The organism is Bifidobacterium sp. RTP21102st3_E2_RTP21102_210122 (genome assembly GCF_040916945.1).
GTDB classification, from domain to species: Bacteria; Actinomycetota; Actinomycetes; order Actinomycetales; family Bifidobacteriaceae; genus Bifidobacterium; species Bifidobacterium longum.
The window spans coordinates 287555-345225 of record NZ_JBCPAN010000001.1; the positions used below are offsets into that span (position 1 = coordinate 287555).

Annotated in this window: 49 protein-coding genes and 1 pseudogene; 33 read left to right on the forward strand and 17 right to left on the reverse strand. The window is 58.8% G+C overall.

What is annotated here, in order from left to right:
• Window positions 1-24 precede the first annotated feature (24 nt).
• The 3 genes from AB5287_RS01290 to purB form a co-directional block, all read right to left on the reverse strand.
• Window positions 25-306: an HU family DNA-binding protein gene (locus AB5287_RS01290; RefSeq protein ID WP_007053170.1), complete on the reverse strand. Its 282-nt coding sequence runs from the start codon at window positions 304-306 to the stop codon at window positions 25-27.
• 145 nt (window positions 307-451) lie between these two features.
• Window positions 452-3013: a YbhN family protein gene (locus AB5287_RS01295; RefSeq protein ID WP_368220409.1), complete on the reverse strand. Its 2562-nt coding sequence runs from the start codon at window positions 3011-3013 to the stop codon at window positions 452-454.
• A gap of 140 nt (window positions 3014-3153) precedes the next feature.
• On the reverse strand, window positions 3154-4590 hold the full coding sequence (gene purB, locus AB5287_RS01300; protein WP_007053959.1) for an adenylosuccinate lyase: 1437 nt from the start codon (window positions 4588-4590) through the stop codon (window positions 3154-3156).
• A 132-nt stretch (window positions 4591-4722) separates the two neighbouring features.
• Here purB and AB5287_RS01305 point away from each other — a divergent pair, with 132 nt between their 5' ends.
• Window positions 4723-5364: an ECF transporter S component gene (locus tag AB5287_RS01305; protein WP_007053173.1), complete on the forward strand. Its 642-nt coding sequence runs from the start codon at window positions 4723-4725 to the stop codon at window positions 5362-5364.
• A 134-nt stretch (window positions 5365-5498) separates the two neighbouring features.
• Here AB5287_RS01305 and AB5287_RS01310 read toward each other — a convergent pair whose 3' ends face one another.
• The 10 genes from AB5287_RS01310 to AB5287_RS01355 all read right to left on the reverse strand — a co-directional run bounded on the left by AB5287_RS01310 (window position 5499) and on the right by AB5287_RS01355 (window position 14310).
• The gene (locus AB5287_RS01310; RefSeq protein WP_007053174.1) at window positions 5499-5864 is read right to left on the reverse strand and encodes a hypothetical protein; all 366 of its coding nucleotides are present in this window, start codon (window positions 5862-5864) and stop codon (window positions 5499-5501) included.
• A gap of 266 nt (window positions 5865-6130) precedes the next feature.
• Window positions 6131-7735, reverse strand: coding sequence for an alpha/beta fold hydrolase (locus AB5287_RS01315; RefSeq protein ID WP_008782718.1), 1605 nt, complete (start codon window positions 7733-7735; stop codon window positions 6131-6133).
• Window positions 7732-8052 (reverse strand): hypothetical protein, encoded by a 321-nt coding sequence (locus AB5287_RS01320; RefSeq protein ID WP_007057193.1) that lies wholly within the window; start codon window positions 8050-8052, stop codon window positions 7732-7734. Before AB5287_RS01320 ends, AB5287_RS01315 begins: the two co-directional genes overlap by 4 nt.
• Before the next feature lie 269 nt (window positions 8053-8321).
• Window positions 8322-8819: a DUF6466 family protein gene (locus AB5287_RS01325; RefSeq protein WP_007057165.1), complete on the reverse strand. Its 498-nt coding sequence runs from the start codon at window positions 8817-8819 to the stop codon at window positions 8322-8324.
• A gap of 101 nt (window positions 8820-8920) precedes the next feature.
• A complete protein-coding gene (locus AB5287_RS01330) occupies window positions 8921-9952 on the reverse strand; it encodes a VWA domain-containing protein (protein WP_368220413.1) in 1032 nt (343 codons plus the stop codon).
• A complete protein-coding gene (locus AB5287_RS01335) occupies window positions 9949-11007 on the reverse strand; it encodes a VWA domain-containing protein (RefSeq protein WP_007053180.1) in 1059 nt (352 codons plus the stop codon). Before AB5287_RS01335 ends, AB5287_RS01330 begins: the two co-directional genes overlap by 4 nt.
• Window positions 11004-11546: a hypothetical protein gene (locus AB5287_RS01340; RefSeq protein WP_007053181.1), complete on the reverse strand. Its 543-nt coding sequence runs from the start codon at window positions 11544-11546 to the stop codon at window positions 11004-11006. Before AB5287_RS01340 ends, AB5287_RS01335 begins: the two co-directional genes overlap by 4 nt.
• A gap of 8 nt (window positions 11547-11554) precedes the next feature.
• Window positions 11555-12505 (reverse strand): DUF58 domain-containing protein, encoded by a 951-nt coding sequence (locus AB5287_RS01345; RefSeq protein WP_007053182.1) that lies wholly within the window; start codon window positions 12503-12505, stop codon window positions 11555-11557.
• Complete coding sequence (locus tag AB5287_RS01350) at window positions 12502-13581, reverse strand: MoxR family ATPase (RefSeq protein ID WP_007053183.1); 1080 nt, start codon at window positions 13579-13581, stop codon at window positions 12502-12504. Before AB5287_RS01350 ends, AB5287_RS01345 begins: the two co-directional genes overlap by 4 nt.
• A 39-nt stretch (window positions 13582-13620) precedes the next feature.
• Window positions 13621-14310 (reverse strand): uracil-DNA glycosylase, encoded by a 690-nt coding sequence (locus tag AB5287_RS01355; protein WP_007055621.1) that lies wholly within the window; start codon window positions 14308-14310, stop codon window positions 13621-13623.
• Between the two features lie 115 nt (window positions 14311-14425).
• Between AB5287_RS01355 and AB5287_RS01360 the strand changes: the two genes are divergently transcribed.
• The 3 genes from AB5287_RS01360 to groL all read left to right on the forward strand — a co-directional run bounded on the left by AB5287_RS01360 (window position 14426) and on the right by groL (window position 17396).
• Entirely contained in the window at window positions 14426-15109 is a 684-nt protein-coding gene (locus tag AB5287_RS01360; RefSeq protein ID WP_007055622.1) for a LytR C-terminal domain-containing protein, read from the forward strand.
• A gap of 229 nt (window positions 15110-15338) precedes the next feature.
• A complete protein-coding gene (locus tag AB5287_RS01365) occupies window positions 15339-15533 on the forward strand; it encodes a cold-shock protein (protein ID WP_368220417.1) in 195 nt (64 codons plus the stop codon).
• 237 nt (window positions 15534-15770) lie between these two features.
• The gene (groL, locus tag AB5287_RS01370) at window positions 15771-17396 is read left to right on the forward strand and encodes a chaperonin GroEL (protein WP_007053188.1); all 1626 of its coding nucleotides are present in this window, start codon (window positions 15771-15773) and stop codon (window positions 17394-17396) included.
• 98 nt (window positions 17397-17494) lie between these two features.
• Here groL and AB5287_RS01375 read toward each other — a convergent pair whose 3' ends face one another.
• Window positions 17495-17785 carry a WXG100 family type VII secretion target gene (locus tag AB5287_RS01375; RefSeq protein WP_007053189.1) on the reverse strand — a complete coding sequence of 97 codons (291 nt, stop codon included), beginning with the start codon at window positions 17783-17785 and terminating at the stop codon, window positions 17495-17497.
• A 215-nt stretch (window positions 17786-18000) separates the two neighbouring features.
• On the opposite strand from AB5287_RS01375, the gene AB5287_RS01380 reads away from it, so the two are divergent.
• The 10 genes from AB5287_RS01380 (at window position 18001) to AB5287_RS01425 (ending at window position 28364) form a co-directional block, all read left to right on the forward strand.
• Window positions 18001-18666, forward strand: coding sequence for a TPM domain-containing protein (locus AB5287_RS01380; RefSeq protein ID WP_195554320.1), 666 nt, complete (start codon window positions 18001-18003; stop codon window positions 18664-18666).
• Entirely contained in the window at window positions 18659-19390 is a 732-nt protein-coding gene (locus AB5287_RS01385) for a response regulator transcription factor (protein WP_156625269.1), read from the forward strand. Before AB5287_RS01380 ends, AB5287_RS01385 begins: the two co-directional genes overlap by 8 nt.
• 29 nt (window positions 19391-19419) lie before the next feature.
• Window positions 19420-21411, forward strand: coding sequence for a HAMP domain-containing sensor histidine kinase (locus tag AB5287_RS01390; RefSeq protein ID WP_185303203.1), 1992 nt, complete (start codon window positions 19420-19422; stop codon window positions 21409-21411).
• 69 nt (window positions 21412-21480) lie between these two features.
• Window positions 21481-21870: a cold-shock protein gene (locus tag AB5287_RS01395; RefSeq protein ID WP_007053193.1), complete on the forward strand. Its 390-nt coding sequence runs from the start codon at window positions 21481-21483 to the stop codon at window positions 21868-21870.
• 8 nt (window positions 21871-21878) lie between these two features.
• On the forward strand, window positions 21879-23051 hold the full coding sequence (locus AB5287_RS01400; protein WP_368220421.1) for a DUF3027 domain-containing protein: 1173 nt from the start codon (window positions 21879-21881) through the stop codon (window positions 23049-23051).
• Window positions 23052-23292: 241 nt separating this feature from the next.
• The gene (locus AB5287_RS01405) at window positions 23293-24936 is read left to right on the forward strand and encodes a zinc-ribbon domain-containing protein (protein ID WP_226842435.1); all 1644 of its coding nucleotides are present in this window, start codon (window positions 23293-23295) and stop codon (window positions 24934-24936) included.
• A gap of 39 nt (window positions 24937-24975) precedes the next feature.
• A complete protein-coding gene (locus AB5287_RS01410; protein WP_124226433.1) occupies window positions 24976-25791 on the forward strand; it encodes a zinc ribbon domain-containing protein in 816 nt (271 codons plus the stop codon).
• A 105-nt stretch (window positions 25792-25896) separates the two neighbouring features.
• Window positions 25897-26517 (forward strand): zinc ribbon domain-containing protein, encoded by a 621-nt coding sequence (locus AB5287_RS01415; RefSeq protein ID WP_226842428.1) that lies wholly within the window; start codon window positions 25897-25899, stop codon window positions 26515-26517.
• Between the two features lie 14 nt (window positions 26518-26531).
• Window positions 26532-27182 (forward strand): zinc ribbon domain-containing protein, encoded by a 651-nt coding sequence (locus tag AB5287_RS01420; protein ID WP_226842430.1) that lies wholly within the window; start codon window positions 26532-26534, stop codon window positions 27180-27182.
• A gap of 90 nt (window positions 27183-27272) precedes the next feature.
• A complete protein-coding gene (locus AB5287_RS01425) occupies window positions 27273-28364 on the forward strand; it encodes a zinc ribbon domain-containing protein (RefSeq protein ID WP_226842431.1) in 1092 nt (363 codons plus the stop codon).
• Window positions 28365-28824: 460 nt separating this feature from the next.
• Here AB5287_RS01425 and AB5287_RS01430 read toward each other — a convergent pair whose 3' ends face one another.
• Window positions 28825-29790 carry a universal stress protein gene (locus AB5287_RS01430; protein ID WP_013410845.1) on the reverse strand — a complete coding sequence of 322 codons (966 nt, stop codon included), beginning with the start codon at window positions 29788-29790 and terminating at the stop codon, window positions 28825-28827.
• 150 nt (window positions 29791-29940) lie between these two features.
• Here AB5287_RS01430 and AB5287_RS01435 point away from each other — a divergent pair, with 150 nt between their 5' ends.
• The 3 genes and pseudogenes from AB5287_RS01435 to AB5287_RS01445 all read left to right on the forward strand — a co-directional run bounded on the left by AB5287_RS01435 (window position 29941) and on the right by AB5287_RS01445 (window position 34994).
• Window positions 29941-32550 carry an ATP-dependent Clp protease ATP-binding subunit gene (locus AB5287_RS01435; RefSeq protein ID WP_347010244.1) on the forward strand — a complete coding sequence of 870 codons (2610 nt, stop codon included), beginning with the start codon at window positions 29941-29943 and terminating at the stop codon, window positions 32548-32550.
• A 227-nt stretch (window positions 32551-32777) separates the two neighbouring features.
• Window positions 32778-33029 (forward strand): annotated as a pseudogene (locus tag AB5287_RS01440) (creatininase family protein); the annotation flags it as partial.
• A gap of 171 nt (window positions 33030-33200) precedes the next feature.
• The gene (locus AB5287_RS01445) at window positions 33201-34994 is read left to right on the forward strand and encodes a bifunctional UDP-sugar hydrolase/5'-nucleotidase (RefSeq protein WP_011067912.1); all 1794 of its coding nucleotides are present in this window, start codon (window positions 33201-33203) and stop codon (window positions 34992-34994) included.
• Window positions 34995-35199: 205 nt separating this feature from the next.
• Here the strand turns inward: AB5287_RS01445 and AB5287_RS01450 are convergent, their stop codons facing one another.
• Window positions 35200-36660: a DUF349 domain-containing protein gene (locus AB5287_RS01450; RefSeq protein ID WP_007053980.1), complete on the reverse strand. Its 1461-nt coding sequence runs from the start codon at window positions 36658-36660 to the stop codon at window positions 35200-35202.
• A gap of 99 nt (window positions 36661-36759) precedes the next feature.
• On the opposite strand from AB5287_RS01450, the gene hisS reads away from it, so the two are divergent.
• Both hisS and aspS read left to right on the forward strand, forming a co-directional pair.
• Window positions 36760-38160 (forward strand): histidine--tRNA ligase, encoded by a 1401-nt coding sequence (gene hisS / locus AB5287_RS01455; RefSeq protein ID WP_008782706.1) that lies wholly within the window; start codon window positions 36760-36762, stop codon window positions 38158-38160.
• Window positions 38161-38195: 35 nt separating this feature from the next.
• The gene (aspS, locus tag AB5287_RS01460; protein WP_007053205.1) at window positions 38196-39995 is read left to right on the forward strand and encodes an aspartate--tRNA ligase; all 1800 of its coding nucleotides are present in this window, start codon (window positions 38196-38198) and stop codon (window positions 39993-39995) included.
• Window positions 39996-40452: 457 nt separating this feature from the next.
• On the opposite strand, the gene AB5287_RS01465 is transcribed toward aspS, so the two are convergent.
• On the reverse strand, window positions 40453-41406 hold the full coding sequence (locus AB5287_RS01465) for an endonuclease domain-containing protein (protein WP_007053207.1): 954 nt from the start codon (window positions 41404-41406) through the stop codon (window positions 40453-40455).
• Between the two features lie 554 nt (window positions 41407-41960).
• Here AB5287_RS01465 and AB5287_RS01470 point away from each other — a divergent pair.
• The 14 genes from AB5287_RS01470 to AB5287_RS01535 all read left to right on the forward strand — a co-directional run bounded on the left by AB5287_RS01470 (window position 41961) and on the right by AB5287_RS01535 (window position 57460).
• The gene (locus tag AB5287_RS01470) at window positions 41961-42803 is read left to right on the forward strand and encodes an amino acid ABC transporter ATP-binding protein (protein WP_162097806.1); all 843 of its coding nucleotides are present in this window, start codon (window positions 41961-41963) and stop codon (window positions 42801-42803) included.
• A 31-nt stretch (window positions 42804-42834) separates the two neighbouring features.
• Window positions 42835-43674, forward strand: coding sequence for a glutamate ABC transporter substrate-binding protein (locus tag AB5287_RS01475; RefSeq protein ID WP_007053210.1), 840 nt, complete (start codon window positions 42835-42837; stop codon window positions 43672-43674).
• The gene (locus AB5287_RS01480; RefSeq protein ID WP_007053211.1) at window positions 43674-44351 is read left to right on the forward strand and encodes an amino acid ABC transporter permease; all 678 of its coding nucleotides are present in this window, start codon (window positions 43674-43676) and stop codon (window positions 44349-44351) included. Before AB5287_RS01475 ends, AB5287_RS01480 begins: the two co-directional genes overlap by 1 nt.
• Window positions 44352-44356: 5 nt before the next feature.
• Window positions 44357-45457, forward strand: a complete 1101-nt coding sequence (locus AB5287_RS01485; protein ID WP_368220428.1) for an amino acid ABC transporter permease — start codon at window positions 44357-44359, stop codon at window positions 45455-45457.
• 97 nt (window positions 45458-45554) lie between these two features.
• Window positions 45555-47087, forward strand: coding sequence for a phosphatase PAP2 family protein (locus AB5287_RS01490; protein WP_347009648.1), 1533 nt, complete (start codon window positions 45555-45557; stop codon window positions 47085-47087).
• Between the two features lie 36 nt (window positions 47088-47123).
• Entirely contained in the window at window positions 47124-47399 is a 276-nt protein-coding gene (locus AB5287_RS01495; RefSeq protein WP_080825661.1) for a phage tail protein, read from the forward strand.
• Window positions 47400-47437: 38 nt separating this feature from the next.
• Window positions 47438-47725: a hypothetical protein gene (locus tag AB5287_RS01500; protein WP_007053990.1), complete on the forward strand. Its 288-nt coding sequence runs from the start codon at window positions 47438-47440 to the stop codon at window positions 47723-47725.
• Window positions 47715-47957 carry a hypothetical protein gene (locus tag AB5287_RS01505; protein WP_013410959.1) on the forward strand — a complete coding sequence of 81 codons (243 nt, stop codon included), beginning with the start codon at window positions 47715-47717 and terminating at the stop codon, window positions 47955-47957. The genes AB5287_RS01500 and AB5287_RS01505 overlap by 11 nt, the downstream gene beginning before the upstream one ends.
• Before the next feature lie 65 nt (window positions 47958-48022).
• On the forward strand, window positions 48023-49096 hold the full coding sequence (locus AB5287_RS01510; RefSeq protein ID WP_007057221.1) for a PPK2 family polyphosphate kinase: 1074 nt from the start codon (window positions 48023-48025) through the stop codon (window positions 49094-49096).
• 133 nt (window positions 49097-49229) lie between these two features.
• Window positions 49230-51797 carry an RNA helicase gene (locus AB5287_RS01515; RefSeq protein ID WP_347061393.1) on the forward strand — a complete coding sequence of 856 codons (2568 nt, stop codon included), beginning with the start codon at window positions 49230-49232 and terminating at the stop codon, window positions 51795-51797.
• Window positions 51798-51879: 82 nt separating this feature from the next.
• A complete protein-coding gene (locus tag AB5287_RS01520) occupies window positions 51880-53259 on the forward strand; it encodes a replication-associated recombination protein A (protein ID WP_023658496.1) in 1380 nt (459 codons plus the stop codon).
• Window positions 53260-53316: 57 nt separating this feature from the next.
• On the forward strand, window positions 53317-54039 hold the full coding sequence (gene mtrA / locus AB5287_RS01525; protein ID WP_007053219.1) for an MtrAB system response regulator MtrA: 723 nt from the start codon (window positions 53317-53319) through the stop codon (window positions 54037-54039).
• Window positions 54036-55733, forward strand: coding sequence for an MtrAB system histidine kinase MtrB (mtrB, locus tag AB5287_RS01530; RefSeq protein WP_007053220.1), 1698 nt, complete (start codon window positions 54036-54038; stop codon window positions 55731-55733). The genes mtrA and mtrB overlap by 4 nt, the downstream gene beginning before the upstream one ends.
• On the forward strand, window positions 55730-57460 hold the full coding sequence (locus tag AB5287_RS01535; protein WP_131262346.1) for an LpqB family beta-propeller domain-containing protein: 1731 nt from the start codon (window positions 55730-55732) through the stop codon (window positions 57458-57460). The genes mtrB and AB5287_RS01535 overlap by 4 nt, the downstream gene beginning before the upstream one ends.
• Window positions 57461-57671 lie beyond the last annotated feature (211 nt).

Consider the following 57671-nt stretch of genomic DNA (forward strand, 5'->3'; position numbering starts at 1 on the left):
GAAGTAATCGCTACGAGCAGAAGGTCACTCGGTGACGGCCTTCTTCAGCAGGGAGCCAGCGGAGATACGAACGCCGTAGGAAGCCGGAATGTCAATCTGCTCGCCAGTGCGCGGGTTGCGGCCGGTGCGAGCGGCGCGCTTGACGCGCTCAGCGGAGAACAGGCCGGTGAGCTTCAGGCCTTCGCCGGACTTCATAGCCTCGACGAACACATCCTGGAAGGCGTTAACAGCAGCCTCGGCCTGAGCCTTGGTCAGGTTGGACTTCTGGGCGATCTTCGAAACGAGGTCAGACTTGTTGTATGCCATAAAGCATCCTTCTTGGGTCAGGGGACAAGCACTTTTGCTTAGTCCATGTTGTCATCAATGATACTAGCGCATGTTTCTGCGAAAACCCGCGTTTTATAAGGGTTTTCACATCTATTTCCCCGAAGGGGGTATGAAAATAGACGAATCAGACAAGATTATGCTTGTCAAGCCACTTCATGGCCGCCGCGCCCAGCGGAATGCGCAGCCAGTAGAACACCACGCGGTGCAGCAAAGTGGCGGAAAGCGCCACGCCCTGCGGCACTCCGACCGCCACGAACGCGAATGTCAGCGCCGCTTCCACACCGCCCAGACCACCGGGGGTGGGCACTGCGGAACCCAATGCATAGGCCAGCAGGAAGACGAACGTCGTTTCAATCGGATTCGATGAATGGCCGAACGCTTGCAGGGCCGCCCAGAAAGCGAGCCCAGTGGTCGCGTTCTGGAACAGCGCGCCCAGGCAGCTGACTGTGAGCTGTCGGGGCTGGGAAAGCACGTCCAGCAGCTGGTTGATATACGTCTTGGCCAGCGGCATAAGACGACGGGTCACCCAGTGGCGCAACGGCGGAATCATCATCGCAATGGACAGCACCACGACCACAACGCCCAGCACGATAACCAACGTGTTTGTCGGGATTGCGCCGGAGAACATGTTGCGGCCGGTGAACAGGCCGATGATGACCAGCATGGAGAAGTACACGGCGTAATACACCACGAGCGCGGCGCTCATAATTGCGGTCGCCTGGGTGTTGCGATAGCCGGATTTGCGCAGGAACTGCAGGTTGACGAACGAGGGGCCCACGCCGGCTGGCATGGACACCGTGGCAAAGCCTCCGGCAACCTGACTCATGAACACGCCCGTATTATCTCGCCTGTTGCGATCCATGAGAGCGCCGAGCGAAATCGACGAGCCGATCCAGCCGCAGACACCGAACGCGAGCGTCACCACCGCCATCAACGGGTTGGCGTTGGTCAGCGCGGTGATGATCTCCTCGGGCTTCAGTTGGGTGAAGACCACGACCACGGCCACGATGACCAGCAGCATGGTGATCATCGAACGCCAGGAGAATCGGGCCAGCGTCACCGGTTCGGCGGATTCCACCGTCTCCTCGTCAGCCAGCGCGGTGATACGACTCCTCAGGCCCTTGAGCAGCTGCTTGTCCCAGGATTCCAGCGCGCGCGTGGGGGAGGGGACCGCGACCTTCTGAATGAACGGGGCCAAGGCCGTCAGAGTCGTGTCTCCCCACGCCTCGCGGGCGGCCTCCACCGCCGGTTCCACGCCGATCAGCGCGGCGAACAGCACTAGCAGCTGAACTTTGTCGAGCGCGGTGTTGGCCGGACCGGAAGCGTTGTCGCCGTTGAGCCAGCCGGCAATCACGGCGGTGCCGTCTTCAAGCCGGGCGAGCGTGTCCGGCGTGATGCGCCGGTGCGTATAGCCGCGCCGGCTCGCCACGGACAGGTAGCGCATGTAGGCCACGGCATCCGCCTTGGTAAGCGTGTTCAGGTTGGCGGGCAACTCGATGGTGTGCGCATCCAGCACCAGAATCGCGGACTCGTCCGTATCGGCGATGCCGTATGGGGAGGGCGCGGGCAGTTTGATATTGTGCAGGCCGAGCAGCATGGCAAAGTGATGCTGAACGGCGTCGCGCACGGAACGATCGCGTCGAATGGACACGCTGGTAAAACGCACCCAATCCCAGAGTTGCTTCAGATAGCCGACGGTATGGGTTTGCGCGTCGATGACGGAAACGATAAAACGACGGTTATTCGCGGTCTCCACATCGTAGATGCGCGAACCTTCCGTCAAATCGTCATCCAACGTGGCAGACAATGAGCCATGGCTGATTCCGGGCTCCTGATGCCGGATGAGTGAGGTGGTTTCCAATCCGATGCTTGAGAGCACTGCGACGAGATCTTTGCCCCACACGCCTTTATTCTGCGTGCCGACCACGAATCGGATAAGCATGCCCACCGTGCGACCGGCGGCCATCGAAACCAGCATGCCGGTAACCGAATGCCACGAAAGCACCACCATCACCGCGGCGATGGCATACAGGATATTCCAACTCCATTTGACCGTGGAGCGGGTACGGCGTGGCCCGGCGGCGGTCAGGAAGGACGCCATGCCGGCGTAGATGTCGGGCAACAGCCCGGAGCCGTATGAGGTGGCGGCTGAGACCAGTGCCATTGGCAGGGTGAAATCGTTCAGACTGCTGATTGCCGTCGATATGACCCACACAATGCCGTATCCGGCAAACATGGCCAGCGCGGACACCGCAGCTTGCAGCCATTCGCGGGCCAAGAGCAACTGAGCGAGCACGATAACTACGATGACCGTGGTGGCCAGCTGCGTCAGTACGGTGGAGGGGAAAGCAGCCAGCCAGTTGATGGCTTGGGCGGCGGTATGCGCGTCGGATTCGACGCCGCGCGTCATGCCGCCCAGATACACGGCGAACACCATGACCACGGCGGCCATCAATAGCGACAGACCGGCTCGGGTCAGGTCGCCGAAGTCGCGCGTGCGGCGCGGAGCGATGTCGTCGATGTATGGTCCGGAATCGTTGCTGTCGTCGGTTGCCGGGCTGTCCGGTCCGCTGACAGCAAAACTGGCCGACCGGCCGTCACCAGAGGCGATCGGCCGGTCGGTAGTGGAGGAGGTCGCCTTGTCCGGGCGATCTTCCGTAGTGGACTGATCCTGTTCAGTAGTCATGAAATGGTTACCTGACGCCTGTCCTTGTTCGGTTCAGTTTGCGGTTCGGTTTGTGACTCAGCGCAGTAGTGTGGTGGATGCGAGGGATTCGAGGGGCTCGAGGGACTCAAGAGACTCGAGAGACTCGCATCGCGCCTATCTCAGCGGCCGAAAGCGACGAGCTGGCTGGCCACACCGGTGTAGGTGGCGGGGGTCAGAGCCTTCAAGCGAGCGGCGGTTTCCGGGTCGAAGGACTGCTGGTCGATGAACTGCTCGACCTGTTCCTTGTTGATGGTGTGGCCGCGCATAAGCTCCTTGACCTTCTCGTACGGCTTATCCATGCCCGGCAGGCCCTTGAGCTCGCAGGCGCGCATGGCGGTCTGGATCGGCTCGCCAAGCACCTCCCAGTTCTCATCCAGCTCACGCTCGATGACGTGGGTGTTCGGGTGGATGGACTCAAGGCCGCCCATGAGGTTGGTCAGGGCGAGCAAGGAGTAGCCGAGCGCGGAACCGATGTTGCGCTGGGTGGTCGAATCGGTCAGATCGCGCTGCCAACGGGATTCCACCAGCGTGGCGGAGAGGGTGTCGAGCAGCGAGCAGCTGATCTCGAAGTTGGCTTCGGCGTTCTCGAAACGAATCGGGTTGACCTTGTGCGGCATGGTGGAGGAACCAGTGGCACCCTTGACCGGCACCTGGGCGAACACGCCGCGGGAGATGTACATCCACACGTCCACGCACAGGTTGTGCATGATGCGGTTGGCGTGGGAGACGGTGGAGTACAGCTCGGCCTGCCAGTCGTGGCTTTCGATCTGCGTGGTCAGCGGGTTCCAGGTCAGGCCCATGCGGTTCGTGACGAACTCGCGGGAGACAGCGATCCAGTCGACATCCGGGCATGCGGCCAAGTGGGCACCGAACGTGCCGGTCGCGCCGTTGATCTTGCCCAGGTACTCCTGGTTTTCGATGTGCTTGAGCTGACGGTTCAGACGGTAGACGTAGACGGCGAGCTCCTTGCCGAGTGTGGTCGGCGTGGCCGGCTGGCCGTGGGTGAGAGAGAGCAGCGGCATATCCTTGAATTCCTCGGCCTTGCCGGCGAGGTGGTCGATGATGCGCTTGAACTCCGGGGTCCACACGTTTTCCATCGCGTTCTTGACGCAACGGGCGATGGAGAGGTTGTTGATGTCTTCGGACGTGCAGGCGAAGTGCACGAGGGTCTTCAGCTCGTCGTTGATGTTGGTCAGCTCGGCCGGAGCCTTGTCGATCTGATCATCGATGTAGTACTCCACGGCCTTCACATCGTGGTGGGTGATGGCCTCATGAGCGGCGTGCTGCTTGATGCCTTCGGCGCCGAAGTCCTCGGGAATGGCGCGCAGGAAGGCCTGCTCTTCGGCAGTGAACGGCTTGACGCCGTCAACGATCGGCTGGTTGCCGTTGCCCTCAAAGCCGTTGGCCAGAAGAATCATCCATTCGACTTCGACACGCATGCGTTCGCGGTTCAGGGCAGGTTCGCTCATGTATTCGACGAGCGGGGCGGTGGCCTTGTGATAACGGCCGTCGAGCGGGGTCAATGCGATTGCGGGGGAAATATCGGTAAGCTTCATAACCTCCAAGGGTACTTCCAGCCGTGAACCGAGCGGCTATACTGTGGTGCGGCGTTCCCGCCCGAGCCGCACAGGTCAAGGAACGCCCGTGGTTCGATTACTGTGTGCGGCCTTTAAGGCTAGGAGATCACCATGCCTGCAACCACCATTCATACTCTTCCGAAACGTCCGATTGCCGTATCGTCACTGAAATGGCAGCCGTTGGATATCGCGGTCGGTGCCACGCTGGGTGCGGCCTGCGGCGTGATCTTCTGGGGATTCAACTTCGCGTACATGCCGATCTCTTCGGTATTCGGCGCGATTCTGCCCGGTTTCGCCAGCATCGTGCACGCCGTCTGGTACTTCTCCGGTACGCTGGCGGTGCTGATTCTGCGCAAACCCGGAGCGGCGCTGTACGTGAACCTTATCGGCACGCTGGTCGAAACGGTGATTGGTAGCCAGTTCGATTTGGGCTTCGTGATTATCTCGGCGCTGTTGCAAGGTGTTTTCGCTGAGATTCCGTTCGCCTTGACCCGTTACCGCATGTTCAATCTGCCGATTTCCATTGCATCCGGTGCGTTGGTCGCCTTGGAATACGGCACATATCTGATGCTGTTTCGCTACGTGGGTGTGTCATTCGTCAGCCCGCGTGGCATTGTGCACATGATTTCCGAGGTCACCGGCGGCGTGCTTATCAGCGGCGTGATGGCCTGGTATCTGATGCTGGCCATCGCCAAAACCGGTGTGCTCGACCGCCTCGCATCCGGCCGCGCACTCATCGAGCGACGCGCCTGACACTCTTTGCGCGCCACTTTCCCGGGAATGTTGCGCTGATAGAGGGGGTTTCGGGCATGCTAGCGCAACAATCCCGGGAAAGTGGCGCTAGCCGCGTCTCTGCGGTGATTGCATTGTGGGGTAGCCGATTGATGCTAAGCATTGACAAGTTGATGTGCCCGTTGCCGTGAGACCCCGAGTATATCGCCTATTTGCTGTAGGGCGAGACCCATGCCATGTAGTTCTTGTGCTGCGGCGCGAGTTTCCCGCGCTGCGTTCGATCTGCATTCCGCTTCTTCCTTGCGCAGTCGCCGAGCTTCATCAAGATGCTCCTGCACGGATTGCGGCAGCTTTGTCTCTACGGTGAGTGCGAAATCAGCATCTTGTGTCATGACGGTGATAAGGTCGCGTGCCATACTTTCAATCTCTGCTGTTGTTCTTGCCTGCGTGAAACCGATACCGGGAATCTCAAGAATCCAGTATTTTTCGCCAGGACGAACGATGACCTGATATGTTTTCACTGCTGATACCAGCCTTTCCCGAGTTTGGCTTCTGCTTCCTTACAAATGATGTTCGCGAGGTTGTTGTCGATTTCGTTATGACGTGGGATGGGGAATCATAAGTCCATCGAGTTGGAATATCTCATGACTCCCTCCTTGCCTGATACTTTCAAACGTGACATTCTTGCGTTCTGCCGCTTGCTTCATCAGTTTGATGAGCCATCTCCTACTCGTCATTATATTGTTAACTCCTTTCTTGACAACTCTGTCAAGTGTGGTATTTACTTTTAACCGCCGAACGTGCTGAACTCGGTGGTTCGCTCGCTAGGGGCAATGGTCGCGGACTGGGTCATGCGGCCTTGGTAGTAGCGGGTTTCCTTGAGCTCTCCGTTGATAACTTCCTGGAAATGGGCTTCGTGGCGTTGCACGGCGGGGGAGCCGAGGTCGGTGGCGTTCTGATAGGCGGCCTGATGGTATTTGATCCAGTGCGACAACTCCCTGCCGTTGGTCGAACCAGCCACGGGTGCGGCGTCATATGGGGTCAGACCGGTGATGGGCGTTGCGCCGGGAGTGCATGAGCCGTCCGAATGCACTGTGGATGGTGTTGCCGCGGGCGCGGGCGATACATGCCCTTGTACGGTGAGCCAGTTATCGGTGACCGGGTTGGCGGCACCATCCAGTGCGGCGACCAGTTCATCATCGATTTCCACGCTGGTGACCCACGTGCGTTGCGGAATCGGATGATTGGCCACCGGCGATCCGGCTGTCACCACATGCTCGATGGTATATTCCTCCGCCCAATCCGAGGCAAGCGTGGCGGCAACGATACCGCCCTGGGAATGGCCGATCAGCGCCACGGGCTCATCCTTGCCGATGCCTGCCTGACGCATCGCCTCGGCAACCATGCGAGCGCTGTCCGCTTTCCTGCGGCGCTCCTGATCGGCGCTCATCAGTTCCACGTTCTGCGCCCAGCCAAATGGTGAGTCAGGCTGTCCATCGGTACCCGGGATGGTGACCAGCCAGGAGTTGGTTCCATCAGATCGTTCATAGCGTTGAATGGCGATGGTCCCATATTCGAGTCCGCTGTTCAGCTCGATTTTGCCGAGCCGCTCTTCGGCGAGCCTGCGCAGATTCTCCATTGACTCGGCCACCGATCCGCTTGCGCGGACAACGTCGGCATTCGCCTGCACCTCGCGCACGTCCAGATGATTGCCTTGGACGACGTCTTTCGCCGGGCCGGAGAAATTGGCGATTTTCCCCGCAGCCTTGTTGACCTCATCGGTGTGCGCAATGCTCTTGCCGATAGGTACGCCGCCAATGATTCCGCCCGCGCCGCTAAGCACTCCTTCCTGGAACGGATAGGTGAACGTGGACATCCATGCCGAATTCGGTTTGCCGTCAATAGTCCAGCCGGCCAGAAAGCCGCCCGCCGCCACAGCGGCAACACCCACCGCGGCATATCCCGGTTTGGCCTGTGTGCCGGCCTGCAATAATTCGGTAAACATGCGCCGAGCCGTCATCTCCGCCTGAGAATACAGAGAGTGTGCGCGAATCAGCAGATCGGCCGCGCCACGCAGATCATCGCTCAACCGCTGACATGCCGTTGCATGGTCATAACACCGATTGCCCAGCGCGGCATATGGTGCAGTGACATGGCCGGGAACAACGGCGCTCGGATCGCCCGACTGCAAGGTGACGCACATCGGCGCACTATGCCGATGTGACTGCAACTGTAATGCGGCCGATTCCCAAGCCGTGGCTATGGCCGCAAATCCTGCCGCCTCGTCATCGAGAGCCTTGGCTATGACGACATATTCTTCAAGAGTGGCTGGCGCATATCCCACTCCGCCGTAAACGGACGATTCCACTTGCCAGTAATCGTGCTCGCTCATGATGACCCCCAAGCCAATCGGTGGGTGGTCTCCATGTCTTGCGCGAGACTGGCCGAATACTGTGCGGTGCGACTGAGCCGCGATCGGAATAGATCGGCGGCTTTACCGGTCCACACGATGTTGCTGGAGCGGTTCACGGCCACCGCCGTCTGGTCCGATTGCGCCAGTGTGGCCGCACGCTGGACGGACACGAGGTCGCGACTACGCTGTACCGCCGCATGGCAAGGGCAAGTGCCGTAATCGAACGGCGTCACCGTATTGCCGGCAAAGCCGCCGGTGGGATCGATGGGTGCTGGGTTGCTGGTGTAGGTATTCATATATCCAGCTAAAAGGACAAGACTCATGCTTGTCCAGCCGGAACGACCAATGTGGTTCTAGCTTGCCGATTTTGGGTGAAGTTATCCCCAAGTGTTGTGCATAGTCGTAACGATTATCCACAAATAGCCTGTTTGGACATACCTTGGATCAGCCATGGCCTATCGAAAATTGGATAAATGCCAAAGCCGACAGCCGAAACCGGGAAACAGCCGCGATAAAGCCATGACCCGTGAGGGTGTGAGAAAAAAGAACAACTGTGAACGACTGCTTACCACGGCTTGGTAGCCCCGGTACCCTTGTTCTGCGTCGCTTTCTGCTCGGATTGGGTGGTGTTCGACTGGGTATCGGTGGATTGCTGATTGGCCTTCATCAGCTCCTCGACCTGCTTCTTCTGTTCGTCGGTCAACGCGCCGCCCTTTTTGGCATTGGATGAAGAATTCTCGGATTGCTGTGCCGACTGGGCTTGCCCGGAATCGGAACCGCTGTTCTGCGCCTCGGCCTGTTTCAGGGTGATCTTTGTCAGCTCGGAAGAAATCGAAGCATTGGTGTCGATGGCGTCCTTGACTTGCGGCAACAGAAGCGTGCGCATTCGCCCGGCCTCGTCGAATTGCGCGTCGGTCTGCTGCTGTTGCGCCTTGAGCGTGGTGATATCCGTGGACTCGTCCTGAGCCGCTTTGATATTGGCGTTCAATGATGCGGTGGCCTGATTGAACGTAATCGAAGCGGACAGGTTTACTGCCGCCACGCCGGCAACCAGCAACAGCAATACGGCGCCACAAGCCAGGACGATACGTGCCCAAAGCGGACACTTCGCCCGCATCCGAGTATTCGCCGAGCCATCGTTCTCGTGGATTTCGTTACTGTTTCTCACAGCAGTCTCCTTGAGGTTGCGATCCATGCACCGACTTCCATGGCAAGCAATATCGCCAACGCAATGGCCAACGGCCATACCACCGGCGTGGTGCGTGTGCGTTCCCTGACCGTGGTGGTCATGCGCCACTGCTTCGACGACTTGGCCGAAACCGAATCCGCCAAAGTCTGTGAAGCGTTCACGGCCACATACGTGCCACTGATCTCGTCGGCAATGTCTTTAAGGTTCTTCTCATCCATCTTGGAGATGCCGGGTTCGCCGGTATCCGGGTCGACCACCCAGTGGTCCGTGGTGTTGGAATCGCCGGCACTGACGCCATCGGCGATGACGGGAATCTTGCCGCCCTCGGTCGAGCCGACGCCCACGGTAAACCCATCATTGAGATACTGGCGCAGTGACGAGAACGTACGACGCGTCACATTCGAGGTCTGTTCGCCGTCAGTGATGAGGTACAGCACAATCGCATCATCCGGGTGCGCTTCACGAATCGACTTCACGGTCAGCAGCAATTGATCGATCGGAGCATCCAGACTGGAGCCCGCCGACACGGATGTGGCTTCCACCGCCAACGTGTTGGCCCAATTATCGATGGCCGGCGCATCCGGGGTCAGCGGCACATCAAGCGTCCCCGAAGCACCGAACCGTAACGCCGCGAAACTGGCGTCCGGATAAGCGGCGGTCACATCATGCACGGCCTGGCGTGCGGCATCGATGCGGGTAATGGTCTTCTCGGACCCGTATGTGGCGTCGGCCACCGCCATCGACCCGGTGGTATCCACCGCCACAATGACGTCGGTGGCATTGATGGCCTGTGAGGTGGTAGACGATACCACGCTGGGAGTCAGTACCATCACCGCGACGATGAGCAGCATAAGCGTACGTCGTATGCAAGCCCACACGGTCTCGTCACTGGAAGCACGGCGACGAACAAATAATGCGATTTCGAGAATGGCCAGTACGGCGAGCCCGGCCGCCAGCAGTCCGCCGGCGGCCCAGCCCAAGGCGGGGGAGAAGGTGAATCCGTTCATCGCCTCAACCTCCATGCACATACGATCCAGATAATGAGTATCACGGCCAGAGCAAGCGTCCACAGACCGGGAGCGTCCACCATCGAGGATTTCGCCTTGTTCTCCACATCCGTATCTCTACGCGACTGAATATCCCGTACCAGCTCATCTATCGACGCGCCATTCGATTGGGTGAGGAAGATGCCTCCATGCGACTCGATCGCGGACTTCATATCCGTTGTGGTTTGGTCCGATTCACTGGCTTTCGGCCCGGAATACAGGCCGTCCACGGTGATTTTGGTCTGCTGGGTCAAATCCAACGCTTCGGTCAGCGAATAGGTGGGCTTGCCCGACACGACGTTGTCGGTGGCCAGCACGATGGATGCCGCACGCTGACGGTCGGCATTCGCATGATTGGCTTCGCCATAAGCGAAACCGGGGAGCATCGCCGCGCAAGACACCACGCCGTCGCCAATCAAGGAGGTGGCGTCCTTGCGGTTCTGCGTGCCTTCGAGCCAATTGGCGATGTCCTGATATTCGGCATCGGACATCTTATCGATGTCATCCTGCGACTCGACGCCTTTCAGCGCCTTGCTGGCGGAGGTCAACTGTTTGGTGACCAGTTCGTAGTCGTCGGTCAGCGGGAACACCGTGCGTGAGGTCGAGTTGAAGATACTCAAACCGATACGTTCCCCCTCGAAATGCTTGACCAGTTCCAAATAGGTGTCGATGACCTCGCGATCATAGGGGAGCGTGGACCCCGACACATCCAGACACAGGACGATATCTCGGCTGGAAGCGCGTTCGTCACCGGCATCCACTTGGCTGGGGCGAGCCACCAGCACAATGGCCAGCGCCAGCGCAAGCACCAGCACGCTGATGGCGAGACGGCCCAAAGCGCGCCATTGACGGAACAGGCGGGAAGCGTGCTCGGTATTGAGATCGTCGTCCATCGAGAATACAGGGGTGTCGTCGGCGGCGTTACGGCGGGCGAACACGACAATCAGCACGATAATCGCCAGCGTCGCCAAGACGCCGGCCAGAGCGGCCCAAGGCCAATGCCATGCCAGCATCATGAACGCCACCTTTCCACCAGATTCGCCACCCACTCGGCGGCCTGCTGCACGCTGGTCGTCTGGGCGATTCGGTTGCGGGCATCATCGGCAAATTCCGGTGGATACAACGCGCCAATGGTCTGCTTCAATGCGTCCAATCCTTGGCGATTCGCGGGCGTGCGATTCAGGTACGCCAAATCGGTCAGCGTACTGGAACTAAGCTCCTTGCCTGATGCGGCACCGGCGAAATCACGGGCGATGACGGACAATTCGACGAAAGCCTCATGCCGGGGCAGTGCTCCGGATTCATGACGGGCCACCACATCGTCGATGCGGGCACGCCACTCGGCCTTGGAGCTGGCATTGCTATGAGCGCCACGCGCGCGGTCGCTGTTCCGAGGTTTGCGTGCGGGGCGAGACAGCATGATGATCAACGCGATCAGACCTACCGCCAGCAACAGGCATGCGACGATGGCCACCACCAGGGGAGTGGTCAAGGCCAACGACTCCACGGGCCTGAGATCGCCGGGATCAGTGGCGAGCGGGATGATGGGGAACATGCTGTGCATCATAGATCACCAGCCAAAGTCAGTCCGACCAGTTCGGGTGCAGTACCCAGTCTATTGCGTGTGGTGCGGGCCAATGCCCGGGACACCAGGGCGACGAAACGATCGAACATGGATTCGCTGGATGCGGATCGAATGATATGGGAACCGGCACGGGTGAGCTCCTGTTCCAAAGCCGCGGCCATATACGCGCGATGAGTATCGACCTCGGCCGCTGCCTTGGCGTTGCGCAGGAATGCCGGCACACGCCGTGCACTCAAGCCGTCGGTGGGAGCGTGGCGGGATGAGACGGCCTTGAACGGATTCATCGTCGCCACATCGATCAGCACCATCGGATGGGTGCGGGTAATACGACGGATCGTGGTGATATGCCGCTCCTCCATCGCATGCTCATCGGTGGCCAATACGATCAATGCCTCGCGATCCTTGATACGGCGCGCATATTCCAGCAGCGCGTCGATATTACGGTGATGATCCCAATCACGGTCAAGCGCCTTGTCCAGCGTGCGTTCGAACTGCGCGAACCCACCGTTGAACGGCACGCGGGTGATACTGGACTCATCGCCGAACACCAGCGAAATATCGTCCGACCGGCGCAACGACAGTGCGGCGAACATACGCAGCGCATTGGCGGCAACCTGCCATGCGCGTTCTCCGGAAGGGCATACGCCAGTCATCTCCAGGCCCACGTCCATCAGCAACCAGACCCGTGACGTCGACAGGCGCTCGCGCTCGACCACCATGGGGCGGCCTTGGCGGGCGCTGGTCTTCCAATCGATAAGACGGGATTCGTCGCCTGGCTCATAGGCATGCACATCCATCGCATCGCCGCTGCCGCCGCGACGCCCGGATGCGTGTTCGCCCTCCAGCGCGCCCAAAGCCTTCCTTACGGTAGGCAGGCTCAGCTGAGTGCCAAGGGCCTCGATCTTCTTGCGAACGGAATCGGAACTCACGGAACAGGAACCGTTTCGACGATCTTGTCGACGATCTGATCGCTGACCACGCCATCGGCCAGTGCCTCGAACGTCAGCATAATACGGTGGCGCAGCACCTCATGAGCGAACGCCTTGAGGTCCTCGGGCACCACATAGTCGCGCCCGGACAGCAACGCCTTCGCCTGGCCGATACGGGTCAAGGCGATGGTGGCGCGCGGCGAGGCGCCCAAACGCACCAAGGACGACAGTCCCTTGATGGGGCGGGAGCCGGCACCTCGTGACGTGGCGGTGATATCGACCGCATAACGCATGATCGCGTCGGAAACATGCACGCGGCGTGCCGCCTTGCGCAAAAAATCAACGTCGGACACGGAAATGCGTTCGCCGGTGATGGTGTCGGGACCGATCATATCGGAGCCGCGGCGGGTGAGCATGGCCAGCATCCGAGCCTCTTCGTCGGGCGAAGGATAGGTCATGACGGCCTTCATCATGAAACGATCCATCTGGGCTTCGGGCAGGTTGAACGTGCCCTCCTCCTCGATCGGATTCTCGGTGGCGATCACCATGAACGGCTTGGGCAAGGCGATACGCTGCCCGCCGATGGTCGTGGCACCCTCGGCCATGGCCTCAAGCATGGCGGACTGGGTTTTGGCATTCGAACGGTTGATCTCGTCCAGCAGTACGAAATTGGCGTGAATCGGACCGATCTGCGTGGTGAACTTCTGCGACGCAAAATCGAAGACCTGCGTGCCCACCAGATCAGATGGCATGAGATCAGGAGTGCACTGCACGCGCTTGAACGAGCCGGATACGCAGGTGGCGAGCGTCTGGGCGGCCGTGGTCTTGGCCAAGCCCGGCACGGATTCGATAAGAATATGCCCGCCGGCCACCAAGGTCACGATAAGCGATTCGCGTAGATTATCCTGACCCACCAGTGTCTGGGCGAACCTCGCCCGAATGGCGTCGGCCAGGATACGTGCGCGTTTGGCGTCATCGGCACCCAGCGGAGCCGACACGCCGGGCGCGGGAACGGCGACCGGTCGTGCGGCGGTGGTCGGCGAAGGTATGTTCGGTTGCGTGGGGAACAAAGTCATGCCCCCCACTGTAACTACTCACAATGACTGTTGGCCTGCCTAAAGAGTCCAATCCACCGGGTCGGCACCCATGGTGACTAGGGCTTGATTGGCTCTGGAGAATGGTTTGGAGCCGAAGAATCCGCGGGAAGCGGACAGCGGACTCGGATGAGGCGATTTGATAATGAAGGCATTGGTCAGCAATGGCTCGAGGCTTTGCGCATTACGCCCCCAGAGAATCGCCACCAGCGGCTGGGGCTTGCCGTCGGCGTCCGTGCGCGCGTTCAACGCACGAATCGCGGCCTCGGTGACTTCCTCCCAGCCTTTGCCCTGATGCGAATTTGGCCGCCCGACGCCGACAGTCAGACATCTGTTGAGCAACATCACCCCACGTTCCGTCCACGGTGTCAGATCGCCGTTGGTGGGCATGGGCACCCCAAGGTCGTCAACCAATTCCTTATAAATATTGACCAAGCTTTTCGGCAGCGGGTGAACATTTGGCGCCACGCAGAAGCTCAAACCCACCGGGTGACCCGGGGTCGGGTAGGGGTCCTGGCCGACAATCAGCACCTTGATGGAATCGAACGGGATGGTGAACGCGCGCAGAATATTGTGGCTTGCCGGCAGCCACGGGCGCCCGGCGGCGTTTTCCGCACGAAGAAAATCGCCCATATGGTGGATGGTGGGCTCCACGTCGGCCAAGGCATGGGCCCACCCTGGCTCTACCAGTTCGCTCAATGGTTTGATCATGACTCACCACTGTAGTCAAACGTGCATATCCGGTGCATGGGGCGTGGTGTGGTGGACTGATGAGTTGTTTGCCGATTACACTCATGGGTAGTTTTGATAGGAAGAAAGGGCGATTATGGCACGCGACACGATGACCTACGAATCCTATGAACCGGATTCCTTCGACAATCCTCCGAAGGGACCGGTGGGAGTTCACCGTGGCGCTCGTTCGGTAATGGCCCGCCTCTGCCCGTTCATCGTCGTTATTCTGGTGGCCGCGCTGTGCGGTGTCGGGGCCTGGGCATGGATTTCCGGAGAATACAAGAATGTAGTGGGAGGATCGTCCCAGACGGCGACCACGTCCAAGTCCGATTCGTCCAGCAAGGCTGAGACCAAGAACAGCACCAAGGATGATTCCTCGTCCACTTCGACCGATTCGTCCAAGGACTCGACTTCGGATTCGGCAAAGTCCGATACCGACAGTGACACGACATCCTCGAATGAGAATCAAAACTCCGATCAGCAGTCTCAGCAGTCCGAAGCCATCGCGACTGTGAATAAGGCCACGCAGGTGCGTGTGGTCAACGCCACAGGAATCCAAGGATATGCGGGTCAGCAGGCCGATGTGCTGCAGACCGCCGGTTACACCAGTGTCGAGGCGACCAATCCGAGCGGCACATTGCCGGCTTCTTCCGTGGTGTGGTATCAGAATGAGACCGATAAGGCCACCGCTGAGGATGTGGCGACCACGCTTGGCATTTCGGCTGTGGAGCAGGTGCAAGGACTCGCCGTTCCCATTACGGTGGTGTTGCTCAACTAGCGTTGTTGATGCGCCCCTGATATCGGCGAGAAATACATCGAAAACTGTGAGCGTTCTCACGCCTATGGAATAATTCGTACCGAAAATGTGCCACTGCGGTTGAGATTGTTCCCTCGTCACTGTACAATCGTCATCTAGTCGCGAGGTAGGGGGAGCGCGATGCGGTTCTTTCTACGTTCCCTATAGGTTTTGTGTCGCGACGCCCAAGGGAACAAAGGAAAGACCAGATATGGCACAAGGTACCGTGAAGTTCTTCCTTGCCAAGAAGGGGTTCGGGTTTATCCAGCCGGACGACGGCAGCACCAATAAGTTCAAAATGCTGTACGAAGGCGATCGCGTGGAGTATACGCCCGCTTCGTCCGGCAAAGGCACGCAGGCAAAGGATGTTGTCAAGCTGTCTTCGGGTGAAGCCCGCTCCGAGTGAGCAACACGCACGCAAGGATGTGCATTGAAGACCCTGACCGTTTCGACGGTTGGGGCTTTTTCATGCCCAAAGCGCAATCGCCGCCGATGGTGTTGGCACTCGGCGGGCGCGAGTGCTAATGTCTGGGTTAGCACTCGGAGGTCGAGAGTGATAATCGGCAGCTGACGGCTGGTCGTCACGACTCGACGCTTGCGAGTGATAACCGGTATACCTAGCCATTTGGAGGAATACGCAACCATGGCAAAGATCATCTCTTATGATGAGGAAGCCCGTCAGGGCATGCTGGAGGGCCTTGACAAGCTCGCCAACACCGTCAAGGTCACTCTGGGCCCGAAGGGCCGCAACGTCGTGCTCGACAAGACCTACGGCGCTCCGACCATCACCAACGATGGCGTGTCCATCGCCAAGGAAATCGACCTTGAAGACCCGTACGAGCGCATCGGCGCCGAGCTGGTCAAGGAAGTCGCCAAGAAGACCGACGACGTCGCCGGTGACGGCACCACCACTGCAACCGTGCTTGCTCAGTCCCTGGTTCACGAGGGTCTGAAGAACGTGGTCGCCGGCTCCAACCCGATCGCCCTGCGTCGCGGCATCGAGAAGGCCACCGAGGTCATCGTCAAGGAACTCGTCGCTGCCGCCAAGGACGTCGAGACCAAGGACCAGATCGCTGCTACCGCCACCATCTCCGCCGCTGACCCTGAGGTCGGCGAGAAGATCGCTGAGGCTCTGGACAAGGTCGGCCAGGACGGCGTTGTGACCGTTGAAGACAACAACCGCTTCGGCCTGGACCTCGACTTCACCGAGGGCATGCGTTTTGACAAGGGCTACATCGCCCCGTACTTCGTCACCAACGCTGACGACCAGACCGCAGTGCTCGAAGATCCGTACATTCTGCTGACCTCCGGCAAGGTCTCATCCCAGCAGGACATCGTGCACGTGGCCGAGCTGGTCATGAAGACCGGCAAGCCGCTGCTGATCATCGCTGAGGACGTCGACGGCGAAGCACTGCCGACCTTGATCCTGAACAACATCCGTGGCACCTTCAAGTCCTGCGCCGTCAAGGCCCCGGGCTTTGGCGACCGTCGCAAGGCCATGCTGCAGGATATGGCCATCCTGACCGGTGCTCAGGTTGTCTCCGACGAACTGGGCCTGAAGCTCGAGTCCGTCGACACCTCAGTGCTCGGCCACGCCAAGAAGGTCATCGTCTCCAAGGACGAGACCACCATCGTTCAGGGCGCTGGCTCCAAGGAAGACATCGACGCTCGCGTGGCCCAGATCCGCGCTGAGATCGAGAACACCGACTCCGATTACGACCGTGAGAAGCTGCAGGAGCGTCTGGCCAAGCTGGCTGGCGGCGTGGCTGTCATCAAGGTCGGCGCTGCCACCGAGGTCGAGGCCAAGGAGCGCAAGCACCGCATCGAAGATGCCGTGCGTAACGCCAAGGCCGCCATCGAGGAAGGCCTGCTGCCCGGCGGTGGCGTGGCCCTCGTTCAGGCTGCTGCCAAGGCCGAGAAGACCGAGGCCGTCACCTCCCTGACCGGCGAAGAGGCTACCGGTGCCGCCATCGTGTTCCGCGCCATCGAGGCCCCGATCAAGCAGATCGCCGAGAACGCCGGCGTGTCCGGTGACGTGGTCATCAACACCGTCCGCTCCCTGCCTGATGGCGAAGGCTTCAACGCCGCCACCGACACCTACGAAGACCTGCTGGCCGCCGGTGTGACCGACCCGGTCAAGGTGACCCGCTCCGCTCTGCAGAACGCCGCCTCCATCGCTGGTCTGTTCCTGACCACCGAGGCCGTCGTTGCCAACAAGCCGGAGCCGAAGTCTGCTGCCCCGGCCGCCGGTGCCGACATGGGCTACTGATCCGCAAACGATCGCTAGCTGATTGAGCTGAAAGGGGACTCCTTCGGGAATCCCCTTTTTTTGTATTCCAGCCCCCCTCAGGGAGGAGAGCCAAGAAACTAGCTGGCAAACAGGCGCGAAGCTTGGATTTCGGCGTCAGCGTACACGGTGGAGGCTTGCGTCAGCGAGCGTTGGATGGACTCGAGTGAGGCCTCCATCTGCTGTTGGGCCGCACGCCACTGTTCGGCTACCGCGGTGAACTGGGTGGCCGCCGAACCTCGCCATGCGTCCTGCAAGGCATTGAGATTGGTGTACATGCCGCCCACGGCCTGCCTGATTTGCGAGATCGAAGTGGCCACTGCGGCCGAGGATGATTGGATTCGCTCGGAATCTACCTGATATTGGGGCATCGTTGCTCCTTTTCTAGAGGGTTAATGGTATGTATGGCGGCCGATTGCCAATACCGGCCGTTAAGGTGGAGGATATGTCAACAACGAATCGGGAAGACGGAAAAACAACTATTGTGGTCCTAGCTTCGGAGCCGTCCTATTCGGCCTTCGGGAATATGGTCCGAAAATGGCTTGTTTGCGCCATTTGCGCCCTTGCTGCAGTAGCGATGAACGCAATGTGGATAACTGCAAATGCCTATGGGGATAACTCGAGCGACAGCTCTGACAGCTCCAGCAGCAGCACCGACAGCGGCGTGACCATCACCGAGAACATCACGGATACGGAAAATCTCCTGGGCTCCCATGCGGCCGAAGTCACGGATGCCATCGCCAAAACCGAGAAGGAAACCGGTGTACACGTGCATCTGCTGTATCTTTCCAGTTTCAATAGTCAACAGAAACCGGGAGACTGGGCGGCAACCGTGATGGAGTCCATGAATCCCAAGCCGAACACAGTGATGCTTGCCGTGGCCTCGAATGACGGAAACCTGGTGGTCGTCGTGTCCAAGAACTCCGATAAGTGGCTTCTCGATAACAAAACCGTCGATAAGATATCCGAAGCCGCACAGCAGCCGTTACTGGAAAACCCGCCGAGCTGGTCTGGCGCGGCAACGGCAATGATGGATCAAATCGTGAAATCCAAAAAAGCCTCCACCTCATCGTCCACGGTGACCGTAGGCATAATCATCATGGGCGTGGTGTTGGTGGCGCTGGTCATCATCATCGTGGTCATGGTGGTGATTCGTCGGCGCGAGGAGATCAAGAAGGATTCCAAGGCCGAACTCCAAGATGACATTCAGGAAACGCCCAGAAGAGCGCGACACTCTAGGAAACATGAGTAAGCCTATTGAAGCATCGATTGTTGTTGTCGACGACGAGCCGTCCATCCGAGAACTGCTGGTCGCTTCCCTGCACTTCGCCGGATTCGAGGTAAACACCGCCGCTTCCGGTTCCGAAGCCATTGAGGTTATCGAAAAAGTGCAGCCTGATCTCATCGTGTTGGACGTCATGCTGCCTGACATCGATGGATTCACCGTCACCCGTCGCATCCGCCAGGAAGGCATTAACGCCCCTGTGCTGTTCCTCACCGCTCGTGACGACACCCAAGACAAGATCATGGGCCTGACCGTCGGCGGTGACGATTACGTCACCAAGCCGTTCAGCCTCGAGGAAGTCGTGGCTCGCATCCGCGCCATTCTGCGCCGTACCCGCGAACAGGTGGAAGACGACCCGATTATTCGCGTCGCCGACTTGGAAATCAACGAGGACTCCCACGACGTGACCCGTGCAGGGCAGCCGGTTGACCTGAGCCCTACCGAATACAAGCTGCTGCGCTACCTGATGGACAACGAGGGCCGAGTACTGTCCAAGGCACAGATTCTCGACCATGTCTGGCAATACGACTGGGGCGGCGACGCAGCCATCGTCGAATCGTACATCTCCTACCTGCGCAAGAAAGTCGACGGCATCGAGGTCGACGACGGCAAAGGCGGCAAGCGCAAGGTGACTCCGCTGATCGAAACCAAGCGCGGCATCGGATACATGATTCGCGAACCGAAGAACTAGTCGTCCCCTCCATAACGCATCGCAATCTCATGAGTATCCCCGATAAGCAGTCAGGCGGCGTACCGCCGAGCAGCACGCCGAACGCCGCCCCGAACACGAATCCCATGCCTGCAATGCCGCCGTTCGCCGCCCATTTCCAAGAGCAGCGCGAGCGTAAGAAAAACATGCTGATGCGGCATATCGACCGTATCTCGTTGAGCAGCAAGCTGGTGGCCTGCACCATCGCCGTGCTGCTCATCGGCGTGTCGGTGATTTCCTTCTCCATCCGCGCGTTGGTGAACAACTACATGCTGCAGAAAACCGACACCCAGTTAAGCTCGCAAAGCCAACTGGTGGTCAACAATATCGATCTGCTGTCAAAAAATGACTCATCGGGGCCGAACTCGTACTTTCTGCAGATTCAATACACCGACGGAACCAAAGACAAAGAAGGCAATCCTCTGGTCGTGACTCCGCTGATGCCGCAGATGCAGGACGGTATCGTATCGGTGCCGATTCTGCCTACCTATGGCGATACCAATGGCATCACGCTCGGTCAGGCATTCACTACGCAGGCGGTGGCCAAGCAGATCATTACGGTGCAGTCCGACAGTGCGGACAACCAGAACGATTCGGCCAACGGAAACTCCAATTCCTCTGACACCATCACCAAGGTACTGGCCAACCCCACTGTCAATGCCAACCATGCCGCCATCGTCACGGCGAGGGCACCATGGCGTATTCTGCCGGTGACCTTCCAACAAAACGGCAAGGACCGGGCCGTGGTGTACATCGGCTTGTCGCTGGCCGACCAGATCGACACCGTCAAAACACTCACCCGATACTGCATTGTGGTCGGCATCGCCGTGGTGCTGCTCGGCGGCTCCCTGTCCACGCTGATCATCCAGCACACGATGACGCCGCTGAAGCGCATCGAGAAGACCGCCGCGAAAATTGCAGCCGGTGACCTGAGCCAACGTATTCCTTCCGCGCCGGAAAACACCGAGGTCGGCTCCCTGGCCGCCTCGCTGAACTCCATGCTCACCCGAATAGAATCCAGTTTCCATGAGCAGGAGGAGACCACCGACAAGATGAAACGGTTCGTCTCCGACGCCAGCCATGAGCTGCGCACCCCGTTGGCCGCCATCCATGGCTATGCGGAGCTGTATAAGATGCAGCGCGATATGCCTGGTGCCTTGGAGCGTGCGGACGAGTCCATCGAACATATCGAACGGTCCAGCCAGCGCATGACTGTTCTTGTTGAGGATCTGCTGTCTTTGGCCCGTCTCGATGAGGGGCGCGGCATCGATATGACCGGCACGGTGAAACTCTCGTCGCTGGTCACCGACGCCGTCGACGATTTGCACGCGCTCGACCCGGACCGTGCCGTTTGCCGCATGCGGATTTCCCTCGAACCGGCGCGCGATTTGAACCATCCCGCCGAATTCAACCTTGCCGAAGGCGATTGGCCTGAGGTCGTACTGCCCGGTGATGCCTCTCGACTGCGCCAGGTGGTGACCAACATCGTGGGCAACATCCACCGCTACACGCCTGCCGATTCGCCCGCTGAAGCCGCGCTCGGTGTGATGCCGGCCGCCATCGATCCAAGACAGCTCGCTCGCATGCCCGCCAGCGACGCGTCAATGCGGCGGTTCATCGACGCCGCCGAAGTAGGTGCCTCGATGCAGACCGGCTATCGATACGCCGTATTGCGTTTCGTGGACCATGGCCCCGGCGTGCCGCCTGAATCGCGCTCGAAGATTTTCGAACGCTTCTACACCGCGGACCCATCCCGTGCCCGCGAAAAGGGCGGTACTGGTTTGGGCATGGCCATCGCGCAATCCGTGGTCAAAGCACATCACGGCTTTATCTGCGCCACCGGCACCGATGGGGGAGGCCTGACCTTCACCGTGGTGCTGCCGATTGAGCAGATCGCCGCTCCTGAGCCCAAGCAGTCCACCGGCAAAACCAAGGACGCCAAACAGAAGACTTCTTGGTTCAGCTCTGAGCGTAAGACTCAGGCGACTCAGCCCAAAGCGTGAGGTCAAGCCCTGTGAGGTAAACTGTACCTTCGGTTTACTATTTCCATTGAGGATTAAGGAAGGTTCGCAATGCCCACCGGTCGAGTTCGTTGGTTTGACGCAGCCAAGGGTTATGGCTTCATCACCAGTGAGGAAGGCAAGGACGTGTTCCTGCCGGCTCAGGCCCTACCCACTGGCGTCACCACGTTGCGCAAGGGGGCCAAGGTGGAGTATTCCGTGGTGGACGGCCGTCGTGGGCCGCAGGCCATGGATGTTCGCCTGATCGCCTCCGCTCCCAGCTTGGTCAAGGCCACCCGCCCGAAGGCGGATGACATGGCCGCCATCTGCGAGGACCTCATCAAGATGCTTGATGCGGCCGGCAATACGTTGCGCCGTCACCGTTACCCATCTGCTGCCGACAGCAAAAAGCTGGCCACGTTGCTGCGTGCGGTGGCGGATCAATTCGATGTACAGGACTGATCTGATCTATGACTGATACCACCGAAACCATCGTGACACCGGACCCTCACGCCATCGCGCGCGCCGTGCTGCTCGAAGTGGCCGACGAGAGCGATCAGGTGGGGGATTTCGTTACCTCATATGATCTTGAGGATCACGTCACTGACTTCCGCTTCGCCGCGAATATCCGTGGCTACGAAGGATGGCAATGGTCGGTGACGCTGTATCACGACGAGGAGATCGACTCTTGGACCGTCAACGAATCCTCCTTGATCCCCACTGAGGGCGCGTTGATGCCGCCCAAGTGGATTCCTTGGAAGGATCGCCTTGAGCCCACGGATCTGGCTCCCACCGATTCGATCGGTACCGATCCGGATGACGAGCGCATCGAGGAAGGCGAAGTCGAGGAATCCTCGCTGCAGGATGTCAACGACGCCGTCGAGACCTTCCGACTGACCCGCCGTCACGTGCTGACCTCGTTGGGTCGTGCGCAGGCTGCCAAGCGCTGGTATGAAGGTCCGCGAGGCCCCAAAGCGTTGAGCACCAAAACCGCTGAAGGCAACCTGTGCTCCACCTGTGGTTTCTTCGTGCCGCTCGCGGGCGAACTCGACCGTATGTTCGGCGTGTGCGCCAACAAGTGGAGTCCGGATGACGGCCGCGTGGTTTCCTTGGACCACGGCTGCGGCGAGCATTCCGAAATCGAACCTCCCGAGCCAAGCCAGCTGTGGGTGCAGTCCAAGCCCGCTTTCGACGATCTGCATATCGACGTGGTGGCCAACCGTCCGCGCAAGCAGGAGCCGGCTGCCCAGGACGAGGCCGAAGGCGAAACCGACAAGACAGGCGAGCCTGCCGGCGATGATATCGAAGCACAGAAGACTGTTGACGGGAACGCCGTCGATACTGAGCCCGCTGAGGAGGCGGCAGGATCCCAGTCTGCCGGTGATGAGTCCGTTGCACAGAACGCATCCGATTCCGTTGTGGATGTTGATGCAGCTGATTCCAGCGACGATTCCAAGTCTGATGCTGACGACGAGGCCACCGAAGAGGATATCCTCAACAACACCGTTGCCGATGATGATGAGGATGATGAGATGGACGACGAAGAGGATAACGTTCGTCCTTCAGACGATGTGACTCCTGAACTCGAAACCGTCATCGATCTCATCGAGCAGCTGCGCCAGAACAGGGCGGACGAGGAATAATCTTCGAATAGCCCATAATCCATTCGTTTTCAGCGGCGGTATTCCAGAAAGAACATATCTTTCTCGGAATGCCGCCGCTGAATTTGTTTGAGCAACATCAGCGCGGAAAGTGATGTCGCCGCGGCCGATCCGTCAGCCCTTTTGACAAGATACCGGGGGGGGGTAACGTCAGAGCCAGAGGGAAGGGCGTATATCTGCACTTCCTGTGTATCGCAATGTTGCGTGAAAGGGGTGCACTGTGATGGACAAGGATGATCAATCCATAATGTTTTGCCCCAAATGTGGCACGAAACTGCCGGAAGGTTCATTGTTCTGCGGCAGATGTGGTGTTTCGTTGCAAGAATTCTTAGATGATGGTGTGGATGATTCCAAGTTTTGTATTGATGCCAATACATCGGTATATTACACCGACAAAATAAACGCCAATCCTGCTCCCCAACAGCAGAATGTACTCTCGGATCAACTTATAGGTCTCAGCGAAGATGTTTCCTATAAAATATTACGCATATTGTATATGGCGCAAACTGCTATCAATCAATTCCAAGAAAAAAACGATGATGCATATGTCGCCGAAAACAAATGGCATAAAAATCTGCTGAGAATAGTCGCCGTTCTGGTGATTTCTCTTATCGTTTCAGCGGGTATCACCATTGCATTTGCGGTTGGAAAGACACATCAACATGATTTGTTGCTGAAATTAGGTGTGCCTTCGTTGGTGTGCGCAGCGATTGCCATTGTTATATCGGTCGTATCGCTGATACAAACACCGGAACTCTATAGAAAATGCCGCGAGACGGTGTCTGGCAAAAGAATGGAGCCGGTATACAGCATGGCGATCACGGAAATTCATGATGCCATGCGTCCGCTGCTCAAGGTATTGCCGAAGTCATGCAGGACCAGTTCGTTCCTGATTGCCGTTGGCAAATATGTGCATTTTATGCCCACGGCCGGGGAAGCGATGTTGAAAGCGGACATGGGCCATTCGTTTTCCGCCGATTCCGAGCATGAAGCCATGTCGTTGGATATTGATGTCGATGCTTTGGAAAGCCATATCCGGAAAGTGATTGATGACACCAATAGCCAGGCGATGCGGTCTGCGCCAAAATTGAGCGTGATCGTTTGTTCCGTTGCACCGGTATGTATTGCGTTATTGTCGGCATTTCTTGCAACGACAATATGCGTGATGACAGTAAATAGCATCAACGTGGTAGAGGCCGCGAATGAGGCTCGCAAGACCGCGGCACAAGCACAGACAAAATCTCAAGATAACAAGGATGAGGAGAACAAGTCGCAGGACAATAAGGACGCGGAGGAACAATCGCAAAAAAAGGAGAATGCCGAGGAACAGCCGCAAAACGAAAGTCAACAATCGGAAAGTCCAGTGACGCCGGACTATAATCAGTTCCTCAATCTTTTCAAAACTGTCCATGATGGTGATTCCATGACCCCGATTGAGGGAACATATTGCCGTAGAGATGGTAGTTGCGTGGTTATTGCCGGCAACACCATTACAACGTCTGTGGGAGAGAGTCCACTACCGGCAGCTGATGACGGAACATCTGCCACGTATAACCTGCATGCCGTGAATTTTGGAGGTATTGGAGACCCATATAGTCTTGTGCCTATCGAGTTGTGTGCCGATGATATGGACAGTATTAACTGCCAGCCAGTGGGTGATGGCAGAACGCAGGTTGTGCTTAGCTATGTTATGCCCGGCACGGATATCGAGGAACACTACTCTCATTATCAAGATGATCCCGTGGACCATTCCGCTTTGCCCACCGGCGATAAACCATATTTGTGGTTTTCGCAGATAAATCGCCAATCAATGCAATATCGGCAAATCGACCTCCTCTCTGATAACTCTGTGTTCTACAAACAGTAATTGCAACAATCATTGAACGGCATACGAAGGAGCATAATCATGTTTTGCCATAAATGTGGAGCAAAAGCTCGTGATAATCAGGATTTCTGCATGCGTTGCGGAGCGAAATTGCTTAAATGGACAACAAAGAATTCCAACAGTACCGATTCCGCAATATCCGGCGAGCGGACCAGCAAAGTGCAGACGCCATCATTGTGGGTGGAATCGGCTGAACCTTTGGCCGTACAGTGGGCTTCAACTGAGAGCGTGCGACCGGATAATATCTCATCAAAAAAGAAGATCATTACCATTATTATCGCAGCTGTAGTTGGAATTGCCATGCTCATCGCAGGATGGCATGTACTGAGCGATAGCGGCAAGATAGCCGAATTGGGCTGGATAAAAACATCAAATAATAATAACGGTAACCCTGATTCCGATTCAGCAAATCGTGACCCGTTGACCGCAAAGGTTGTTTCGGAATGTGATGGAGTGCGGGATGCTGCTGCGGCGGACTTTGCGGATGATGGCGATCACCTTCGTGTTGCATTGTCTATGGATGATTCCGGAACCATGCAAACGGTCCGCTTACTGGGTTGCATCGCTTCACAGGCGGGTATCGGCAGTAGCGATGGTTCGTCTTTCTCGCAGCAGAGTTTTCAGGATGGTACTCAATTGATGTCGGAGCTGTTTGGCTTGGCGGCTTCGGACCCGTCGAAATATGTATATTCTAGCGATGAGGCGAAATCGGCCGTCTCGAAAATGGAGTATCAATCCGTCGATGGTGATCTTGATGCCCGTTGTGTGTATGATGCCAACAACAGCATGCTGTATTGCCATATGAAATCGTCTTCCACTGATTCTTCAGAAGAGTAGAGAGGACGCTTCGGCTGATTTCACGGGCGTATTTTATTCCATCGTATTCCAAAAGGCAGTTTGCATCTGTCTGCGTAGACGGAGCGCTGCAGAAAGGAGCTCGACATGGTGACATGTGGCAATTGTGGGGCACAGGTTTCGATTGACGGACAGCGTTTTTGTGCGCGCTGTGGCGTGAAATTGCCGGAGACGGAAACGCAGACCACATTCCTGCATGCGGTGCAGGAGCCGAAGGTGCCGCCGTTTTGTGGCCAATGCGGTGCGAAAACCAGTATTGAAGGGCAAATATTCTGCCTCAAATGCGGGGCAAGACTACTGCCAACACAGCAGCAGACGGCACCTCAATCACAACAATTTCAATCTGTGCCGCAGTTTACGCAGACGCAGCCCCAACCGCAATACATCTATGTGCAGCAACCTGTGCAGACGTTTACGCCAAGGGGCTATGTGAAAACCAGTCGCGACAGCACGTTGCGTCTGATCGCCGCCATAGTGAATATCGTGTTCTGCAGTCTTTATGGACTATATGGCGTCGCCACTTTGTTTGCGTCCGGTTCAGGTTTCCTGTTTCTGATTTGCTTGGCTTGGATGATTCCAATGACGGTGTATAGCTGGCGCTTATACACCGGCGAAAGGCCGAATACCACCACGTTCGCCGTGTGCACGTTGATTTTCGTCAATCTGATCAGCGGCATTCTGCTGCTGGTCAGTGATAAGGATGCTTGAGCTCGAAGGAGAACATGATGTATTGCCATAAATGCGGTGCGCAGTCGGCACCTGGGCAGCAGTTCTGCCCGCAATGCGGGACCAAGTTGATTCTTTCCGGCGAGCCGGCACAATCGCAGACATCTCCGGAAACGAAAACTCCGTCAGTGGTGGTGTCTGCTCCAAGTGCGGAATCATCATATTCGTCGAATCCGCCGACTCAGTCGAATTCGAATTGGCAGATACAGGCCGCCCAATCGGTTTCCCGACCGGCACCCACCAAGTCCGGGACCAGCACGACCGTGGTTGTCACCGTAGCCGTTATCGTCGCTGCAATAATCGTATACATTGGCGTCGGCCTGTGGACAACACGTTATCGTTCGTTCCAGAGTGCGATTAACGCATGTGAGACCCAATTTGACTCGGAACATTGGGAATACAATGTTGGCGATGATTACAATATGTTCGTTATCGGTGACAACGGTAGATCTTTGACTATTACCACCAACTCGGACAATATTGACATTGCTGTCTGTGTACTTCATGAGCTTGATATGCCGAATTCTGTGCAATCGAAAATGGGGCATACCCGTCCACTGGATGGAACACAAACAGATAAGTGGGATGGCATCACTGCTACATGGACATACAGCGATGACGAGCTGACTGTCATTTTGGAGTATTGAGGAGTTGATTGATGAGCAATGATGCTTAGCTCTTCGTAGTCGTTTGTAGCTGCACTGGTAAGGCCGAAAGACACATCAAAAGGAGACATAATGTTCTGCCCATTGTGTGGTTCACATATAGAAATGGAGGCTTCCAATTTCTGCCCGTACTGCGGACAACCTCTTGATACTGTATGGCAGCAAAAAACCGTTGCACAATCAACGGCATCGCGAGAAACCTCGTTCGATACCTTTGCCGTGGCGGCAGATGGCGCAGACTCCGTAGCAGTTGCATCCTCCATGAGGCAATCGTCTATCCGTGTATTGACCTGTTTGCTGTTCAGTGCAATCGGACTGACAATGGTAGCGTTGGTCGCTCAAATGGGAATCATGCTTATGGGAGTGTTGCCCGTTAAATATATCGGCAGCATGCGCATGGCAGGATGGGGTATTTCCGGTGTGGGAATCATCCTGTCATTAGTGGTATTTGTCCTGCATCGTGATAAGCGACGTCGTCAGACATCGTCGTCTTTCACTGTCAATTCCGTGCATGCTGCACGTTCTTCGTTTCTTATGATTATTGCTGCCATAATTGCGGGTGTATTGATCATCATATTGTGTATCGTCAATAGCTTTTGGATTACCCCGAAGGCAATACAAGATCAGAGCCATGCGTTTGCTGATTGCAGAGCTGAGTATCGGCGTTTTTCGAAGGCGCGGAAAAATGCTCTACCCGATAATGGTCTCGACAATATCAGTGCATTTGATTTTCGCAAGGATTCCACAGCTTACGACGGCATAAAGAATCAGACCTTCAGTTGTGATGGCGACGCATCTGCTCGGGAACTACGGTCCGTACGCAGTGAGGAGCGTTCATGGGTCGATGGTCTTCCTGCGGCAATTGATGCAGTAAGCAAATCGCTAAAATCTCGAGACGATTACACGATGGACGATATTGTGAGAGCCGCGGTGGACGGATCGTATCGCAGCATTTCGGGCATGTATTGCCGTCTTGATGGCGTTTGCTGGTTTATGCACACTGATGGAAGCATTGTTGGACAGGTCGGTGTGAACGATCCATTACAGAGCGGGAACGTCACGGATTCCTTGACCATAGGAGGGGACAAGAACCAGGATTTTCTTTATAGGCATGGCATTGGCCTGACGCTAACCGGGCCGGAGGACGAGGCGACATGTATGTAAGGTTCCGGTTCTGATTGCGATGATGTGCCGCATTCCGACATGCTGTCCTATCAAGCCGTCGTTTGGTATTTTCCCAAAGGCGTTGATCCGGATGCCCTGCGTCGGTATTTATGCCTGGATGGGCAATGTTCAGTTGGCTTTGTCCAACCAGATACATCGAGGCCATTCCTGCTGGTTCCTTATACGCATGGTGCCGTGGGGTCGGCAAATGAACCATCTGATTGGAATGTGTATTATCTGCAGGATGAGATAATCAATGACAAATTAGGGTAGGTCATTTCAGTGAGTGGATTCTTCATATTTCGTTTCTCTTGATCGTAGGGAACGCGGGAGAGCAAAAATGGATGACTGAAATCTGCCATAAATTGGTATTCGGTGATGGGCTTTTGAGAGGGGATGCTTTCTTCTCAAAAGCCCATCACCGAGATTCGTGTTAGCGTGTTATGCCATCTGCGCGGGCTCAGTGCACCACGGTCACCGTGCACTCGGCGAAGTTCACGATCTGGCGGGACACCGATCCCAGGAAGTGCGCGTCCAGCCCGGACAGGCCACGCGAGCCGACCACCAGATGGCTGGCGTACCGCGAGGCCGCGATCAGACCTTTGGATGCGGGAATATGGAAGGCGTTTGTGCTGACCTTGACGCCATCGGGAATCTCGGCTTTGGCCATCAGCTCGGCGAGAATCTCCTCGGCGCGGCGTTGACCGACCTTCACCGGTGCCACGGCGTTCTCATAGCCCGGAATAACGCCCAAATCCTTGAGCTGCCAGCAGAACATCACATGCAGCGGCGCGTCGTGCAGTCGTGCTTCTTCCAGTGCGAAATCGAACGCGCGGCGGGAAGTCTCGGAACCATCCACACCAACCACCACCGGGCGGCGAGCCTCCTCGACCACCGGCTGAGGCTGCGTGTAGTGAACGGGCTTGTCTCCCGGAGTCAGGGCGTTGGCAATGGCGTCGGTCACGGTCTCATCCTCGCTGCCGGCGATGCGCACCACGGTCACCGGCACTTCGGCGGCCTCGGCCAGCGAAGCGGACAGGGACCCCATGAACCAGCGGGCCATACGGCTCAGCGAGCGGCGGCCGACCACGATCTGCTGCGAATCATGGCCGATCTGCAGCAGGGCCGAAGTGCCGGAGGCCTTCACCGAGGTGAGCTTCAGATTCGCCGGATCGAAGTCGATGCCTGCAGCGGCCTTGTCGACCCACACACGCAGCTCGTTGGCAATATCGTGGCGGACCTTGGCCCAGGCCTCGTCACTGTCCGGTTCGGATCCCATATCCCAGGAATGCGTCCAGCCAAACACGGCGTTGACGCTTTGGCCGGTTAACGAGGCCTCCTCAAGCGCCCACTTCAGCGCGGCAAAGGATTCATCGGAACCATCCACACCGACAACGATGTCGGGCTTGGTTGCAGCTTCACTCATTTCGAGCCTCCTTGTAATCGACTACGGGTGAATCTAAGAACCAGCATATCGTTTTCTTCTCCTCTCACGGCGCAATTCGTGGAATCTCATGAATAAACGTCATCGTGAATCGGTAGAGTAAGACGGAATGTCAATTGAGGAAGGACAAGCATGTTCGAACGGTTTACCGACCGTGCACGGCGCGTGATCGTGTTGGCGCAGGAAGAGGCGAGGGCCCTTCAGCACAACTACATCGGCACCGAACACCTGCTGCTCGGCCTGATCCGCGAAGGTGAGGGTGTAGCCGCCAAGGCACTCGCCTCGAAGGGCGTGGAGCTGGATGCCACCCGCAAGCAGGTTGAAGAAATGATCGGCAAGGGCAACGCGGCTCCGAACGGGCACATCCCCTTTACTCCGCACGCCAAGCAGGTGTTGGAGTTTTCGCTGCGTGAAGCCCTGCAGCTGGGCCACAGCTACATCGGCACCGAGCACATCCTGCTCGGCCTGATTCGCGAAGGCGAAGGCGTGGGCACCCAGGTGCTCATCAAGATGGACGTCGATCTGGGCGAGTTGCGTAGCGCGACCATCGATATGATTCGCGGCAACTCCGGCACCGGCACCGGTGACGGCAAGGGCGACTTGGCCAACGCCGGCGGCGTGACGGACAAGCAGAACAAGTCCGGTTCCGCCATTCTCGATCAGTTCGGCCGCAACCTGACCGCCGAAGCCGCTGAAGGCAAGCTGGACCCGGTCATCGGCCGTACCAACGAGATTGAGCGCGTTATGGTCGTGCTTTCCCGCCGCACCAAGAACAACCCGGTGCTGATCGGCGAGCCCGGCGTGGGCAAGACCGCTGTGGTCGAAGGCTTGGCCCAGAAGATCCAAGCCGGCGACGTGCCGGAAACCCTGAAGGGCAAGCAGGTCTACTCGCTGGACCTCGGTTCCATGGTGGCCGGCTCCCGCTACCGTGGTGATTTCGAGGAGCGCCTGAAGAAGGTGCTGAAGGAAATCAAGACTCGTGGCGACATCGTGCTGTTCATCGACGAGATTCACACCATCGTGGGCGCCGGCTCGGCTGACGGCGCGCTGGGTGCCTCCGACATGTTGAAGCCGATGCTGGCCCGTGGCGAGCTCCAGACCATTGGTGCCACCACCACCGACGAGTACCGCAAGTACATCGAGAAGGACGCGGCTCTGGAACGCCGTTTCCAGCCGATTCAGGTGCACGAGCCGACCATCGCCGAGACCATCGAGATCCTGAAGGGCCTGCGTTCCCGTTACGAGAACCACCACCACGTGACCATCACCGATGGCGCGCTGCAGTCTGCCGCAGAGCTGTCCAGCCGGTACATCCAGGACCGTAACCTGCCTGACAAGGCCATCGACCTGATCGATGAGGCCGGTGCGCGTCTGCGCATCAAGCGCCTGACCGCCCCGCCTGAGCTCAAGGAACTCGACGAGAAGATCGCCAAGATCGCCGCCGACAAGGACGAGGCCATCAAGGGCCAGGACTTCGAGAAGGCCGCCGAACTGCGCGACAAGCAGGAGAAGCTGGAAGCCGATCGCAAGCAGAAGGAAGACTCCTGGCGCGAAGGCGAGTCCGACGTCAAGATGGTCGTGGACGAGGACGTGATCGCCGAGGTCATCAGCTCCACCACCGGTATCCCGGTGTTCAAGCTGACTCAGGCCGAGTCCAAGAAACTGCTCAACATGGAAGCCGAACTGCACAAGCGCATCATCGGCCAGGACGAGGCGGTTTCCGCCCTGTCCCGCTCTATCCGCCGTACTCGCGTGGGTCTGAAGGACCCGAAGCGCCCGTCCGGTTCGTTCATCTTCGCCGGCCCCACCGGCGTCGGCAAGACCGAGCTGGCCAAGACGCTCGCCGAATTCCTGTTCGACGATGAGGACGCGCTGATTCGCGTGGATATGTCCGAGTTCTCCGAGAAGTACGCGGCTTCGCGACTCTTCGGTGCACCTCCGGGATACGTCGGCTACGAGGAGGGCGGCGAGCTCACCGAAAAGGTGCGCCGCAAGCCGTTCTCCGTGGTGCTGTTCGACGAGATCGAAAAGGCTCATCCGGACATCTTCAACACGCTGCTGCAGGTGCTCGATGACGGCCACCTGACCGACGGTCAGGGCCGCAAGGTGGACTTTAAGAACACCATCATCATCCTGACCACCAACCTCGGTACGCGAGACATCGCCAAGGCCGCCAACACGGGCTTCAACCTGGGTGCCAACAACGAGTCCAGCTACCAGCGCATGAAGGACCAGGTCAGCTCCGAATTGAAGCAGCAGTTCCGCCCGGAGTTCCTGAACCGTCTGGACGACATCATCGTCTTCAAGCAGCTCACCGAGCCGCAGGTGCGCCAGATCGTGGATCTGGACGTCAAGCAGCTCAACGACCGCCTGTTCGACCGTCATATGTCGCTCGAACTCACCGACGCCGCCAAGGACCTGCTTGCGCAGAAGGGCTTCGACCCGCTGCTCGGTGCCCGTCCGCTGCGCCGCGTGATTCAGCGCGACATCGAGGACGCCATCTCCGAGAAGATTCTGATGGGCGATCTCGAAGACGGTCAGCGCGTGATTGTGGATGCGGAAGGCGAGGGTATCCTCGGCGAATTCACCTTCAAGGGTGAGAAGTTCGAGGAGCCGGCCGCCGCCGATAGGCCCGCCGAAGACGGTGCCTCCACTGATGGCGAGACTCCAGCCGACGCCACTCCGGCCACTGAACCGGCCGAATCCGCTCCCGCCGATTCCGGTGACGCTCCGCAGGAGTAGTCCGTTTCGATAGCGTAGCTAGCGCATACCAGAAAAGCTCCCCTTGACAGGGGAGCTGTCAGCGAAGCTGACTTAGGGGTAGACCACAAACGCATACATGATGTGCACGTTTGTGGTCTACCCCTCAGTTGCCTCTGGCGACAGCTCCCCTGTCAAGGGGAGCTACTGTTTGTGTCGGATTATTACAGCAGGGCGAGTCCGGTGTCGATGGTCTCCTCGCGGGTAAACAGCATGCGGCCGTCACCGAAACTTCGTTGATGCTCCACTATGCGCCGGAACTGGTGCACATGGACCGTATGGTCGAGGAAGCCGGTGCCACGGCGAAATCCTATGTCCGCTACCCTGTGCGCCAAGGTGACGTTCCCGCTCACGGCGGACTCGCCAATCCGGCCGGCTCGAGCGCCGAACGCGGCCGTCTGATTGCCGAGGCGTGCGTGGATGCGGTAGCTGAGATCTGTGCCGAGGAATTTGGCGAGTAATCTCCCCTTGCTGACGCATTCGTAGTGACTCGGGTTGCAAAGGCCTGACCCTGATAGTATGGGGTCAGGCCTTTCCCATCCCAAGACGCCGCTAAGAATTCACCTGAGAGTCGCCTTCCTAGGCATGGCCATTCAATCGACGATTCTAGCGTGACTGGTGTGAGCAGGAATATGAAGAACCGGCGGTGGGCCGGCAAGCGATCGGGGATCGCTTTTGGTGCAGTAGCGCTTATCCTTACGGCTCTGGTGGTTCCTTATGCTTGTGCGGGAACCACGGGAGCCGTTCCTTTTTCCGGCGATAATCCATCTTCCGGCACCCGTACGGTGACCATCGCCGACATCACTGATTTTCACGGGCATATCGAACGTGGTGCGGACAACGCCACCGCCTTCACCGTGGCCGACAGCCATAATCCCGGCAATATGATTCCGGTATCGACCGGCGATTTGGTGGGAGGCTCCCCGTATGAGTCGGCGGTGGAGAAGGACCAACCCACGCTGGATATGGCCAAAGCGTGGGGATTGACGATTTCGGCGATAGGCAACCATGAGTTCGACCGCGGTGTCGCCGATTTCAACAATCGTATCGCTGATCCCAGCAACGGCATCGACTGGCTGTGCGCCAACGCGTCTGCCGCCAATAAGTCGCCTGACGGACTGCTGAGCCACGTACGTGACTCTACGATTCGAACGGTGAACGGCAAGCGGATCGGTTTCGTGGGCGCCCTTACTGATGCGCTCGGCTCGGTGGCCACTCCGCAGATCACTCGTGATGCCGATCTTGACGAACGGGCGGTGGACGCGATCAATCGTGTGGCCCGTGAACTCAAGCGCTCCGGAAAGGTGGATGCGGTGGTGGCCTTGCTGCATGCCGATGCTTCAGCCGCCGCCGATATTGGGCGAGATGTTGATGTGGTATACACCGGTCACAGTCACGCGATCAAGCGTGGTACAACCGCGGGTGGCGCGCCTATTTACGAGGCGGGCAGCTTCGGGCGGAACATGGCCGTGCAGGATTTGATCATTACCGGTGCCGGGCGTCGCGCCACGGTGCGAGTGGCCGATGTGGACCTCGGCAATGGCACCAGCCATACGGCGGTTGACGGCGTGCTGGGCGTGGATGGGCTTAATGCGCATCCGGCGCAAGCCGCTTGGATGTCTGCCGGTGCTGAGGAGAACGATGAGGTATCGCGCGCACAGCATATTTACCAGGCGTCGGCAACATATGCGAACCATACCGGCAGCGCGGTGATTGGCACCTTGGCCTCCGGCGTGAATTTCGACAAACAAGGTTCGGACAAGCACGGGAATACGGTCGGTGTGCTGGTGGCGGACGCGAACCGAGAGTCAATCATGAAGCATGTGTATGCCGGGAATCGCTTGCCGGTAATCGGATTTTCGAATAATGGCAGTCTGCGGACTCCACGGCTTGATATGAATGGCGATGGCAAAGTCACCGTGCGCGAGGTGGATAGTCTCATGGCCTTGCAGTTCAAGGCCGCGCATGAGACGCTCACCGGGCGCGATGTGAAGAGAGTGCTCGCCGAGCAATTTCGCCGTGACGATGGGCGACTGGAGCGGCGCTGGCTCGGCATCTCCTCGAACGTGACGTATCGGTATGCCGAATGCGGTACGGCTGGTGAGAGCGGCAATGCCGATGCCGGCGTTGATACTGATTCCGGCGCTGATACCAACGCTGACGCTGACGAGTGTGCTGCCGACGAACATGCGGCGGTTCGTATCGCGAACCTCGCCGTTGACGGCCGACCGATTGCGGACGATGACCTGGTGATTATCGCGTCCAATTCATATCTGCTTCAGGGCGGCGACAGTTACCCCGCCTTCCGTGCCGGAACCAATTACGGCGAGCTGGATATGCCATACAGCCAGCCGTTGCATGAATATCTGGCCGCACATCAAGGGCTCACGGCAGTTGTTGCAGTACCGGTAGGGACTCAGGCGTAAGACACCAATTGCTGGGTGACTGAGGAACTATGGGGTGAAGTTATGAGTATAGGGCAGGAGAAAACGGCATAAATATGACGACGCTCCCCTCGCTGAGGGGAGCTGTCGCCGTAGGCGACTGAGGGGAGCTTGCGGTATAACCGTAAACTCCCCTCAGTCAGCCTTGCTGCCAGCTCCCCTCTCTGAGGGGCACCTGGCGAGACCCTTACTTGATGGCGTTCAGCCACTGCTCCTTGGTGGCCTTCTCGGCTTCGAGCTTGGCCTTCTTCTTCGGGTCGGATTCGGCCGCGATCTTGGCGTCGAGCTCGGCGAGCTGGGCGTTGAGCTGCTCCTCGAAGCTGGACTTGCGGGCGTCGGCCTCCGGATCGGTCTGCTTCCAAGCGGCATCCTCGATGGCCTTGATCTGCTTGTCAACGGCGTCGAGACGGTTCTCGATGCGGCGCATATCGTCACGCGGCACGTAACCGATCTGATCCCACTCTTCCTGAATCTTGGCCAGCTCCTGGCGGGCCTTCTTGGCCTCGGCGTCGGTCTTCACCGGCACCAGAGCCTCGGCCTTGACCAGCAGAGCCTCCTTGGCAGCCAGATTCTCCTTCTCGGAGGAGTTGATCTGATCGCGATCGGCCTGACGAGCGTTGAAGAAGGTGTCGGCGGCTTCGCGGAACTTGGCCCACAGCTCGTCGTCCTCGTTACGGCCAGCGCGGCCGGCCTTCTTCCAACGGTCCATCAGATCGTTGAACTTGCGGGAAGTCTCACCCCAAGCGGTGGAATCCTTGAGCTCATTGGCCTCGGCGATAATCGCTTCCTTGGCTTCCTTGGCGGCTGTACGCTCGTTGTCGCGAGCCTGAGCCCACTTGCGGCGAGCCTGGTTGAAGGTGGTACGGGCGACGGAGAAGCGCTTCCACAGCGCCTCGGCCTCCGGCTTGTCGATGCGCACGGTGGTGCGCTGGTGGTTCTGCCACTCGTCGAACAGGTTACGGAACTTGTCGGCGGTGGAGCGCCAGTTGGTGTTGTCGCCCAGAGAAGCGGCCAGTGCTTCAGCCTTCTCGACAATGGCGGTGCGCTCGGCAACGGCCTTGGCCTGGGCGGCCTTGCGTGCCTCGGCGATTTCGGTCTTCTTGGCCTCGCCGGCAGCCTTCAGCTCCTCGTACTGGGTCTTGAGTGCGGCAAGATCGCCCACGACGGCTGGCTCGGAGGTTTCTTCACCCAAGAGCTTCACGGATTCGTCGATTTCACGGGCCTTGATGTTCGGGGAAGCCAGGCGGGTGGCCAGCAGATCGAGCTTGGCCTTGAGATCCAGGAAACGACGGGCGTACAGTGCCAACGCCTCTTCCTTGGAGACATCCGGGAACTGGCCTACCTCGCGCTCGGCGTCGCCATCCTTAACGAAGACGGTGCCGTTGTCATCCACGCGGCCGAAGGCCTCGGCGGCCTTGACATCAGCCTCGGAATAGGCGGCGGTGGCGGCGGCCGGGGCGGCAGCGCGCGGCTTGGCCGCCGGAGTCTTCTTGGCGAAGGCGGCGGGGGAGGGCGCGTGCGGTTTCGGCATGGAAGCGGGGGACGGAGTCGGCGCCGGCGTGGCCGCGCTGGCCTCGGGTGCGGGTGTCGTTGCCTGCTCTTCGGGCGCAGCGGTGTTTACGGGTTCGGTGACAGTTTCGTCGGCCATGGCCAGCTCCTTAAAGCGTAGAATGCATAAGCGGGAGCGTCTCCCATCCCGGGCGAACCAGGAAGTTTTGACGCAACCCTCACCTATTATATTGATTTCGTGGCTAAAGGTGCATCAATATCAGGATTCCCGGAGTGGCTCCCCTCCGAACGTGTTGTGGAGCAGCGTGTTATCGATACGCTTCGTAAGGTTTTTGAGCTCAACGGCTTCATCGGCATTGAGACGCGAGCGGTGGAAACCGGCGCTTCTTTGCTGAAAAAAGGCGAGACCAGCAAGGAGATTTACCTGCTGAGCCGTTTGCAGGAGGTCGGTCATGAATCCGACACTCCGATTGAAGAGCGTTTGGGCCTGCATTTCGATCTGACCGTGCCGCTGAGCCGGTATGTGGTCGAGCACTCGGGTGCGTTGGCGTTCCCGTTCAAGCGCTGGCAGATTCAGAAGGTGTGGCGTGGCGAGCGTCCGCAGGAAGGCCGCTTCCGCGAGTTCGTACAGGCCGACATCGACGTGATCGGCGCCGGCGACCTGCCCGACCACTATGAAGTGGAACTGCCGCTGGTCATGGTCTCCGCACTGGAAGAGCTGCGCGCGTATGGCCTCCCCAAGGCCACCGTGCACGCCAATAACCGCAAGTTGTCTGAGGGGTTCTACCGTGGCCTTGGCCTGACGGACGTCGAAGGCGTGCTGCGCGAGATCGACAAGCTCGACAAAATCGGTGCCGATGAGGTGGCCCGACTGCTCACCGAGACCTGCGGCGCCACCGAAGCACAGGCGCGCGCCTGCCTCGAATTGGCCGAGCTCACCGCCTCCGATGGTGCCGAGCTTGCCGCTAAGTTCGATGCGCTGTGCGAGGCTCACGGCATCGTCAAGGATTCCGAGGCCTACACGCTGGCTCGTCAGGGACTCGATACCCTGGCCATGATCGTCGACGAAGCCGCTGCCATCCGCCCCGGTTCCGTCATCGCCGACCTGAAGATCGCCCGCGGTCTCGACTACTACACCGGTTCCGTCTACGAGACCTTCCTCGACGGTGCCGCATCACTCGGCTCCATCTGCTCCGGTGGCCGTTACGACAATCTCGCCTCCCAGGGCAACCGCAAGTATCCGGGCGTGGGCCTGTCCATCGGCCTGAGCCGACTGGTCAGCTACATGCTGCACACCGCCGGCGCTCACGCCAACCGTGTCAGCCCGGCCGCCGTGCTGGTCGCTGTGTGGAATGAAGAGGATCGCCCGGCCGCCAATCGTATTGCGAACCAACTGCGTGCGCGCGGCATCGCTACTGACGTGGCACCCACCGCGGCCAAGCTCGGCAAGCAGATCAAGTACGCGGACAAACTCGGCATTCCGTACGTGTGGTTCCCGGCCACCGCTGCCGAAGGTGCGGAAGGCGCAGAGCCCGCTGGCGACGAGGTCAAGAACATCGTCACGGGCGAGCAGGTTGCCGCCGATTGCACGTCGTGGGAGCCGGATACTGTGGTTGCCCAGCAAACCGTCGAAATCTGACGTATTCGCGCGAAAAATCGAGGAGAAACAAGACAATGAGCCAGACGGCTTACAGAACACATCATGCCACTGAAGTGACCGAGGCCCTGGTCGGCCAGAAGGTCACCCTTGCCGGTTGGGTTGACCGACGCCGTGATCACGGTGGCGTGGCCTTCATCGACCTTCGTGATTCGACCGGCCTCGTGCAGGTCGTCATTTACGACGAGGATATGGCCCGCCCGCTGCGCAGCGAATTCGTGATTCAGATTACCGGCGAAGTGCGCCTGCGCCCGGATGGCAACGAGAACACCCATCTGGCCACCGGCAAGATCGAGGTTGTGGCCGAGACCATCGAGATCCTCGCCAAGTCCGACGCCCTGCCGTTCCAGGTTTCCACCGCTCTTGAGAATGAGTCCGAGAACAAGCTGCCTGGCGAGGACGTGCGTCTGAAGTACCGTTACCTTGACCTGCGCCGCCCGTCCATGCAGCACAATCTGAAGCTGCGTTCCGACATGGCTAAGGCCGCCCGCCACGCGCTGGAAGACATGGACTTCACCGAGGTCGAGACCCCGACCTTCATTAAGTCCACCCCGGAAGGCGCCCGCGACTTCGTGGTGCCGGCCCGTCTGGTGCCCGGTTCCTGGTACGCCCTGCCGCAGTCCCCGCAGCTCCTCAAGCAGCTGCTCATGGTCTCCGGTGTCGAGCGTTACTACCAGCTCGCCCGCTGCTACCGTGATGAGGACTTCCGCGCCGACCGTCAGCCCGAGTTCACTCAGCTCGATATGGAGATGGCCTACGTGGACCAGGAAGATGTGATGGCCATGACTGAGAAGGTCATCGCCGCCATCTGGAAGTCCGCCGGCTATGAGGTCCAGCTGCCGCTGCCGCGCATCACCTGGAAGGATGCGATGGACAAGTACGGCTCCGACAAGCCGGACCTGCGCTTCGGCAACCCGCTGGTGGAGCTGACCGAGTACTTCAAGAACACGCCGTTCCGCGTGTTCCAGGCCCCGTACGTGGGTGCCGTGGTCTTCAAGGGCGGTGCCGCCACGCCGCGTCGTCAGTTCGACGCTTGGCAGGATTGGGCTCGTCAGCGTGGAGCCAAGGGCCTTGCTTACGTGGTCTTCGGCGAAAACGGCGAGCTCAAGGGCCCCGTCGCCAAGAACCTATCCGATGAGGAGCGCAACGGCCTACGCGAGGCCGTCGGTGCCGAGGAAGGCGACGCCGTGTTCTTCGCCGCCGGTTCCCGCGAGTCAGCCCAGCTGCTGCTGGGTGCCGTGCGTGTGGAGCTCGCCTCCCGCGAAGGCCTGCTGGATCCGAAGAAGTTCGCTTTCACTTGGGTTGTGGACTTCCCGCTGTTCAAGCCCACCGACGATCCGGATGATGACGATGTGGCTGTCGGCCACTCCAAGTGGACCTCCATGCACCACCCGTTCACCATGCCTTCCAAGGATTGGATCGACAAGTTCGACAAGGATCCCGAGCACGCCATGTCCGACTCCTACGACATCGTCTGCAACGGTGAGGAGATGGGCGGCGGTTCCGTACGTATCCACCGCGACGACATCCAAGCCCGTGTGCTCGATGTGCTGGGCATCACCAAGGAAGAGGCCGACGAGAAGTTCGGCTTCCTGCTTGAGGCATTCAAGTACGGCGCTCCGCCTCACGCGGGTCTGGCCCTCGGTTGGGACCGCACCGTGTCCATCCTGGCCGGTGCAGACTCCATCCGCGACGTCATCGCCTTCCCGAAGGCCGGCGGCGGCCGCGACCCGCTGACCGGTGCTCCGGCCCCGATTTCCGACGAGCAGCGCGCCGAGACTGGCGTCGACTACGACCCGGACGCCGACGAAAACTAATCTACGGAGCGTATACCGCTTTTCCTCAGCACTCGACGTACTTCAGTGCGCCTTCGGCTTCGGACGGCGGTCTCCGCACGCGTAGATTAATTTTCGAGGAGTAATGCTCCGGTGCTATTAGCCGCAAATGGCCCTTGGAATAATTCCAAGGGCCATTTGCTTTTTGCGGGTGGGGCCCAATGTGCCAAATACCTGCCAAGGGGTGCCAAATACTCCGCCCGATGGCACCTCCGCCATGCGGCAAACCTCGCACCATGCGGTGTCCCCCTTGGCGTTTGCCGATTATCCTTCCATGGGGCGGTAACTTCCTCATGGGGCGGTAAACAACCCATGGGGCGGTGAAAACCCCATGGGGCGGTAGGTCAAAATGGCTTAATTCCGCGGTTTCACAATTTCTTCAAACCGCCCCATGGGCAAATTACCGCCCCATGAGGAGCGATCGCAACTCCGTATTTGATCAATGTTGTGATGCTTTGTTGTGTTTTGCTTGTTTCCGCCTCCTGTATTCCCCTTTGCGCGCATTGATGGTAAGGCTGCCGTCTATTAATACCCGGCATGAAGGTTGAGGACGGCCAGGAAGCGGTATTTGCATCGCGGTGGCAACCTCTTGTGCGAAGGCACGTTGTTTGGCGGTGTTCCACAGGTCATCGGCGAACACCTCGATGACGGTCCAGCCCAATTGCCGCAGGCGTCGACGTTTTTGCTGGTCCCGCACATATTGTTTGCGGAAGCGACGGTGATGATCGCCATCATATTCAATAGCGACTTTGTATTGTGGATAAGCCATGTCAACGGTGTAGGTGTATCCGTTCTCTGAATCGGTAATGCCATATTGTGTTTGCGGTATGGGCAGGCCGAAAAGCATAAGCGCCAAGCGTGTACGAGTTTCCTGAACGGAATCCGATGGTTTTACGAGCTTCAGCGCCGCCTCACAACGCGCACGGCCAATAACGCGGTGAAAGGCCGTTAGTCGTTGAGTGAATTGTTCAATGGCATATCCATAACGTCTGATGAGCGCTTCAGCCAGCACCACTAATTCAGTGAGGTTGAGATATTGGGCAAACTGTATCCACGCATCCATGGGATGCATGCAGGTTACGCCGTTTGAGAAAGCGATACTGTTGAACTTTGCATTCCATATGCGATAGTCGACATTGTCCAATGAAGAGCGGGTCCCCTTGCTCCTCACCGTCACATAAAAATCCTTCTGCGGCAACGTGCTGTGCCTCGGCAACTCCACGCCGCATAATTCCAATGCGGTATACAGCGAGAAACACAACGTGCGTTTCGTGCGCACTTTGCCCAGCAGATTCCAACAGGCCGTGTTCTTGGCCGTGGCTTTGGCGTCAAGATCTTTGCGCAGATAGTTGTTGATTTCGCCATTGTGCGGCACTTCGCTGTATCCGTTCATGCGCCGAGCGTAGCGCATTCCACGGTGGCACAGGGGCAAAACCGAAAAATGGGGATAACTTAAGCGGCGCGAACCGGTTATCCACCGGCATATCGTGTGCCGCGCCCGGTTATCCACCGCGCTTCGGGAGTGTCGTCCACCGTATAACAGCACTCATCGTGTGCGAACAGCTAGCCACGCTCAAAATGCCTAGCGCATTTATACGAATACGACATGGGAAACGGCGAGACCAGCCCCACACAATACAAAGTGACCGCCAGCCATGCGCCCGACTGCGGCATACACGGCAGCAACGCCAACGACACCAAGGCCAAACATGGAATCAGCAGATAGGACAACACGTGCCCGCTTTGCCGTCGCAGCAACGTCTCAGCCACCACGCAGCAGGCAATCAGCGCACAGCAGACGCCGAGCGATGCGCGACTCAGCGAGAATGTATGCCGATGCCCAATGCCGCCTTCACGATGTCTGATGCGGAAATGAGACATCGACTGAGCAACTGTGTGGACATACTGTGAACACGTTGGAAACGTCGGTGTGCTATCCTCCCACTCATGTCTGAAACGAACAATGAAACAGCAGTGCGTTCGCGCGCGACAAGCACAACATCACCGAGCAAGGCCAAATTGACCCCGCTGGTTCCCGGCAAAGAGGACCCGAACCGTCCGCTAGTCGAACTGACCCACGTCGAAAAGCACTTCGGTGCTTTGCACGTCCTCAAGGACATCAACCTGACCGTCGCCAAGGGTGAGGTGCTGGTGGTCGTGGGCCCGTCCGGCTCAGGCAAGTCCACGATGTGCCGCACCATCAATCGCCTCGAGACCATCGATTCCGGCGACATCCGCATCGACGGCAAGCCCCTGCCACAGGAAGGCAAGGAGCTCGCGAACCTCAGGGCCGAAGTTGGCATGGTGTTCCAGTCGTTCAACCTGTTCGCCAACAAAACCATTCTTGAAAACGTGACGCTGGCCCTCATCAAGGTGCGTCACATGGACAAGAAGGAAGCCGAGCAACTGGCCATGGACCTGCTCGCCCGCGTGGGCGTCGACTCCCAGGCCAGCAAGATGCCCTCCCAGCTCTCCGGTGGCCAGCAGCAGCGTGTGGCCATCGCCCGCGCGCTCGCCATGCGCCCCAAGGTCATGCTGTTCGACGAGCCCACCTCCGCACTCGACCCGGAAATGGTCAACGAAGTGCTCGACGTGATGGTCGAACTCGCGCATGAAGGCATGACGATGATCTGCGTGACCCACGAGATGGGTTTCGCGCGCAAGGCCGCCGACCGCATCGTCTTCATGGCGGACGGCCAGATTCTCGAAGAGAACACGCCCGACGAGTTCTTCGAGCATCCGCAGACCGACCGTGCCAAGGACTTCCTCTCGAAGATCCTCACCCACTGACGAACCCACTGAAAGACGGGTACGCAATCCAATGACATTCACCAATACGTTCAAACGGAAGGCTTGCCGCGTAATCGCCGCGCTCGCCGCCGTGGCCTGCACAATGTCGCTGGCCGCCTGCGGCGCGGACGAAACCGGCAAGATCCGCATCGGCATCAAATTCGACCAGCCTGGCCTGGGCTTCAAGAAGTCCGGCACCTACGTGGGCTTCGACGTGGACGTGGCCAAATACGTCGCCAAGAAACTCGGCTATTCCGAAGACCAGATCATATGGAAGGAAGCCCCCTCCAAGCAGCGTGAGGCCATGATTCAGAACGGCGACGTGGACATGATCCTCGCCACCTACTCCATCACCGACGAGCGCAAGAAGGCCGTCTCCTTCGCTGGCCCGTACTTCGTGGCCGGACAGGATCTGCTCGTGCGCAAGGACGACAACTCCATCAACGGCCCCGAAGACCTGAACGGCAAGCGCCTATGCTCCGTCACCGGTTCGACCTCGGCCGCCACCGTCAAGGAGAAGTTCGCCTCCGAAGTCCAGCTCATGGAACAGCCCGGTTACGCCGAATGCGCCACCGCCCTGTTCTCCGGCATCGTGGACGCGGTAACCACCGATGACATCATCCTGGCCGGCCTGGCCTCCGCCTCGCGCGGCAAGCTCAAGGTGGTTGGCAAACCGTTCACGCAGGAATACTACGGCGTGGGCATCAAGAAGGGCGATACGCAGCTGGCCACCAAAATCAACAACGCCATCGTGGACATGATTCAGGACGGCTCGTGGGAGAACGCCATCAGCGATAACACCAAGGGCACCAACTACACGCCCGACGTACGCTACAACCCGCCCATCCCGGACGAAGGAGAGGAGGCCTGATGAGCGGATTCCTGGAACTCTTCAGCCAGTATGACGTGCTCGGCGCGTTTCTGGTCAATATCGAACTGACCTTGTGGTCCGCCCTGTTCTCCCTGATCCTCGGCGTGATCCTTGTGGTGATGCGCATCTCGCCGATTTCCTCACTCAGGGCCGTGGCCGGTGCGTATGTGGAACTGTTCAAGAACCTGCCGCTGACCATCATCATGGTGTTCATGGTGTTGGGTGCCTATGCGCAGCTGAAACTCAGCTTCTCCGACACCTTCGCCACGAACTTCTTCTGGCTCGCGGTCACCGGCCTGAGCCTGTACACGGCGGCGTTCGTGTGCGAATCGCTGCGTTCGGGCATCAACACCGTGCCGATTGGCCAGGCCGAGGCCGCACGAGCGCTGGGCTTGGGCTTCATGCAGTCCGCTACTGAGATTATCCTGCCGCAGGCCTTCCGAGGCTCCGTGGCGCCGCTCGGCAACACGCTGATCGCACTGCTCAAGAACTCCACCGTGGCCGCCGCCGCATCCGTGGCCACCGAAACATCCTCGCTGATGAGCGAGATGATCGAATTCCGCCCCGACGTGATCATCCAGATCTTCCTGATCTTCGCGCTCGGCTACGTGATCCTGATCATCCCCATCGGCATGCTCACCACGTACCTGTCCAACAAGCTCGCCGTAAGGAGGTGACGGATATGGCCGATACTTCGAATTCCGTGCTGTTCGACGCGCCCGGTCCCAAGGGCCGGCGCACCATTCGCATCGTCAACTGGATCGCAGGCATTCTGTTCGCGGTGGTGCTCGTGCTTATCCTCATGCGCCTGCACAACCCGCCGGACGGCGAGAATCAGCTCAGCTGGGAGCTGTGGAAGCCCGCCATCGAACGTGAAGCGTGGACCGATTTCTACCTGCCCGGACTGTGGATGACCATCAAGGCCACCGTCGTGGCCGTGGTGGGTGCCGTGGTGTTCGGCCTGGTGTTCGGCGTGGGCCGACTGCTGCCGAACCCGCTGGTACGTGGCGTTTCCGCCGTGATCGTCGAGTTCTGCCGTGCGGTGCCGGTGCTGCTGCTCATGATCTTCTTCTGGCGATGGTTCGCGTTCGCGGGCCTGCCCAGCCCGTCCTATTGGGCCGTGGTGCTGGCCTTGGTGCTGTACAACGGTTCGGTGGTCGCCGAACTGGTGCGCTCCGGCGTCGGCAATCTGCCGGGCGGCCAGCGTGAGGCCTCGCTCGCTTTGGGCCTGACCGAAACGCAGTCGCTGATGGAGATCGAGGTGCCGCAGGCCGTCTACGCCATGCTGCCGGCCGCCGTCACCCAGCTGGTCGTGGTGTTGAAGGATACCGCCCTAGGCTCGATCATCATGTATACCGACCTGCTGCAGGAATCGCGCCGACTCGGCTCGATGTACTTCAACATCCTGCAGACGCTGGTCATGGCCGCGGTGATTTACTTCATCGCCTGCTGGCTGTTGTCGAGGCTCGCCGAATGGCTGCCCTCGCGCATGCAGCAGCGTACGGCCGCACCCGCCGAACCCGAGCCGCTGGCGCCGATCGCCGCCGGCGACCCGTCCAATGTCAACCAGATCGCGGTGGCCAAGGAGCTCGAAGAGCTGCCGCTGGGCGGTACGCCGCGCAAATACCATGTGCATCACCGTGGCACCAACGCCTCGATTCGCAACTGGCGGCGCACCCGCTACGAACAGGGATATGACGCCACCCAGCCCGAGTCACAGGTTGACCCGGAAACCGGCGAATTCCAGGAGTCTCAAAAGCCTGAGGACAAGCCAGAGGCCTGACAGTCAGCTCAATCGCCGCTAAGCCGGCACGAAGAATTTACTGAGTGTTTGACTGGGCTCCGGCTACGTAGCCTTCACGGAGGATAGGTTGGAACATATGAAGATGTTCCGGCACCTATCCTCCGTTTTTGCTATTGCGACCATTGCGCCGCTGGCGTTGGCGGCCACGCTAGCCGTGACGCCTGCAATCGCACAGGCCGACCAGCTGCCCAACCCGGATTGGGTGGCATTGCTCTCCGACTACGAAAAGAACTATTGGCAGGCCCCCACCGATGCCGAACACGGTGGCAAGGTGCTCGACGCCGATACAATGAAACTCGACGAAGATTTGGCCGTGGCAATTAACCACAAAGCCGCCGAAAATCTCGATAAGGATGGCCTGAACGCCCAACGCAAGCGTGCGCTCGTCGACTCCGATCTGCAAGCCGAGGAAGCCATGCCGGACGCGCTCGGTCCGGTGCTTGGCAAATATATGAGCGAAGGGCTCAAATCCGGGAAACTCAACGCCGTCGCCGATATCTTCTCCTTTAACGTGGTCTCCACCTACGCCTCAAAACGTGCGGCCATGCATCCGCGCCCCTATCTGAACCGTGCGGAAAGCAGCTACGGCGGCACTAACGATCTCGCCGGACTGCCCGCCACGCTTGACATCAAGCAATCACCCTCATGGCTCGAACACGTGCCCGGCTACTCGAACTTGCAGAAAAACAGTTCCTACCCCTCCGGCCACACTACCGGCGCCTATTCGTGGGGTATCGCGCTGGCCGGCATGATTCCCGAACTCGCGCCGCAAATCATGGCCCGCACTTCGGAGGCCGGCAACAACCGCATCGTGCTCGGCGTGCATTATCCGCTTGACATCATGGGCGGGCGCATTGGCGCATCCGCCCAGAACGGGCAGTACTGGCATAACGAATTCGCTTCGTCCATCGTGCCCGCGTCCCGGCAGCTGCGCGACTATCTGGTGTCCCGCTGCGCCGCGGACGGCCACGGCACTACCCTCGTCGTCTGCATCGCCAACACCAAGGCCTCCGGTTCGGGCGGCTACACCAACGATTTTCTGGACCCAGTGGCCACCGAGCCGGTCGTGGACCAGGCCTCGGCCGTGCGCGTCTACACCGCACGCCTGACCTACACCTTCCCGCAAGACACCGCCCAGTCCGGCGCTGATTTCGTGGCCCCGCGCGGGGCGGCGGACGTGCTGCGACTGGCCTATCCCGAACTGCACGCCGATCAGCGCAACGCGATTTTGAAAGCCACCGCCTTGGATTCCGGATACCCCCTATGGCAATCGAGCGACGGCTGGCAGCGTATCAACTGGGCCAAAGCCCTGTGCGCCCGCGTCACCTTGGATAAGCACGGCGACGTGGCCAAGGTCGAGACCGCTGACCAAGTGGCGCTTGCCGGCCCGAGTGTGGTCAATGCCCAGTACATCGACGCGGGCAATCACCCGGCGTCGGATAGCTTGGCGGGTGAAAACAGTGCCGTTGCGGCCGGGCCGGATCTCGCCACCCTCCATGCCGTGCAACGACCGGCGTTGATCAGCGTAGCTATCGGTACCGCTGTAATCGCGATTATCGGCGGAATACGGACGGTTCGACGCAAATCCAAGAACCAGCTTCAGCAGTAATTCAGCCAAAGTTCAGTCGCGCTGCTCACCGCTGCGGTGACACTGAGCAGCATCGCCCTGATCGGCGTGCCCGCTGCGACTGCGGACGAGCAGCAGACCACTGCCGAACAGAACACGGCTGCCAAACCATCCGTAATCATCAACGAGGTCTATGCCGGCAATACGAAAGCTGCCGGAGACCCGGATAGCAAGCGTTGCGATTGGGCCGAGCTCAAGAACACCGGCTCCACAGACGTTGACGTGAAGGTCTGGGCATCTACGGCAGTGACAAGAAAGCCAAGAAGCACTACACCATCGGCACCAGCGAAGTAACGAATACGGACACCGTCATCAAAGCCGGCGGATATCTGGTGGCATACATCGACCCCGACAAGGCAAAGCCTGCCAAAACCTGCGATGCCGCTGCCGATATGAAAGTCTCCTCGATCAAGAGCGAGAGCGACAATCTGATAGTCACGATTCTGGCCACTTCGAATTGTGATGATAAGAACGCATCCACGAAATTCAATGATTCGGCCACCCGACTCACGTTGCAGGACAGCGACGATAATGTCGTGGCCGATGCCGTGTTCGATTTTTCGGGTCTATTCCACGTATACCGCGCAGCTGTCCAGCAAGCGCAAGGGCATGGAAGCTGAAGGCAAGACCTGGAACTATCACGATATTCTTGCGCAATTCATCACGATGCACAACAAGAAGTCAAACGTACTGCTTATCTGGTCGGGTGACTGGCCCACCTACAGCAGCAATTCCGACAAATACTATGTGATTCTTGCCGGTGAGGGCTTCGACTCGACGGATGAGGCTTGGAATTGGTGCAAAGCCAACAATTACGGTCCGAACGACTGCATGTCTATAGATTTGCAGTAACAAGTGGAATGTGAATGTCGCTACGTTGCTGGGTCTCCTGAGTTACAAGACGTACAATCGGGAGCATGGCCAAGGACGACGACAGAACCAACAAGCCTGAAGAGGCCGGCAAGTGGGGTACAGCCGGAAAATCCTCAGGAAAGAACAACAAGAACGGCAAGGGAAAGGAATACAAAACCGATCGACGGATCGACAAGGTATTACAGCTCGCGGCGGATCGCATAGACACCATCGACTCCAGTGCCAGCGTGCCTGAACGACTGGCACGTGCGGCGAAATCCAGTGAACTGCTCAGCGCCGTATGGTCGTTGCCGCCCGCTCAACGTCTTATGTTCCACCACGGTATGCAGGTCACTGATGTCGAAGGCGATTCCACTCCCGGATTCGACGGCAATAAAGAGGACGCCGAGGAGTTCATTTCGATCAGCTCCTCCGAAATCGCCCGATACCAGCGGCTCATGTACGCGAATGGCGTCAAAGGCTCGACACGGCGGCTGCTCATCGTGCTGCAAGGCATGGATGCCTCCGGCAAGGGCGGCATCGTGCGTCACGTGTTCAGCCAAGGTGACCCGATGGGCATCCATTACCATGGCTTCGGCAAGCCTGCGGCCGAGGAGCTCGACCACGACTTCCTCTGGCGTGTGAAGCGTGAAGTGCCCAAGGCGGGGTGGATTGCCGTATTCGACCGTTCCCATTATGAAGATGTGGTCATGCCGCACGTCTATGGCACCTATCCCGAAGACGTATGGCGTGCCCGCTACGACCAGATCAACGATTTCGAACGTGAACTGGCCGCCAGCGGATGCGCCATCCTCAAGATCTTCCTCGTGGTAAGCCAGGAAGAACAGAAAAAACACTTCCTCGGGAGACTGGACGATCCCACCAAGTTCTGGAAATTCGACATCTCCGATCTCGAGGCCCGCGACCGCTGGGATGAGTATATGGCCGCATGGCAGGAGGTGTTCGAGAAAACCAGCACGGCCGCCGCACCTTGGTACCTCGTACCGGCCGATAACCGCTGGTATTCGCGAGCAGTGGTCTCCGAACTGCTGCGCACCACCTTGAAGAACATGAACATGACCTGGCCGCCCCTCGAACCCGAGGTGGACCCCGACGAGGTGCGCCGCCGGTTGGCGTGAGCGATCCTCCCACTGGCGGAGCCAAGCGCATGGCACGGCTCTTCGCACGGCTCCGCCCGCTGGCGGGAGGCGTCGCATAGCGACGGAGGGTGGCTCGTGCCGCCGGAATAGGCCACTGGGTAGACTGAGCATTATGACTGACGAGAAGGAATACGGATCCCTGGGGCGGCTGGCCCCCGAATGGGACGGTGACGAGCGTGAACGGAATCTTACGGCCGATGACATCTACGAACGGTTCTTCGGCTGGGTGGAAGACGTCAAGGGCATCGAGCCGTGGCCGCATCAGGAAGAGGCCATTATGGACCTCTTGGCCGGCGACCATGTGATTTTGAATACCCCGACCGGTTCGGGCAAATCGCTGGTGGCGCTCGGCATGCACTTCGCCGCCCTATGCACTGGCCGCCGCTCCTATTACACCGCTCCGATCAAGGCGCTGGTGTCGGAGAAATTCTTCGACTTGGTCGAAGTGTTCGGCCGCGACAATGTCGGCATGATCACCGGTGACAGCCACATCAACGCGGACGCGCCGATCATCTGCTGCACCGCCGAAATCCTCGCCAATCAGGCTTTGCGCGAAGGCACCCATGCCGATGTGGGCCTCGTGGCGATGGACGAATTCCATTATTACGGTGATCCGGAGCGCGGCTGGGCGTGGCAGGTGCCACTGCTCACGCTGCCGCAGACCCAGTTCCTGCTGATGAGCGCCACACTCGGCAATGTGGACGCCATCGCCGACAAGCTCTCCGATCTGAACGACACCCCGGACGTGGATGTAATCGCCGACGCGCCGCGACCGGTGCCGTTGAGCTACGAATACACGCTCGACCCGATGGAAAAAACCGTGGAACTCGCCTTCCGCAACGGCGAAACCCCGATTTACGTGGTCCACTTTTCGCAGGACGCCGCATTGGAGACCGCGCAAGCGCTCGCCTCCACCGGCGTGTCCAGCAAGGAACAGCGCCAAGCCATCGCAGAAGCCATCAAAGGCGTCAAGTTCACCACAGCCTTCGGCAAGATTCTGCAGCGACTGCTGCGCACCGGTGTCGGCATCCATCATGCCGGCATGCTGCCTCGCTACCGCCGCCTGGTCGAACAGCTCGCCCAGCAGGGTCTGCTGCCGGTGATTTGCGGCACCGATACATTGGGCGTCGGCATCAATGTGCCGATTCACTCCGTGGTGCTCACGGCCCTGACCAAGTTCGACGGCACCAAGATGCGCCGCCTGCGCGCCCGCGAATTCCACCAGATTGCCGGACGAGCTGGCCGTATGGGATTCGATACCGAGGGACTGGTGATCGCCGAGGCTCCCGAATATGAAATCGAAAACCAGAAAGCCATCGCCAAGGCCGGGGGAGACCCGAAGAAGCTCAAGAAGGTCAAGCGCAAGAAGGCTCCGGAAGGTTTTGTGACCTGGAACCAGAGCACGTTTGACAAGCTCATCGACGCCGAACCGGAGACCCTGGTCCCGCACCTGAAAATCACGCATTCGATGGTGCTCAATGAAGTGGCGCAGGGCGGTGACGCCCGTGCCCGTATCGACGATCTCATCGACGATTCCGCGCAGACCCCCGACCAGAAGGAGCATCTGCACCAGCGGGCCGACGAGATCTTCCAAACCCTGTTCGATACCGAAGTCATCGAAACCGAGGACCGCAAGGACGGCGGCAAGGACTACTACATGACCCTTGATATGCCGGACGACTTCGCCCTCGACCAGCCGCTCTCCCCGTTCCTGCTGGCCGCGCTCGAACTGCTCGACCCCGAGTCCGACACCTATGCGCTGGACGTGATTTCCATGGCCGAGGCCACGCTCGAAGACCCCAAGCAGGTGCTGCGTGCCCAGGAGCGTCAGGCCCGAGACAAGGCGATGGCCGATATGAAGGCCGACGGACTCGACTATGACGAGCGTATGGATAAGCTGCAGGAGATTACGTATCCGAAGCCACTGGAAGACATGCTCGAAGCCGCGTTCGACCAGTACCGCCACGATGTGCCGTGGGCCAACGACTACTGGCTATCGCCGAAATCCGTGGTGCGCGACATGGTGGAAACCGCCTCCGACTTCACCGGATACATCACCCGATACAACATCGCCCGCTCCGAAGGTACCCTGTTGCGCTACCTCTCGGACGCCTACCGCACGCTGGCGCGCACCGTGCCGCCCGAAAAGCGTGACGAGCAACTCGAAGACATCATCTCCTGGCTGCGCGTGCTCGTGCGCTCCATCGACTCCTCGCTGGTGGATGAATGGGAGAACGCCGGCGATTCCGCCGACCAGTCCGAGGCGGCGGCCTCCTTGGCGGCGCCGGGCAAGAAGAACGCGGTGGTCGAGGACCGACGAGGCCTTATCGTGCTGATCAGAAACGCCATGTTCCGCCGTGTGCAGCTTATGGACCTCGACCAGCCGGACAAGCTCGGCGCGCTCGACAAAGACTGGGGCTACGGTGTGCACGAATGGGAAGATGTGCTCGACGACTACTACGACGAGCACGAGTACGTGGGCATCGGCGCCGAAGCGCGCTCGCCCGAACTGTTCATGTTGGATGACAAGCACGAGAACGACGAGCATACGTGGAAGGTGCGTCAGATTATCGATGATTCCGATGGCGATCACGATTGGGCCATCGAAGGCATCGTGGACCTCGACGCCACCCAAGACACCGGCGAAGTAGTCTTCCACGACTACAAGGTGAGTAACTGATTCCTTTCTTGGCTCCCCTCTCTGAGGGAAGCCAGGGTGCAGCTCGAACGTCTGTTCGAACACTGGGGTACTATAGGACGTTATGAGTGAGAACGATTTGTTTGGGGCGGCTGATGCGCCGGAGTCGATGACGCGGCCGTTGGCGGTGCGCATGCGTCCACGCACTTTGGACGAGGTGATTGGCCAAACGCAGGTGTTGGGCCAGGGCTCGCCGCTGCGCCGCCTCGCCAATCCGGCCAGCAAAGGCAGTCTCACCGCGCCGAGCTCCGTAATCCTGTTCGGCCCTCCAGGCGTCGGCAAAACCACGCTCGCCACCATCGTGGCCGGCCAATCCGGCCGCGTGTTTGAGGAACTCTCCGCCGTGACATCCGGCGTCAAAGACGTGCGCGACGTACTCACCCGCGCTCACGAACGGCTCGTGTCACGCGGCCGGGAAACCGTACTGTTCATCGACGAGGTACATCGCTTCTCCAAATCCCAGCAGGATGCGCTGCTTCCCGCCGTCGAAAACCGCGACGTGACCTTTATCGGCGCCACCACCGAGAACCCGAGCTTTTCCATCATCAAACCGTTGCTCTCCCGTTCGGTGGTCGTCAAGCTTGAGTCATTGGAGCCTGATCAGCTCATCGAACTGGTGCAGCGCGCGCTGACTGATGACCGCGGTCTCAGGGGCGAGGTCAAAGCCACGGACGAAGCCATCGCCGACATCGTGCGCATGGCCGGTGGTGACGCACGCAAGAGTCTCACGATTCTGGAGGCCGCGGCTGGCGCGGTCACCGGCGACGAAGCCCGCAAAAAGGGCGCACGCCGACCCATCATCACCCCCGAAATCGTGGCTACGGTAATGGACACCGCCACCGTGCGCTACGACAAAGACGGCGATGACCATTACGACGTGATTTCCGCATTCATCAAATCCATGCGGGGCTCCGATCCGGATGCCGCCATCCATTATCTGGCACGCATGCTGAAAGCGGGTGAAGATCCGCGCTTCATCGCCCGTCGCATCATGATCGCCGCCAGCGAGGAAGTCGGCATGGCCGCCCCGCAGATTTTGCAGGTCACCGTGGCCGCGGCGCAGGCCGTGGCGCTGGTCGGCATGCCCGAGGCACGTATTGTTTTGGCCGAAGCTACGATTGCCGTGGCCACCGCGCCCAAATCAAACGCCAGCTATAACGCCATTAACCAGGCGCTCGCGGACGTGGATGCCGGCAAGATCGGCGCTGTTCCGCTGTATTTGAGGAACGCCCCCACCAAGCTTATGAAAGAGTGGGGCAACCACGAGGGCTACAAGTATGCGCACGATTGGCCCGGTGCCGTGGCGCCACAGGAATATATGCCCGAAGAGCTGCGTGGCACCGAGTACTACCATCCCAACGATCGCGGCTACGAACACGAAGTCAGCCAGCGTCTTGCCAAGATTCGCCCGATGTTGCATGGCGGGGAACCCGAACAGAAATGAACATAGGGGAGTAAAGTGTAACGCAACAATAACAGTGGGAAAGGGAAGACAAACACCATGGCGACCATCTTCATCGTGGACGACGATCAGGCCATCGGCGAAATGCTTAGTCTTGTTTTGGAAAACGAGGGATTCCAGACTGTGACCTGCCTGGACGGGCTGAGGGCTGTGGAAATGTTCCCCATCGTCAAGCCCGATTTGATTCTGCTTGACGTTATGCTCCCCGGGCTGGACGGCACGGGGGTGGCCCGCCGCATCAGAGCTACCTCTAATGTGCCGATTATCATGCTCACCGCCAAATCAGACACACTTGACGTCGTGGCCGGCTTGGAAGCCGGGGCCGACGACTACGTGCCCAAGCCCTTCAAAGTGGCCGAATTGCTGGCGCGTATCCATGCACGCTTCCGCATCGCCAAGCCGGCCGCCGAAGACGGTGCCACCGGTGGCGCAAGCGGTGGCAATGCAAACGTCAACCATCTGGAACGCGGATCCATCGTCATCGACCGTTTGGAACACACCGCCACCAAGGATGGCAAGGACCTGAATCTTACTCCGATGGAATTCGAGCTGCTGTTCATGCTTGCGGCCGCCGCCGGCGAGGCCATCAGTCGTTCCAGCCTGCTCAAGAATGTCTGGGGATACGAGAATTCCGGCGATACGCGCCTGGTCAATGTGCATGTTCAACGCCTTAGGGCCAAAGTGGAGGATGACCCCGAGAACCCGCAAATCGTGCAGACCGTACGTGGCATCGGCTACAAGTTCGTCACTCCTGAACAATGAACCTGCGCCCTCGATTCAGCCTCAAACGCTTGCTGCGCCACGGACGCGCTGAAGTTCGTCGCTCGCTGCAGGCCCGCACCGTGGCCCTCACCGTGATTCTTACACTGGCCGTGGCCATCGTCTTCTCTGGCGTATCGATGGTATCAGTGCGCGCCTCGCTGCTTACCCAAATCACTTCGCAGTCGCGTGCCGACTATTCAAACATGGTGCAGCAGGCCCAAACCAGTCTGGACGCGGCCGATGTCTCCGCCACAGTGCAGATCCAGCAGCTGGTCAATGACTTGGCGTCCTCGTTGCAATCCGAGGGGCCCTCCAACCTGATAGGTGTGTATTTGTGGAGTCGTGATACCAACTCGCGTGCCATCATCCCCGTATCCACCGAACCCAGCTATCAAAGTCTGATTTCTGATGACATCCGTTCGTCCGTGGCCTCCGACTTGGATGACAGCGTGTTCTATCAGCCGGTCGAAATTCCCGGTGATTCCGGCATGTCGGGCAGCGGGACGCCCGCAGCGGTGCTCGGCACCGTATTGGACTTTGGCGTGGCCGGCAACCTCGAATTCTTCGCCATTTATTCGTACACGTTCCAGCAGCAGTCCTTGACGCAGATTCAGCTCAGTCTGGTGGTCATCTGTGCGTTGCTGTCCATCGTGGTGGGCGTAGTAATCTGGCTGGTGATTCGTGGCATCGTGCGCCCGATTGAACGAGTGGCAGCGGCCTCGGAAACACTGGCCTCCGGCAATCTCGATATGCGCGTTACCGTGAATCGTAAGGATGAGCTTGGTGTGCTGCAGCAATCCTTCAATACGATGGCTGATGCGCTCAACCAGAAGATTGATGAGCTGGAGGAAGCAAGCGTTTTCCAGAAACGATTTGTGTCCGACGTCAGTCATGAATTGCGCACCCCGGTGACCACCATGCGTATGGCTTCCGACCTGCTCGAAATGAAAAAAGACGGCTTCGACCCCTCCACCAAGCGTACGGTCGAACTGTTGGCCGGCCAGATCAGTCGATTCCAAGACATGCTCGCCGATCTGTTGGAAATCTCCCGCTACGATGCCGGTTATGCGGCACTTGACCTTGTGGAAACCGATTTATGCGAACCAATTGAAACGGCAGTGGACCAAGTTGCCGGCATCGCCCAAGCCAAACGGGTGCCGATTCACACGTATCTGCCCAATGTGCAGGTTTTGACTCGTATCGATTCGCGTCGAGTGATTCGCATCGTCAGAAATCTGTTGGCCAATGCCGTCGATTTCGCTGAGGACCGGCCGATCGAAGTGCGTGTCGCGGCCAACCGCAAAGCCGTGGCCATCAGCGTTCGCGACTATGGCGTTGGTATCGACGAAGACAAAGTCGCTCATGTATTCGATCGATTCTGGAGAAGCGACCCTTCACGTTCGCGCGTTACCGGCGGCACCGGATTGGGCTTGGCCATCGCCATGACTGATGCCTTGCTGCACCACGGTACTATCCGTGTACGTTCGGCAGTGGGGGAGGGCACCTGGTTCTTGGTATTGCTGCCGCGTGACCCCGACCAAGGTGAGGTGGCGGACGCTGAACTGCCGGTGAATTTTGCTTCTGAAACGCCCGATGACCTGCGTATTACCGGTGGGTTTGGTGTGGCCACCAGCCAAGTCACACATGATTATCATGAGGTTCGCCGCGACACGATGATGGGGAGGCCACTATGAGACGAGTGACCAGAACGATTGCCGCCGCAGGCGCGGCCATAGCCTGTTGCATCACGATGACGGCATGCTCAAGTCCGTTCGGTTTGCCGATTAGCGGCTCGGTGCAGACTCTGGCACCGGTGGAACAGCAGACCCAGCGTGTTTACACCAATCCTCAGGGGCCTGCGGACGATGCACAGCCGGAAACCATCGTCAAAGGGTTCTATGATGCCATGCCTGCCGGCGTACAGTCCGATGGCTACCGTGTGGCCCGTGAGTTTCTGACCGGTTCGGCGTCGGCCGGATGGAATGGCGATTCCTCGGCACTGGTCTACAGCGGTACGCCGGATTTCCGCCGCCGTGCCAATACGATGAGTACCCCGCAAGGGGCGGAGAGCTCGCTGATTGTAGAAGTACAGCTCCAAGTGGTCGGCTCTCTGGACTCGCATGGCGTGTATACGCCGACAGATAGCAGCACGATCAGCAAAGTTCCTTATATCTTGATTAAAAGAAGCGGCCAGTGGCGCATCTCCTCGTTGGAGAACGGCGTGGTGATATCCACCGCCGATTTTGAACAAGTCTTCCGCCAAGTATCCGTGTATCAGGTGAGCACATCCGGCAAACAGCTCATACCGGATGTTCGATGGCTGAGCTGGCGCAACTGGCGCACCCAGGCAGTCGGTGAAGTACTCTCGGATGCACCCTCCTGGTTGGAAGGAGTGCTGCGAGGCACCGGCTTGCCTACCATCAAACTCGCGGTCGACAGCGTGCCGGTGAAGAACAATGTGGTGGAGATACACCTTAACAGCGGTATCAATGCGCTGAATGAGGAAGAACGAGGCCTGCTGGTACATCGCATCCGTCTGACTATGGGCGACGGCAATGCCGAATACGCGCTGAAGATTACCGGCGACGGAGTGGACTATTCTGATGCCGACGCAAATGTGAAACTTACTACCGAGCAGCCGACAGCGGGCGTATACACGTTGACCGGTGGTCATATCGTTTCCCTGGCCAGCTCCAGTCCGTTGCGTGTAGGGGAGGCCCCCGGATATGACGATGCTCGGGGCTTCGTTTTTTCCTCATCCGGCGGCGCGGTGTTGCGTGCGGACGGCGTGGTCGAATGCCTGAAATCTGATGGTGCGTCCTGTGGGGTGATGTTCTCCGGCGAGCCGATGCGATCGATTACCGAAGGTCTGGATGGCGAAGTATGGGCTGTATCCGAGAACGGGCGCGAATTGCATGTGTCAGATGGGGGCAAGGAAACCGATCTGAAGCTTGATTGGCTTGGTGCTGCCGACAGCATTGTGGCATTGGCGGTTTCTCCGGAAGGGTGCCGATTGGCGTTGGCAGTCGGGGGCGAGGACACGAACGGCGTGATGATGACCGGTGTGGCGCGCAACGGTGATAAAACACTGAGCGGTCTGAGCAAAGCGGCCACCCAAGTGAGTGTGCTCAGGCACGTCACCATGCTCACGTTCTACAATGATCTGAATCTGGTGTACGCCACCACACCTCCTGAGGGAAACAGCGAACGACAAGAGGCATGGCGTCAAATGGCACCAGGCCCGGCCAATGCGCAGCGTTTACCCAATGGAATCATAACGTCGATGGCATCGGGGCAGATCAGCCTGTCCCGTCGCCTGGCTATTGTGGACGATTTGGGTATTGTGCGCTCCGTTTCCGGCTCACTCGACGGTTCCTGGACCATCGCCGATAGCCAGGTCACTGCCCTCGGTGCGCAGTAGATGGTATAAGAAAAACGGTGTTCATAATAACTTTTCTTGTTGTATGAGGCAACGGCTTTGTCGCTCGGCTGGCGAGCGGCATTGCCGCTGCGCAACCAATCACTATTATTGGTCTGTTATCAAGGCAAAACAGTGTTGCGACGCCATTTTTGAACCGCTGTTATTAATTTGTTATAAACCTGTTATCAAACTGTTATCGCATGCGATTGAA

Bases quoted from the DNA above. Each gene is read 5' to 3' on its own strand.
- AB5287_RS01400 (WP_368220421.1), top strand. From the start codon at position 21,879: ATGACTGATACCACCGAAACCATCGTGACACCGGACCCTCACGCCATC.
- mtrB (WP_007053220.1), top strand. From the start codon at position 54,036: ATGAACCTGCGCCCTCGATTCAGCCTCAAACGCTTGCTGCGCCACGGA.
- AB5287_RS01395 (WP_007053193.1), top strand. From the start codon at position 21,481: ATGCCCACCGGTCGAGTTCGTTGGTTTGACGCAGCCAAGGGTTATGGC.
- AB5287_RS01520 (WP_023658496.1), top strand. From the start codon at position 51,880: ATGAGTGAGAACGATTTGTTTGGGGCGGCTGATGCGCCGGAGTCGATG.
- AB5287_RS01290 (WP_007053170.1), bottom strand. From the start codon at position 306: ATGGCATACAACAAGTCTGACCTCGTTTCGAAGATCGCCCAGAAGTCC.
- AB5287_RS01485 (WP_368220428.1), top strand. From the start codon at position 44,357: ATGGCCGATACTTCGAATTCCGTGCTGTTCGACGCGCCCGGTCCCAAG.
- AB5287_RS01320 (WP_007057193.1), bottom strand. From the start codon at position 8,052: ATGAATACCTACACCAGCAACCCAGCACCCATCGATCCCACCGGCGGC.
- AB5287_RS01405 (WP_226842435.1), top strand. From the start codon at position 23,293: ATGGACAAGGATGATCAATCCATAATGTTTTGCCCCAAATGTGGCACG.
- AB5287_RS01305 (WP_007053173.1), top strand. From the start codon at position 4,723: ATGCCTGCAACCACCATTCATACTCTTCCGAAACGTCCGATTGCCGTA.
- AB5287_RS01375 (WP_007053189.1), bottom strand. From the start codon at position 17,785: ATGCCCCAATATCAGGTAGATTCCGAGCGAATCCAATCATCCTCGGCC.
- purB (WP_007053959.1), bottom strand. From the start codon at position 4,590: ATGAAGCTTACCGATATTTCCCCCGCAATCGCATTGACCCCGCTCGAC.
- AB5287_RS01335 (WP_007053180.1), bottom strand. From the start codon at position 11,007: ATGATGCTGGCATGGCATTGGCCTTGGGCCGCTCTGGCCGGCGTCTTG.
- AB5287_RS01470 (WP_162097806.1), top strand. From the start codon at position 41,961: ATGTCTGAAACGAACAATGAAACAGCAGTGCGTTCGCGCGCGACAAGC.
- AB5287_RS01315 (WP_008782718.1), bottom strand. From the start codon at position 7,735: ATGAGCGAGCACGATTACTGGCAAGTGGAATCGTCCGTTTACGGCGGA.
- AB5287_RS01510 (WP_007057221.1), top strand. From the start codon at position 48,023: ATGGCCAAGGACGACGACAGAACCAACAAGCCTGAAGAGGCCGGCAAG.
- AB5287_RS01340 (WP_007053181.1), bottom strand. From the start codon at position 11,546: ATGTTCCCCATCATCCCGCTCGCCACTGATCCCGGCGATCTCAGGCCC.
- AB5287_RS01430 (WP_013410845.1), bottom strand. From the start codon at position 29,790: ATGAGTGAAGCTGCAACCAAGCCCGACATCGTTGTCGGTGTGGATGGT.
- AB5287_RS01490 (WP_347009648.1), top strand. From the start codon at position 45,555: ATGAAGATGTTCCGGCACCTATCCTCCGTTTTTGCTATTGCGACCATT.
- AB5287_RS01385 (WP_156625269.1), top strand. From the start codon at position 18,659: ATGAGTAAGCCTATTGAAGCATCGATTGTTGTTGTCGACGACGAGCCG.
- AB5287_RS01360 (WP_007055622.1), top strand. From the start codon at position 14,426: ATGGCACGCGACACGATGACCTACGAATCCTATGAACCGGATTCCTTC.
- AB5287_RS01450 (WP_007053980.1), bottom strand. From the start codon at position 36,660: ATGGCCGACGAAACTGTCACCGAACCCGTAAACACCGCTGCGCCCGAA.
- AB5287_RS01415 (WP_226842428.1), top strand. From the start codon at position 25,897: ATGGTGACATGTGGCAATTGTGGGGCACAGGTTTCGATTGACGGACAG.
- AB5287_RS01475 (WP_007053210.1), top strand. From the start codon at position 42,835: ATGACATTCACCAATACGTTCAAACGGAAGGCTTGCCGCGTAATCGCC.
- AB5287_RS01425 (WP_226842431.1), top strand. From the start codon at position 27,273: ATGTTCTGCCCATTGTGTGGTTCACATATAGAAATGGAGGCTTCCAAT.
- AB5287_RS01350 (WP_007053183.1), bottom strand. From the start codon at position 13,581: ATGACTTTGTTCCCCACGCAACCGAACATACCTTCGCCGACCACCGCC.
- AB5287_RS01390 (WP_185303203.1), top strand. From the start codon at position 19,420: ATGAGTATCCCCGATAAGCAGTCAGGCGGCGTACCGCCGAGCAGCACG.
- AB5287_RS01465 (WP_007053207.1), bottom strand. From the start codon at position 41,406: ATGAACGGATACAGCGAAGTGCCGCACAATGGCGAAATCAACAACTAT.
- AB5287_RS01355 (WP_007055621.1), bottom strand. From the start codon at position 14,310: ATGATCAAACCATTGAGCGAACTGGTAGAGCCAGGGTGGGCCCATGCC.
- mtrA (WP_007053219.1), top strand. From the start codon at position 53,317: ATGGCGACCATCTTCATCGTGGACGACGATCAGGCCATCGGCGAAATG.
- AB5287_RS01480 (WP_007053211.1), top strand. From the start codon at position 43,674: ATGAGCGGATTCCTGGAACTCTTCAGCCAGTATGACGTGCTCGGCGCG.
- AB5287_RS01420 (WP_226842430.1), top strand. From the start codon at position 26,532: ATGATGTATTGCCATAAATGCGGTGCGCAGTCGGCACCTGGGCAGCAG.
- AB5287_RS01505 (WP_013410959.1), top strand. From the start codon at position 47,715: ATGGAAGCTGAAGGCAAGACCTGGAACTATCACGATATTCTTGCGCAA.
- AB5287_RS01295 (WP_368220409.1), bottom strand. From the start codon at position 3,013: ATGACTACTGAACAGGATCAGTCCACTACGGAAGATCGCCCGGACAAG.
- AB5287_RS01435 (WP_347010244.1), top strand. From the start codon at position 29,941: ATGTTCGAACGGTTTACCGACCGTGCACGGCGCGTGATCGTGTTGGCG.
- groL (WP_007053188.1), top strand. From the start codon at position 15,771: ATGGCAAAGATCATCTCTTATGATGAGGAAGCCCGTCAGGGCATGCTG.
- AB5287_RS01380 (WP_195554320.1), top strand. From the start codon at position 18,001: ATGTGGATAACTGCAAATGCCTATGGGGATAACTCGAGCGACAGCTCT.
- AB5287_RS01330 (WP_368220413.1), bottom strand. From the start codon at position 9,952: ATGAACGGATTCACCTTCTCCCCCGCCTTGGGCTGGGCCGCCGGCGGA.
- AB5287_RS01515 (WP_347061393.1), top strand. From the start codon at position 49,230: ATGACTGACGAGAAGGAATACGGATCCCTGGGGCGGCTGGCCCCCGAA.
- AB5287_RS01445 (WP_011067912.1), top strand. From the start codon at position 33,201: ATGAAGAACCGGCGGTGGGCCGGCAAGCGATCGGGGATCGCTTTTGGT.
- aspS (WP_007053205.1), top strand. From the start codon at position 38,196: ATGAGCCAGACGGCTTACAGAACACATCATGCCACTGAAGTGACCGAG.
- AB5287_RS01410 (WP_124226433.1), top strand. From the start codon at position 24,976: ATGTTTTGCCATAAATGTGGAGCAAAAGCTCGTGATAATCAGGATTTC.
- AB5287_RS01365 (WP_368220417.1), top strand. From the start codon at position 15,339: ATGGCACAAGGTACCGTGAAGTTCTTCCTTGCCAAGAAGGGGTTCGGG.
- AB5287_RS01535 (WP_131262346.1), top strand. From the start codon at position 55,730: ATGAGACGAGTGACCAGAACGATTGCCGCCGCAGGCGCGGCCATAGCC.